Annotated in this window: 56 protein-coding genes (1 of these 56 running past the window's edge); 32 read left to right on the top strand and 24 right to left on the bottom strand. The window is 59.9% G+C overall.

The genetic code is table 11. From position 1 onward, the window contains the following. Positions 1-175: 175 nt before the first annotated feature. On the bottom strand, positions 176-1,189 hold the full coding sequence (locus V7Q10_RS08970) for a TRAP transporter substrate-binding protein (RefSeq protein ID WP_333868743.1): 1,014 nt from the start codon (positions 1,187-1,189) through the stop codon (positions 176-178). Between the two features lie 351 nt (positions 1,190-1,540). On the opposite strand from V7Q10_RS08970, the gene V7Q10_RS08975 reads away from it, so the two are divergent. From V7Q10_RS08975 to V7Q10_RS09000, 6 genes are all read left to right on the top strand, one after another. Continuing rightward, positions 1,541-2,437, top strand: a complete 897-nt coding sequence (locus tag V7Q10_RS08975) for a calcium/sodium antiporter (protein WP_333868803.1) — start codon at positions 1,541-1,543, stop codon at positions 2,435-2,437. Positions 2,438-2,744: 307 nt separating this feature from the next. After that, entirely contained in the window at positions 2,745-4,499 is a 1,755-nt protein-coding gene (locus V7Q10_RS08980; protein WP_333868744.1) for an acetolactate synthase 3 large subunit, read from the top strand. Between the two features lie 66 nt (positions 4,500-4,565). Next, on the top strand, positions 4,566-5,126 hold the full coding sequence (gene ilvN, locus V7Q10_RS08985; protein WP_333868745.1) for an acetolactate synthase small subunit: 561 nt from the start codon (positions 4,566-4,568) through the stop codon (positions 5,124-5,126). Positions 5,127-5,209: 83 nt separating this feature from the next. Continuing rightward, positions 5,210-7,183 (top strand): heme lyase CcmF/NrfE family subunit, encoded by a 1,974-nt coding sequence (locus V7Q10_RS08990; protein WP_333868746.1) that lies wholly within the window; start codon positions 5,210-5,212, stop codon positions 7,181-7,183. A 2-nt stretch (positions 7,184-7,185) separates the two neighbouring features. After that, complete coding sequence (locus V7Q10_RS08995) at positions 7,186-7,632, top strand: cytochrome c-type biogenesis protein (RefSeq protein ID WP_333868747.1); 447 nt, start codon at positions 7,186-7,188, stop codon at positions 7,630-7,632. 63 nt (positions 7,633-7,695) lie between these two features. Next, complete coding sequence (locus V7Q10_RS09000; RefSeq protein WP_333868748.1) at positions 7,696-8,472, top strand: enoyl-CoA hydratase-related protein; 777 nt, start codon at positions 7,696-7,698, stop codon at positions 8,470-8,472. Here V7Q10_RS09000 and V7Q10_RS09005 read toward each other — a convergent pair whose 3' ends face one another. Next, positions 8,473-8,904: an Lrp/AsnC family transcriptional regulator gene (locus tag V7Q10_RS09005; RefSeq protein WP_333868804.1), complete on the bottom strand. Its 432-nt coding sequence runs from the start codon at positions 8,902-8,904 to the stop codon at positions 8,473-8,475. A 107-nt stretch (positions 8,905-9,011) separates the two neighbouring features. Here V7Q10_RS09005 and rocF point away from each other — a divergent pair, with 107 nt between their 5' ends. The 7 genes from rocF (at position 9,012) to gluQRS (ending at position 16,848) form a co-directional block, all read left to right on the top strand. Next, positions 9,012-9,935 (top strand): arginase, encoded by a 924-nt coding sequence (gene rocF, locus V7Q10_RS09010; protein ID WP_333868749.1) that lies wholly within the window; start codon positions 9,012-9,014, stop codon positions 9,933-9,935. A gap of 15 nt (positions 9,936-9,950) precedes the next feature. Next, positions 9,951-10,994, top strand: coding sequence for an ornithine cyclodeaminase (locus tag V7Q10_RS09015; RefSeq protein WP_333868750.1), 1,044 nt, complete (start codon positions 9,951-9,953; stop codon positions 10,992-10,994). A 264-nt stretch (positions 10,995-11,258) separates the two neighbouring features. Further along, positions 11,259-13,973 carry a DNA gyrase subunit A gene (gyrA, locus tag V7Q10_RS09020; RefSeq protein WP_333868751.1) on the top strand — a complete coding sequence of 905 codons (2,715 nt, stop codon included), beginning with the start codon at positions 11,259-11,261 and terminating at the stop codon, positions 13,971-13,973. Beyond that, positions 13,966-14,292 (top strand): hypothetical protein, encoded by a 327-nt coding sequence (locus tag V7Q10_RS09025; protein ID WP_333868752.1) that lies wholly within the window; start codon positions 13,966-13,968, stop codon positions 14,290-14,292. The genes gyrA and V7Q10_RS09025 overlap by 8 nt, the downstream gene beginning before the upstream one ends. A 50-nt stretch (positions 14,293-14,342) precedes the next feature. Then, complete coding sequence (locus V7Q10_RS09030) at positions 14,343-14,693, top strand: DUF6614 family protein (protein WP_333868753.1); 351 nt, start codon at positions 14,343-14,345, stop codon at positions 14,691-14,693. A gap of 26 nt (positions 14,694-14,719) precedes the next feature. Next, positions 14,720-16,051: a methylenetetrahydrofolate--tRNA-(uracil(54)-C(5))-methyltransferase (FADH(2)-oxidizing) TrmFO gene (gene trmFO / locus V7Q10_RS09035; RefSeq protein WP_333868754.1), complete on the top strand. Its 1,332-nt coding sequence runs from the start codon at positions 14,720-14,722 to the stop codon at positions 16,049-16,051. Continuing rightward, positions 16,036-16,848, top strand: a complete 813-nt coding sequence (gene gluQRS, locus V7Q10_RS09040; protein WP_333868755.1) for a tRNA glutamyl-Q(34) synthetase GluQRS — start codon at positions 16,036-16,038, stop codon at positions 16,846-16,848. The genes trmFO and gluQRS overlap by 16 nt, the downstream gene beginning before the upstream one ends. Here the strand turns inward: gluQRS and hisI are convergent. Further along, positions 16,843-17,199 carry a phosphoribosyl-AMP cyclohydrolase gene (gene hisI, locus V7Q10_RS09045; RefSeq protein WP_333868756.1) on the bottom strand — a complete coding sequence of 119 codons (357 nt, stop codon included), beginning with the start codon at positions 17,197-17,199 and terminating at the stop codon, positions 16,843-16,845. The two genes, gluQRS and hisI, sit on opposite strands and share 6 nt — an antisense overlap. A 61-nt stretch (positions 17,200-17,260) precedes the next feature. On the opposite strand from hisI, the gene V7Q10_RS09050 reads away from it, so the two are divergent. Continuing rightward, entirely contained in the window at positions 17,261-17,692 is a 432-nt protein-coding gene (locus tag V7Q10_RS09050) for an iron-sulfur cluster assembly scaffold protein (RefSeq protein WP_333868757.1), read from the top strand. A 134-nt stretch (positions 17,693-17,826) separates the two neighbouring features. Here V7Q10_RS09050 and V7Q10_RS09055 read toward each other — a convergent pair whose 3' ends face one another. The 5 genes from V7Q10_RS09055 to sciP all read right to left on the bottom strand — a co-directional run bounded on the left by V7Q10_RS09055 (position 17,827) and on the right by sciP (position 23,403). Then, positions 17,827-17,949 (bottom strand): hypothetical protein, encoded by a 123-nt coding sequence (locus V7Q10_RS09055; protein ID WP_333868758.1) that lies wholly within the window; start codon positions 17,947-17,949, stop codon positions 17,827-17,829. 92 nt (positions 17,950-18,041) lie between these two features. Beyond that, positions 18,042-20,126: an ATP-dependent DNA helicase RecG gene (gene recG / locus V7Q10_RS09060; RefSeq protein ID WP_333868759.1), complete on the bottom strand. Its 2,085-nt coding sequence runs from the start codon at positions 20,124-20,126 to the stop codon at positions 18,042-18,044. Beyond that, the gene (gene ligA, locus V7Q10_RS09065) at positions 20,123-22,243 is read right to left on the bottom strand and encodes an NAD-dependent DNA ligase LigA (RefSeq protein WP_333868760.1); all 2,121 of its coding nucleotides are present in this window, start codon (positions 22,241-22,243) and stop codon (positions 20,123-20,125) included. Before ligA ends, recG begins: the two co-directional genes overlap by 4 nt. 71 nt (positions 22,244-22,314) lie before the next feature. After that, on the bottom strand, positions 22,315-23,028 hold the full coding sequence (ctrA, locus tag V7Q10_RS09070) for a response regulator transcription factor CtrA (protein ID WP_333868761.1): 714 nt from the start codon (positions 23,026-23,028) through the stop codon (positions 22,315-22,317). Between the two features lie 96 nt (positions 23,029-23,124). Then, complete coding sequence (sciP, locus tag V7Q10_RS09075; protein ID WP_333868762.1) at positions 23,125-23,403, bottom strand: CtrA inhibitor SciP; 279 nt, start codon at positions 23,401-23,403, stop codon at positions 23,125-23,127. A 132-nt stretch (positions 23,404-23,535) separates the two neighbouring features. Between sciP and mnmA the strand changes: the two genes are divergently transcribed. Next, positions 23,536-24,669: a tRNA 2-thiouridine(34) synthase MnmA gene (gene mnmA / locus V7Q10_RS09080; protein ID WP_333868763.1), complete on the top strand. Its 1,134-nt coding sequence runs from the start codon at positions 23,536-23,538 to the stop codon at positions 24,667-24,669. 13 nt (positions 24,670-24,682) lie between these two features. On the opposite strand, the gene lpxB is transcribed toward mnmA, so the two are convergent. From lpxB to pyrH, 13 genes are all read right to left on the bottom strand, one after another. Next, on the bottom strand, positions 24,683-25,813 hold the full coding sequence (gene lpxB, locus V7Q10_RS09085) for a lipid-A-disaccharide synthase (protein ID WP_333868764.1): 1,131 nt from the start codon (positions 25,811-25,813) through the stop codon (positions 24,683-24,685). Beyond that, positions 25,801-26,595, bottom strand: a complete 795-nt coding sequence (locus V7Q10_RS09090; RefSeq protein ID WP_333868765.1) for an LpxI family protein — start codon at positions 26,593-26,595, stop codon at positions 25,801-25,803. The genes lpxB and V7Q10_RS09090 overlap by 13 nt, the downstream gene beginning before the upstream one ends. Further along, positions 26,592-27,389 carry an acyl-ACP--UDP-N-acetylglucosamine O-acyltransferase gene (gene lpxA, locus V7Q10_RS09095; protein WP_333868766.1) on the bottom strand — a complete coding sequence of 266 codons (798 nt, stop codon included), beginning with the start codon at positions 27,387-27,389 and terminating at the stop codon, positions 26,592-26,594. Before lpxA ends, V7Q10_RS09090 begins: the two co-directional genes overlap by 4 nt. Positions 27,390-27,391: 2 nt before the next feature. Beyond that, positions 27,392-27,859: a 3-hydroxyacyl-ACP dehydratase FabZ gene (gene fabZ / locus V7Q10_RS09100; protein ID WP_333868767.1), complete on the bottom strand. Its 468-nt coding sequence runs from the start codon at positions 27,857-27,859 to the stop codon at positions 27,392-27,394. 79 nt (positions 27,860-27,938) lie between these two features. Then, positions 27,939-28,499 carry an OmpH family outer membrane protein gene (locus tag V7Q10_RS09105; RefSeq protein WP_333868768.1) on the bottom strand — a complete coding sequence of 187 codons (561 nt, stop codon included), beginning with the start codon at positions 28,497-28,499 and terminating at the stop codon, positions 27,939-27,941. Further along, positions 28,499-30,826 (bottom strand): outer membrane protein assembly factor BamA, encoded by a 2,328-nt coding sequence (gene bamA / locus V7Q10_RS09110; protein ID WP_333868769.1) that lies wholly within the window; start codon positions 30,824-30,826, stop codon positions 28,499-28,501. The genes V7Q10_RS09105 and bamA overlap by 1 nt, the downstream gene beginning before the upstream one ends. A gap of 116 nt (positions 30,827-30,942) precedes the next feature. After that, complete coding sequence (locus tag V7Q10_RS09115) at positions 30,943-31,080, bottom strand: hypothetical protein (protein ID WP_333868770.1); 138 nt, start codon at positions 31,078-31,080, stop codon at positions 30,943-30,945. A 76-nt stretch (positions 31,081-31,156) separates the two neighbouring features. Further along, positions 31,157-32,488 (bottom strand): RIP metalloprotease RseP, encoded by a 1,332-nt coding sequence (rseP, locus tag V7Q10_RS09120; RefSeq protein ID WP_442885851.1) that lies wholly within the window; start codon positions 32,486-32,488, stop codon positions 31,157-31,159. Positions 32,489-32,498: 10 nt separating this feature from the next. Beyond that, the gene (gene dxr / locus V7Q10_RS09125) at positions 32,499-33,677 is read right to left on the bottom strand and encodes a 1-deoxy-D-xylulose-5-phosphate reductoisomerase (protein ID WP_333868772.1); all 1,179 of its coding nucleotides are present in this window, start codon (positions 33,675-33,677) and stop codon (positions 32,499-32,501) included. A gap of 2 nt (positions 33,678-33,679) precedes the next feature. Next, positions 33,680-34,471 (bottom strand): phosphatidate cytidylyltransferase, encoded by a 792-nt coding sequence (locus V7Q10_RS09130; RefSeq protein ID WP_333868773.1) that lies wholly within the window; start codon positions 34,469-34,471, stop codon positions 33,680-33,682. Beyond that, positions 34,468-35,208, bottom strand: coding sequence for a polyprenyl diphosphate synthase (gene uppS, locus V7Q10_RS09135; RefSeq protein WP_333868774.1), 741 nt, complete (start codon positions 35,206-35,208; stop codon positions 34,468-34,470). The genes V7Q10_RS09130 and uppS overlap by 4 nt, the downstream gene beginning before the upstream one ends. A 70-nt stretch (positions 35,209-35,278) precedes the next feature. Continuing rightward, a complete protein-coding gene (gene frr, locus V7Q10_RS09140) occupies positions 35,279-35,842 on the bottom strand; it encodes a ribosome recycling factor (RefSeq protein ID WP_333868775.1) in 564 nt (187 codons plus the stop codon). Positions 35,843-35,940: 98 nt separating this feature from the next. Further along, positions 35,941-36,672 carry a UMP kinase gene (gene pyrH / locus V7Q10_RS09145; protein WP_333868776.1) on the bottom strand — a complete coding sequence of 244 codons (732 nt, stop codon included), beginning with the start codon at positions 36,670-36,672 and terminating at the stop codon, positions 35,941-35,943. Positions 36,673-36,867: 195 nt separating this feature from the next. Here pyrH and miaA point away from each other — a divergent pair, with 195 nt between their 5' ends. The 6 genes from miaA (at position 36,868) to V7Q10_RS09175 (ending at position 45,128) form a co-directional block, all read left to right on the top strand. Continuing rightward, positions 36,868-37,731: a tRNA (adenosine(37)-N6)-dimethylallyltransferase MiaA gene (miaA, locus tag V7Q10_RS09150; protein WP_333868777.1), complete on the top strand. Its 864-nt coding sequence runs from the start codon at positions 36,868-36,870 to the stop codon at positions 37,729-37,731. A gap of 99 nt (positions 37,732-37,830) precedes the next feature. After that, positions 37,831-38,625, top strand: coding sequence for a helix-turn-helix transcriptional regulator (locus V7Q10_RS09155; protein ID WP_333868778.1), 795 nt, complete (start codon positions 37,831-37,833; stop codon positions 38,623-38,625). Between the two features lie 322 nt (positions 38,626-38,947). Beyond that, positions 38,948-40,585 (top strand): ABC transporter substrate-binding protein, encoded by a 1,638-nt coding sequence (locus V7Q10_RS09160; RefSeq protein WP_333868779.1) that lies wholly within the window; start codon positions 38,948-38,950, stop codon positions 40,583-40,585. Between the two features lie 112 nt (positions 40,586-40,697). Next, positions 40,698-41,783 (top strand): ABC transporter permease, encoded by a 1,086-nt coding sequence (locus V7Q10_RS09165; RefSeq protein WP_333868780.1) that lies wholly within the window; start codon positions 40,698-40,700, stop codon positions 41,781-41,783. Positions 41,784-41,791: 8 nt separating this feature from the next. Further along, a complete protein-coding gene (locus tag V7Q10_RS09170) occupies positions 41,792-42,958 on the top strand; it encodes an ABC transporter permease (protein WP_333868781.1) in 1,167 nt (388 codons plus the stop codon). Between the two features lie 82 nt (positions 42,959-43,040). After that, on the top strand, positions 43,041-45,128 hold the full coding sequence (locus V7Q10_RS09175) for an ABC transporter ATP-binding protein (protein ID WP_333868782.1): 2,088 nt from the start codon (positions 43,041-43,043) through the stop codon (positions 45,126-45,128). Between the two features lie 42 nt (positions 45,129-45,170). Here the strand turns inward: V7Q10_RS09175 and V7Q10_RS09180 are convergent, their stop codons facing one another. Further along, positions 45,171-45,782, bottom strand: a complete 612-nt coding sequence (locus tag V7Q10_RS09180) for a lytic transglycosylase domain-containing protein (RefSeq protein WP_333868783.1) — start codon at positions 45,780-45,782, stop codon at positions 45,171-45,173. A gap of 80 nt (positions 45,783-45,862) precedes the next feature. After that, on the bottom strand, positions 45,863-46,426 hold the full coding sequence (locus V7Q10_RS09185) for a helix-turn-helix transcriptional regulator (protein WP_333868784.1): 564 nt from the start codon (positions 46,424-46,426) through the stop codon (positions 45,863-45,865). 220 nt (positions 46,427-46,646) lie between these two features. Between V7Q10_RS09185 and ssb the strand changes: the two genes are divergently transcribed. The 6 genes from ssb (at position 46,647) to V7Q10_RS09215 (ending at position 51,120) form a co-directional block, all read left to right on the top strand. After that, the gene (gene ssb, locus V7Q10_RS09190; RefSeq protein ID WP_333868785.1) at positions 46,647-47,183 is read left to right on the top strand and encodes a single-stranded DNA-binding protein; all 537 of its coding nucleotides are present in this window, start codon (positions 46,647-46,649) and stop codon (positions 47,181-47,183) included. Positions 47,184-47,315: 132 nt separating this feature from the next. Further along, a complete protein-coding gene (locus tag V7Q10_RS09195) occupies positions 47,316-47,678 on the top strand; it encodes an SUF system Fe-S cluster assembly protein (RefSeq protein ID WP_333868786.1) in 363 nt (120 codons plus the stop codon). Positions 47,679-47,737: 59 nt separating this feature from the next. Continuing rightward, positions 47,738-48,088, top strand: coding sequence for a HesB/IscA family protein (locus V7Q10_RS09200; RefSeq protein ID WP_333868787.1), 351 nt, complete (start codon positions 47,738-47,740; stop codon positions 48,086-48,088). A 79-nt stretch (positions 48,089-48,167) separates the two neighbouring features. Further along, positions 48,168-48,911 carry a triose-phosphate isomerase gene (tpiA, locus tag V7Q10_RS09205; RefSeq protein ID WP_333868788.1) on the top strand — a complete coding sequence of 248 codons (744 nt, stop codon included), beginning with the start codon at positions 48,168-48,170 and terminating at the stop codon, positions 48,909-48,911. An 84-nt stretch (positions 48,912-48,995) separates the two neighbouring features. Next, positions 48,996-49,940 (top strand): DMT family transporter, encoded by a 945-nt coding sequence (locus V7Q10_RS09210; RefSeq protein WP_333868789.1) that lies wholly within the window; start codon positions 48,996-48,998, stop codon positions 49,938-49,940. Positions 49,941-49,944: 4 nt separating this feature from the next. Next, positions 49,945-51,120 (top strand): cytochrome P450, encoded by a 1,176-nt coding sequence (locus V7Q10_RS09215; protein ID WP_333868790.1) that lies wholly within the window; start codon positions 49,945-49,947, stop codon positions 51,118-51,120. A 125-nt stretch (positions 51,121-51,245) separates the two neighbouring features. Here the strand turns inward: V7Q10_RS09215 and V7Q10_RS09220 are convergent, their stop codons facing one another. Then, entirely contained in the window at positions 51,246-51,707 is a 462-nt protein-coding gene (locus tag V7Q10_RS09220; RefSeq protein ID WP_333868791.1) for an Lrp/AsnC family transcriptional regulator, read from the bottom strand. Between the two features lie 137 nt (positions 51,708-51,844). On the opposite strand from V7Q10_RS09220, the gene cobA reads away from it, so the two are divergent. The 5 genes in view from cobA to V7Q10_RS09245 are tightly spaced (each overlapping or abutting the next) and all read left to right on the top strand, a layout consistent with a single transcriptional unit that may run on beyond the window. Beyond that, the gene (cobA, locus tag V7Q10_RS09225; RefSeq protein ID WP_333868792.1) at positions 51,845-52,609 is read left to right on the top strand and encodes a uroporphyrinogen-III C-methyltransferase; all 765 of its coding nucleotides are present in this window, start codon (positions 51,845-51,847) and stop codon (positions 52,607-52,609) included. Next, positions 52,606-52,911, top strand: coding sequence for a DUF2849 domain-containing protein (locus V7Q10_RS09230; protein WP_333868793.1), 306 nt, complete (start codon positions 52,606-52,608; stop codon positions 52,909-52,911). Before cobA ends, V7Q10_RS09230 begins: the two co-directional genes overlap by 4 nt. After that, positions 52,904-54,574, top strand: a complete 1,671-nt coding sequence (locus V7Q10_RS09235; RefSeq protein ID WP_333868794.1) for a nitrite/sulfite reductase — start codon at positions 52,904-52,906, stop codon at positions 54,572-54,574. Before V7Q10_RS09230 ends, V7Q10_RS09235 begins: the two co-directional genes overlap by 8 nt. Further along, the gene (locus V7Q10_RS09240; protein ID WP_333868795.1) at positions 54,564-55,313 is read left to right on the top strand and encodes a phosphoadenylyl-sulfate reductase; all 750 of its coding nucleotides are present in this window, start codon (positions 54,564-54,566) and stop codon (positions 55,311-55,313) included. The genes V7Q10_RS09235 and V7Q10_RS09240 overlap by 11 nt, the downstream gene beginning before the upstream one ends. Next, positions 55,310-55,403, top strand: the start of a protein-coding gene (locus V7Q10_RS09245; RefSeq protein ID WP_333868796.1) for a DUF934 domain-containing protein. 311 nt of this gene lie beyond the right edge of the window; only the first 94 of its 405 coding nucleotides appear in the window; it begins with the start codon at positions 55,310-55,312; its stop codon lies off the right edge, out of view. Before V7Q10_RS09240 ends, V7Q10_RS09245 begins: the two co-directional genes overlap by 4 nt.

Here is a 55,403-nt window from a genome sequence, read left to right on the forward strand (position 1 = left end):
GCCCAGCTTGGGCGGCGGTCTTCCACAGCTTGGCGCGCCGCAATTGGGAGCGCCGCAATTGGGAGCGCCGGTTATACAGCCTCCAGTGCTGAACCCACCGGTGATAAAGCCCTGATCGCAAACTCAAAAGGCCCCGAGTTTCCTCGGGGCCTTTTCAGTACAGTCAAGGTAAAGCTTAAAGCTTGCCAGCCTGCTGCTGCACCATCATGAAGGTGTCATAGTTGTATTCCGCAATCTGCGCCCAAAGATAGGCATCCCGCAGGAAGGCATCCTGATGATCCTTAATCTTCTTGAACTCGGCATTGGTGGCAGAGACTTCGGCATAGGTTTCTTGCGCCGCTGCGAAGGCGGCTTGCAGCACATCTTGTGGGAAGGGGCGCAACTGCGCGCCATTTGCCACCAAGGATCTCAGCGCGGCTGGGTTTTTATAGTCGTAATTCGCCATCATATTGGCGTTTGCAGCCTCGCAAGCGGTTGAGATCACGCCTTTGTAGGTGTCCGGCAGCTCGTTCCACTTATCAAGATTGACCATAGTCGCCAGCGTCGGGCCACCTTCCCACCAGCCGGGATAGTAGTAATAGGGCGCCACTTTGTAGAAGCCCAACTTCTCGTCATCATAGGGGCCAACCCATTCTGCCGCGTCGATGGTGCCTTTTTCCAGCGAAGGATAGATGTCGCCGCCCGCGATCTGCTGTGGCACCACGCCCAGCTTTTCGATGACCTTGCCGGCAAAGCCTCCGATCCGCATCTTCAGACCCTGCATATCGGCAAGGCTGTTGATTTCCTTGCGATACCAGCCGCCCATTTGCACGCCGGTATTGCCGCAAGGCAGGTAATGCAGCTTTTGCTTGTGGTAGAATTCATTCAGCAAATCAATGCCGCCGCCATGATACAGCCAAGCATTCATCTGACGCACGTTCGGGCCAAACGGCACGGTGCAGCCCAAGGCCCAAGTCGGATCTTTGCCCCAGAAATAATAGGGAGCTGTGTGGCAAGCCTCGACGGTACCTGCGGCCACGGCGTCAGCGGCTTCCAGACCCGGAACCAGTTCGCCCGCAGGAAAGACCTGCAAGGTCAGATTGCCATCGGTCGACTCCGAGATGTATTTCGACATCGTCTCGGCCGCGCCATAGATAGTGTCGAGCGATTTTGGAAACGACGAGGTGACGCGCCAAGTGATCTTGGGCATCGCTTGCGCAAGGGCTGGGGCTGCCAATACCGAAGCGCCCGCGGCTGCAACGCCTCCAACGCTTGCTTTGGTCAGAAATGAGAACGATCCATATTACCTCCTCTTAATACGACCCGCCGGATCAGCAAAGCCGCGTTCAACTGACCCAAGCCTAAACAACGCATTCCGGCTTGAGAACTATTTTTTTTGTCGCACCAAGATTTTACCGATTTCGCTCTGAGGGCCGTTTTTTTTGCGATTAAAATCAATTGCGCTTACAAAATCCTTGCCTGGCCTCTTGCAATAAAATCCGCAGACACGACATGAGAAGCTGTTCTACATCGCGCAATCGGAGCCTTTATGACCTATGTTATGTTTCTAGCTGGCCTTCTGTTATTGATCGCCGGCGGGGAAGGTTTGGTCCGAGGCGCAAGCGGTATTGCCCGACATTTCCGGATCTCGCCCATGGTGATCGGCCTGACGATTGTCGGCTTTGGCACCTCGGCACCCGAACTGCTGGTCTCGCTTGAAGCGGCGCTGACCGGCCAGCCGGGATTGGCGATTGGCAATGTGGTGGGCTCGAATATCGCCAATATCTTGTTGATTTTGGGGATCTCGGCGGTGATGGCGCCTTTGGTGATCCCAATTCGTAAGATGTACCGCGATTTCGGCTTTATGCTGGCGGCGATGGCGCTGATGTGGATCATGCTTTTGGATGGAATGATTGGCCGCCTTGATGGTGCGATTTTGTTCATGGGTCTCATCGGCTTTCTGGCAATGGCGTTTTTTAGCGGCGAGGTCGAGCCGATTGACGATATGCCGCTGCCCTCGATGCCATTGGCTTGGGCGATGACGCTGGGTGGTCTGGTGGGATTGGTGCTGGGGGCGGGGCTTTTGGTAGACTCAGCCAGCACCATTGCGCGCAGCTTTGGCGTCTCAGAGGCGGTGATCGGTCTAAGCATCGTCGCCATTGGCACCTCGCTGCCCGAACTGACCACCTCGATTATCGCGGCCCTGCGCAAAGAGACCGAAATAGCGGTCGGCAATGTGGTGGGCTCGAACGTGTTTAACGTCTTTGGCATCCTTGGGACCACGGCCCTTGTCACCCCGATCCCAGCAGAACCACGCTTTGCTCAGGTTGATATGGTCTGGATGGCGGCGGCGACCGCGCTTTTGGTGCTGGCTGCGTTAAAGCTTGGCACCCTGCCCCGCTGGCTTGGGCTTGGGTTCCTTACGCTCTATGCCGCCTATCTGGCGATGATGGCCTAAAGCGCCAAGATGCGGTAGGGTATTTGCGAAAATTACCAAAAACTGACCCGTTTCGTAATTAAACTTCAAAAAATGCGCATTGGGCGACATATTTCTATCACTTTTGCGGTTGACGGCCCCATTGGCGCGCCCTAGTTTCACCTTCGAAGCTTAGAGGGGGTTTTGACGATGGATCTGAGTGTCCTAATCAGAAAAAGGCGCATGGGCCGGTAGCGGTTTACCCTTAGGTTTCCCATGCGCCCCCGAGACACCCTCTGGGGCTTTTTATTGACCAAAGCAGGCGATAGCCGAAATTAGGATAGATGCGATGACACGTCAGATGACCGGAGCGGAAATGGTGGTTCAAGCCCTGAAGGATCAGGGTGTGGACGTCGTCTTTGGATACCCCGGCGGCGCCGTGCTGCCGATCTATGATGCGATTTTTCAGCAAAATGACATCCGCCATATTCTGGTGCGCCATGAACAGGGTGCGATCCATATGGCCGAGGGCTATGCCCGCTCGACCGGCAAGGTGGGCGTGGCGCTGGTGACTTCGGGGCCCGGTGCGACCAATGCGGTGACCGGTCTGACCGATGCGCTTTTGGACAGCATTCCGATCGTGGTGCTGTCGGGCCAGGTGCCGACCTTTATGATTGGCACCGATGCCTTCCAAGAGGCAGATACCGTTGGCATCACCCGCCCCTGCACCAAGCACAATTGGCTGGTGAAAGACACCGACAAGCTGGCCGAAACCCTGCACCAAGCCTTCCATGTCTCGCGCTCGGGTCGTCCGGGGCCTGTGCTGATCGACATCCCAAAGGATGTGCAATTTGCCACCGGCGAATATCAAGCGCCCGCACAGGCCAAGGTCAGCCATTACCAGCCGCAGATCAAAGGCGACAGCGACGCGATTGCGGCGATGGTCGAGATGATGGAAACCGCCGAGCGGCCGGTGTTCTACACCGGCGGCGGCGTGATCAACTCTGGCCCCAAGGCCAGCGATTTGCTGCGCGAATTTGTCGCCGCAACCGGCTTTCCGATCACCTCGACGCTGATGGGGCTTGGCGCTTATCCGGCAAGTGGCAGCTCTTGGCTGGGCATGCTGGGCATGCACGGGCTTTATGAGGCCAATCTGGCGATGCATGGCTGCGATCTGATGATCAATATCGGTGCGCGCTTTGATGACCGTATCACTGGACGTATCGCCGATTTCAGCCCGAATTCGCGCAAAGTGCATGTCGATATCGATCCTTCGTCGATCAATAAGGTGATCCGGGTTGATGTCGGCATCATTGGCGATATTGCCACCGTGCTTGAAGAGGCGCTTGCGCTGTGGAAGGCGCGCGGCAGCAAGGTCAATAAGGACGGTCTGGCAAAGTGGTGGGCGCAAATCGCGCAGTGGCGGGCGGTGAAATGCCTGAGCTACAAGAATTCGACCGCCGTGATCAAACCGCAATATGCGCTTGAGCGGCTGGAAGCGCTGACCAAGGGCTATGATCGCTATATCACCACCGAGGTTGGCCAGCACCAGATGTGGGCGGCGCAATACCTTGGCTTTGAAGGGCCAAACCGCTGGATGACCTCGGGCGGATTGGGGACGATGGGCTACGGCTTGCCTGCCTCGATTGGCGTGCAGGTGGCGCATCCCGATGCGCTGGTGATCAACGTTGCGGGCGAGGCGTCTTGGCTGATGAACATGCAAGAGATGGGCACCGCGATGCAGTTCCGCGCGCCGGTCAAACAGTTCATCTTGAACAACGAACGCCTTGGCATGGTGCGGCAATGGCAAGAGCTGCTGCACGGCGAGCGCTATTCGCAAAGCTGGTCGGAATCGCTGCCCGATTTTGTCAAGCTGGCGGAAGCCTTTGGCTGCAAAGGCATTTTGGTGACCGACCCCGCCGATCTGGACGAGGCGATCCTGGAGATGCTGCGCTATGACGGGCCGGTGATCTTTGATTGCCGTGTCGAGAAGCATGAGAATTGCTTCCCGATGATCCCTTCGGGCAAGCCGCATAACGAGATGCTTTTGGGCGATGCTGATACGCAAGGTGTGATCAAGGCCGCCGGCGCGGTGCTGGTGTAACGTTGCAAGCCGGGGGCCAGCCCCCGGACCCCCGGGATATTTTCAGACAGATGAAAGGGACAGAGCATGTCTCCGCTAAACATCAAGACAGGATCGACCAGCCATTCGGCCTATGATTTGCGCGACCCGAATGCGCCGGTGATCGAGACCCATACTTTGGCCGTGGTGGTGGACAACGAGAGTGGCGTTTTGGCGCGGGTGATCGGGTTGTTTTCAGGCCGGGGCTATAACATCGAAAGCCTGACGGTGGCCGAGGTGGATCACGCCAGCCATCAAAGCCGGATCACGGTTGTGACCACAGGTACGCCGCAGGTGATCGAGCAGATCAAGAAGCAATTGGCGCGGATGGTGCCGGTGCATGAGGTGCATGATCTGACGGTCGAGGGGCCGGCGGTGCAGCGCGAATTGGCGCTGTTCAAGGTGGCCGGTAAGGGCGAGGCGCGCATCGAGGCGCTGCGCTTGGCCGAGATTTTCCGCGCCAATGTGGTTGATAGCACCTTGGAAAGCTTTGTCTTCGAGATGACCGGCACGCCGGAAAAGATTGATGCTTTTGCCGATTTGATGCGGCCTTTGGGCCTGCGTGAGATTGCGCGCACCGGTGTAGCCGCCCTGTCGCGCGGCGCTTAAGGATCACGCCTGCGCGACACGGCAGCGCAGGCTATTTCCGCGCGGGCTTTTCTGGCCTATAACGGCGCAACAGGAGGCCGGACATGATTGTAGAGCTTGGACATTTCACCTTGGTGCTGGCCTTTATGGTGGCGCTGGTGCAGATGAGTTTACCACTTTGGGGGGCTTATCGGCGGGATGCACGGCTGATGGCGGTGGCGGATCCCGCGGCGGTGATCCAGTTTTTGCTGATCGCTGTGTCTTTTGCTGCGCTGACCTATGCCTTTGTAACTTCAGACTTTTCGGTCAAGCTGGTGGTGGATAATTCGCATACCGCCAAGCCGATGCTTTACAAGGTGGCCGGCGTCTGGGGCAATCACGAAGGGTCTTTGCTGCTGTGGGTTTTGATCCTGTCGGGCTTTGGCGCCTGTGCGGTTTGGTTTGGTGGCAATTTGCCAGCGACGCTGAAGGCGCGGGTTTTGGCGGTGCAGGGGTCGATCGGGGTGGCCTTTATGGCCTTTATGCTACTGACCTCGAACCCGTTTTTGCGGCTGGAACTGCCGCCGCTGAATGGCACGGATTTGAACCCCTTGCTGCAAGATCCCGGCCTCGCCTTTCACCCGCCGTTTTTGTATTTGGGCTATGTCGGTCTGTCGATGAGCTTTTCCTTTGCGGTGGCCGCCCTGTTGGAGGGGCGGGTTGATGCGGCTTGGGGGCGTTGGGTGCGGCCTTGGACGCTGGCCGCTTGGATTTTCCTGACCATTGGCATCGCTTTGGGGTCGTGGTGGGCCTATTACGAGCTGGGCTGGGGTGGGTTTTGGTTCTGGGATCCGGTTGAAAACGCAAGCTTTATGCCCTGGCTGATTGCCGCCGCCCTGCTGCATTCTGCGATTGTGGTGGAAAAGCGCGAAAGCCTGAAGGCTTGGACGATTTTGCTGGCGATCTTGGCCTTTGGCTTTTCGCTGACCGGCACCTTTATCGTGCGCTCGGGCGTGATCACCTCGGTGCATGCTTTTGCCAATGATCCGGCGCGCGGCGTGTTTATTCTGATGATCTTGGGCGTGTTCATGGGCGGGTCGCTGACCTTGTTTGCGTTTCGCGCCAATGTCTTGGAGGCCAAGGGCATGTTCTCGGTGGTCAGCCGCGAGACGGCGCTGATCGCCAATAACCTGCTGTTGGCGGTCTCGGCCTTTGTGGTCTTTGTTGGCACGATCTGGCCTTTGGTGGCCGAGCTGTTGTTTGCGCGCAAGCTTTCGGTTGGGGTGCCGTTTTTCAACGCGGCCTTCACGCCCTTTATGGTGCTGATCGCGATTGTGCTGCCGATTGGCGCGATGCTGCCGTGGAAACGCGCCGAGATTGGCCGAGTGGTGCGGTCGTTGCGCGGGGCTTTGGCTTTGGCGGTGGCGGTGATGCTGCTGATCTATGCGCTGCAAACCGGCCGCTCGACGCTGGGGCCGATTGGCGCGGGCTTGGGGGCTTGGGTGGTGCTGGGGGCGCTGACGGATCTGTGGCAGCGCGGCGGGCGTGGCGATTTTGGCGCGCGCCTGTCCCGGTTGGGCCGCTTGCCGCGCGCCGATTGGGGCAAGGTGCTGGCGCATTCGGGCTTGGGTGTGACGATCTTTGCGGTGGCTGCGATCACCGCTTGGGCCACGGAAGACATTCGTGTGGTCAAGATCGGCGAGACCTTCCCCTTGGGCGCTTATGAGATCACCTTGCAGGCGGTCAATAAGGTCGAGGGGCCGAATTACCATTCGACAATGGCCGATATGCTGGTGACCAAAGACGGCGCAGAGGTGGCTTTTCTGCACCCTGAAAAACGCTTCTATCCGGTTGCGGGCATGCCCACCACCGAGGCTGCGATCCATCAGGGCGCGTTTCGCGATCTTTATCTGGTGATCGGCGATCCGCAGGATGCGGGCGGCTATGCGGTGCGCACCTATATCAAACCCTTTGCCGATTGGATCTGGGGCGGGGCTTTGTTGATGGCGATTGGCGGCATGTTCAGCCTGTCTGACCGCCGCTTCCGGGTGGCGGCTGGCGCGCGCCCTGCCCCACAAGTCACCGTGGCGGCGGAATAGCGATGCGCAAGCTGCTGCTGGCCCTGTTGCTGATCGGCTCGCCCGCCTTTGCGGTGCAGCCCGACGAGATACTGCCCGATCCCGCCCTAGAGGCGCGGGCACGCGCGATCTCGGCCAACCTGCGCTGCCCTGTCTGTCAGGGCGAGACGATTGACGATTCCAACGCGCCGATCAGCCGCGATCTGCGGCTTGCGGTGCGCCAGCGCTTGCTGGCCGGGGATGATGACACCGAGGTGGTGGATTATATCGTTAACCGCTACGGCGAATTTGTGCTGTTCATGCCGCGCGCCCAAGGCTCTAGCCTGATCCTTTGGCTGGCGGGGCCTGCGATGTTGCTGATGGGGGCGGGTGTTGCCTATGCCACCACCCGCAAACGCGCCACCGCAGCCGAGCCTGAAACCCTGACCGAAACCGATAAGACCCGCTTGGCCGATCTGCTGAAAAAGTGACGCGAGGTTCGTCTGGCCGTGGGCGCAATCGCTGTTAATCTGGTGCCTTCTAGGGAGGCGCTTATGACGTTTGACACCATTCGCTATGATCTGGCCGAAGACATCGCCGTCATCACCCTGCACCGCCCCGAGGTGATGAACGCGCTGACGCGGGCTTTGCGGGCCGAGATGCTGCAAGCCGTGCAGATGGCCGCCAAAGAAGCGCGGGTCTTGGTGATCACCGGCGCCGGGCGTGCGTTTTGTTCCGGCCAAGATCTGCAAGACGCCGCAGCGCAGGGCCAGCTTGATCTGGAAAAGACCCTGAACGAGGAATATGTGCCGCTGCTGAAGGCCATTACCGATTGCCCGATCCCGACGATTGCGGCGGTCAATGGTGCTGCGGCGGGTGCGGGTGCCAATCTGGCGCTTGCCGCCGATGTGGTGATCGCGGCTGAAAGTGCCAGCTTTATTCAGGCCTTTACCCGCATCGGCTTGGTGCCCGATGCCGGCGGCAGCTATTGGTTGCCGCGCCAGATCGGGCTTGCGCGCGCAATGGGCGCGGTGCTTTTTGCCGATAAGATCACCGCGCGTCAGGCCGCTGATTGGGGCATGATCTATGAGGCGGTGCCGGATCTGGATTTCGCCGCCCATTGGCAAGCGCGGGCGGCGCATTTGGCCAAGGGCCCAACGGCAGCATACCGCGGCGTGAAACAGGCGCTGCGGCAGTCGTTTGACAATGACCTTGACGGCCAATTGGCGCTTGAAGCCCGGCTGCAAGGCCAATGCGGGCAGACCGAGGATTTTCACGAAGGCGTCAGCGCCTTTTTGCAAAAGCGCAGTGCGATGTTCACCGGCCGCTAGCTATTTCCGCCCCGCCTTACGGGTCGACAGCAGCAAATTGGTTTCCGAGGTAACCACGCCTTCCAGATTGCGGATGCGGTGGATCACCTCATCCAGCTCTAGCAGGGTTTGGGTGGCAAGCTCGGCAATCAGATCCCATTTGCCATTGGTCGAATGCACCGCCAAAACCGCTGGAATCCCCGCCAGCCGCGCCATCACCTTCTCGCCGCCCCGCCCTTCGATGCCGATCATCATCAACCCGCGCACCGGGGCGTCGGCGACATCGCTGCGGGTCAGCACGGTAAAGCCCGCAATCTCGCCCTTGGCCGCAAGCCGCTCCATCCGTGCGCGCACCGTGGCGCGCGACAGCGCCAGCCTTTCAGCCAAATCCGAAAACGAGGCGCGCCCATCGCGGCGCAGCTCGGCGATCAGGCGTTGATCCATTTCATCCAACATGCGCAAATTTCCTGCCGTTATGGTAAATACCTTGCGCATAATGCTATAAATTGGGCTAGTCTTTACCGCAAGCTGGAAAGACACTGTGTCAAAAGGAGATCGCCATGCACAACACCATCCTGATCGGAGCCCCGATAGACGAAGGCCAGCGCCGCGCCGGCTGCGTGATGGGGCCCACGGCCTACCGCGTTGCAGGGCTTGCAGCCGCGATCAGCGACTGTGGCCACGGCGTGAATGATTGGGGCGACGTCGCCCTGCCCGCCCTGCCCGAGGCGAGCTGCGCCAACCCTGCCGTGCATGATCTGCGCGCGGTTCTGGGCTGGCAGCAGGTGCTGGCCGCCAAGGTGGAAGAGGCGCTGGATCTGGGCGGAATGCCGATCATTCTGGGCGGGGATCACAGCCTTGCGCTGGGGTCGGTGGCGGGGGCTGCGGCGCATGCGGCCAAGCAAAACCGACCGCTGTTTTTGTTGTGGCTGGATGCGCATTCCGATTTTCACACCCCGATGACCACCACCAGCGGCAATCTGCACGGCACGCCCGTGGCCTATATCGCAGGGCGCGACGGCTTTGACGCCTTTCCGGCCTTCCCCAAGCCGATCCCCGCGCCGCAGATCTGTCTTTACGGCATCCGCTCGGTTGATCCGGCGGAACATGCAGCGCTTTTGCACCACGACATTGCCATCAACGACATGCGGGTGCTGGATGAACGCGGCGTCGTCGCCCCCCTGCGCGAGTTTCTGGCCGAGGTGCGCGCCGCCAATGGGCTTTTGCATGTCAGCCTTGATGTCGATTTCCTTGATCCCTCGATCGCCCCCGCAGTTGGCACCACGGTTCCGGGCGGTGCGACCTTTCGCGAGGCGCATCTGGTGATGGAATTGCTGCACGAATCCACGCTTGTAAGCTCGCTTGATCTGGTCGAGTTGAACCCGTTTCTGGACGAGCGCGGCCGCACCGCCAAGCTGATGGTCGATCTGGTAGGCTCGCTGATGGGCCGCAAGGTTTTTGACCGCCCCACCCGCAGCTTTTAACCCTAAGGATCTGATATGATTGCCCCTTCGCATCACGCCTATGTGCCCTTTGTCTCGGTGGAAAACATGCTGCGGCTGGTGGTGCGGCTGGGGGTTGAACGCGTGCTGGCCGATCTTGCCACCGAGATCGAGGCCGATTTTCTGCGCTGGCCGCTGTTTGACAAAACCCCGCGCGTGGCCAGCCATTCCGAGATCGGCGTGATCGAGTTGATGCCAACCTCGGACGGCGAAAGCTATGGCTTCAAATATGTAAATGGACATCCGTCCAACACCAAAGCCGGGCTGCAAACCGTCACCGCCTTTGGACTTTTGGCCGATGTGGCGACGGGCTATCCGGTGCTGCTGTCCGAGATGACGATTCTGACCGCCCTGCGCACCGCAGCCACCAGTGCGATGGCGGCCAAATGGCTGGCCCCCAAGGGTGCCACAGTGATGGCCTTGATCGGCAACGGCGCGCAGGCTGAATTCCAAGCGCTTGGATTTAAAGCGATTTGCGGCATCACCGAGGTGCGGCTTTACGACATCGACGCCCAAGCCACCGCCAAATGTGCGCGCAATCTGGAAGGCCAAGGCCTAAACGTGGTGGCCTGCAAAACCCCGGAAGAGGCGATCTTGGGCGCGCAGATCATCACCACCTGCACCGCCGATAAGCAATATGCCACCATTCTGACCGACAATATGGTTGGCGCGGGCGTGCATTTGAACGCGGTTGGCGGCGATTGTCCGGGCAAGACCGAATTGCACAAAGACATCCTGTTGCGCGCCAAGGTTTTTGTCGAATATCCCGAACAAACAAGGATCGAGGGCGAAATTCAGCAGATGCCCGCCGATTTCGCGGTAACCGAGCTTTGGCAGGTGATTGCGGGTCAGACCGCGGGGCGCGTTGATCCGCGCGAGATCACGCTGTTTGACAGCGTTGGCTTTGCCATCGAAGATTTCGCGGCATTGCGCTATATCCGCTCGAAACTGGCCGAAACCGGGCTGTTTGCGCAGCTGGATATGATCGCCGACCCCGATGATCCGCGCGATCTGTTTGGGATGATTTTGCGCGCAGGCTGAGCCAGCCGCAGGCCTTTGCCCACGCACGGCAAAGGCCAAGCGGAGGCATTTTCACCCCGCTTTGGACGACTTTTGCCAAAGCGGCTGAAAACGAGGGAAAACCCCGCTACTGACTGCATATTAATTGCTATACTTGCCAATAGCTTAGCACAGAATCCTGTGGGAATTTCCGCCTGCCCGCCCTGCCGCCTTGCACCCCAAATGCGCGATGGTGTAAGATAAAGGCAACAACATATAGTCCTAAAACAGGAAGGCGCGGCCCAAGTGACCGACACTCCGGAAACCCCAGACGCAACCGACGATAAACCCGTTCGCATGGCCCATGATGGCCCGCAGATCGACATCTCTTCCGAGATGAAGACCGCCTATCTGGATTACGCGATGAGCGTGATCGTCAGCCGCGCCATTCCCGATCTGCGCGATGGGCTTAAGCCCGTGCACCGCCGGATTTTGTTCGCGATGCACGAATCTGGCAACGGCCACGACAAACCCTACCGCAAATCTGCGCGCCCGGTTGGCGACACCATGGGCAAATATCACCCGCATGGCGACAGTGCGATTTATGACGCGCTTGTGCGGATGGCGCAGCCGTTTTCGATGAGCCTGAAGCTGTTGGATGGGCAAGGCAACTTTGGCTCGATGGATGGCGATACCGCCGCTGCGATGCGCTATACCGAAGTGCGGATGGACAAGCCCGCCGCCTTTCTGCTGGCCGACATCGACAAAGAAACCGTTGATTTCCAAGACAATTACGACGGCAAAGACCGCGAACCCACGGTTCTGCCAGCGCGCTTTCCCAATATGTTGGTCAATGGCGCCGGCGGTATTGCTGTTGGCATGGCCACCAATATTCCGCCGCATAACCTCGGTGAGGTCATCGACGGCACGCTTGCGATGATTGAAAACCCCGACATCAGCATCGAACAGCTGATGGAGATCATCCCCGCCCCCGATTTCCCGACCGGTGCGACGATTTTGGGCCGCTCTGGCGCGCGCAAAGCCTATCTTGAGGGCCGCGGCTCGGTGGTGATCCGCGCCAAAACCCGGGTCGAGGAAATTCGCAAGGACCGCTTTGCGATCATCATCGACGAAGTGCCCTATCAGGTGAACAAATCGCGGATGATCGAGATCATCGCCGAGGCCGTGCGCGACAAGCGCATCGAAGGCATCGCGCATGTGCAAGACGAATCCGACCGCATCGGTGTGCGCGTGGTGATCGAGCTGAAGCGCGATGCCACGGCGGATGTGGTGCTGAACCAGCTTTACCGCTTTACGCCGATGCAGACCTCGTTTGGCTGCAACATGCTGGCGCTGAATGGTGGGCGGCCCGAACAGCTGACACTTGCCGATTTCCTGCGCCATTTCATCACCTTCCGCGAAGAAGTTGTTGCACGCCGCACCGCGTTCGAGCTGCGCAAAGCCCGCGAACGCAGCCATATCCTGTGTGGTTTGGCGGTTGCGGTGTCGAACGTCGATGAGGTTGTGGCCACCATTCGGTCTTCGGCAGACCCTGCCGAAGCGCGCGAACGGCTGATGACACGGCGCTGGCCTGCGGGCGAAATTATCCCTTATATCAAGCTCATAGACGACCCTTCTCATCCAGTGAATGAAGATGGCACCTATAATCTGTCGGAAATTCAGGCCCGCGCGATCCTTGATCTGCGCCTGCAACGTCTGACGGCTTTGGGGGTCAAGGAAGTCACCGACGAGCTGCAAGAGCTTGCGGCCAAGATCAAAGATTACCTTGCGATTTTGGGCTCGCGCGACCGCATCATGGCGATCATCTCGGACGAATTGCGCGAGGTGAAAGCCGCTTTTGCCGTGCCTCGTCGCACCGAAATCGTCGATTGGGCCGGCGATATGGACGACGAAGACCTGATCGAGCGCGAAGATATGGTGGTCACCATCACCTCGGGCGGCTATATCAAGCGCACCAATCTGGCCGAATTCCGCAGCCAAAATCGCGGCGGCAAGGGCCTGTCCTCGATGGCTACGAAAGAAGACGACGTGGTCACCACGCTGTTTGTTGCCAACACCCATACCAACCTGCTGTTCTTCACCACCGATGGCATGGTTTACAAGATGAAAACCTGGCGCCTGCCGCTGGCGGGCCGCACCGCCAAGGGTAAGGCGATGGTCAATATTCTGCCGATCGCACAAGGGGTTAGCATTGCAGCCCTGATGCCGGTGGATGCACCAGAAGCCGAATGGGACAACCTGCAAATCGTCTTTGCCACCTCTGACGGCGATGTGCGGCAAAACGATCTGTCTGATTTCGTTAACGTCAAACGCAACGGTAAAATCGCGATGAACCTGCCCGAAGGCGTGTTCTTGGTGAACGCGGCGATTGCCGATGAAAACGACGACGTGATGCTGGTGACGGCAGGCGGGCGGGCGATCCGCTTTTCGACGCAAGACATTCGCGTGTTCAAATCGCGTGGCTCGACGGGCGTGCGCGGTATTCGCTTGGGCGCCGAAGATAAGGTCGTCTCGATGTCGATCATTCGGCATTTCGAGGCCGATCCCGACGAGCGCGCGCTTTATCTTAAGCAGCGCCGTCTAATGGCGGGCGTGGTCGAGGAAGAGTCTGATGACGAAGACGAAGGCACCGCAACCGGCCAGCTGTCGCCAGACCGCTATGCCGAGATGTCTGCGGCCGAAGATCTGATCTTGACCATCACCACCTCGGGGTCTGGGAAACTGTCCTCCAGCCACGATTATCCGGTGCGCGGGCGCGGCGGCATGGGGGTGAAGGCGATGGATGGCGCGATGCGCGGCGGGCCGCTGGTCGCATCCTTCCCAGTGGATCTGACCGATCAGATCATGCTTGCCACCTCGACCGGCCAATCCATTCGCGTGCCGGTCGAGCAAATCTCGTTCCGCTCGCGTTCGGCGGGTGGGGTCAAGGTGTTCAACACCGGTAAGGGCGAAGAGGTTGTCTCGGTCGCGCGGGTCGCGGAACAAGGCGAAGATGAATAGGCTGATTGCGCGGCTGGCAGAGCTGGCCGCGCAACGCCAAACCATCAGCTACGGCGCTTTGGCGGCCGAGCTGTCGATTGCACCGCCGGGATCGATTGCGAAACTGACGGCAATGTTGGAAGCGCTGATGGAAGAAGACGCCGCCCTTGGCCTGCCTTTTCGGGCAGCCCTCTGTGAAGCTAGGCTGGCCCAAGGCCAGCCAGCTGCGGGTTTTTTCTTGAAAGCTCAAGCCCTTGGCCGCTTTGATGGTGCCGATTCCGCTAAGTTTTGCGCCGATGAACGTCGCGCCCTTTTTTCAAAAATAGCCCAGACCACTTAACCCAATCGCAAGATATTTGTAGTCAACTGTGCCAAATCGCAGGAGCCCGCATGAATATCTACCATTGTATGATCGAGCTGAAAGACGACGCCCGCGCGCTTGGCTTTGCGGCGGCGGTTGATGGCTGGATGAGCTATCTGCAAGCGCAGGGACTGATCCGCGACTGGCGGCTGATGCGGCGCAAATTGGGGCTGGCCTCTTCAGCCTATAGCGATTTCTTGCTGGAAATTTCGGTTGTCAGCCTGTCAGATCTGGATGCAACCTTTTCGGCCTTGGCGCATGAAGACCCCGAGGCCGAGAAACGCTACGACCGCATGCATACGATGATCGCCCGCGTCGAAACCGGCCTGTTCCGGCCCTACCCCGATCCGACACAACGTGAACGCATCGCCTTGATCTAAGCCGCGCGCAGGGCTACATCCCTTGCATGAAAAACCAATTGCACATCATCGGCGGCGGAATGGCCGGATCAGAGGCCGCATGGCAAGCCGCAGAAATGGGCGTGCCAGTGGTCATCCACGAAATGCGACCCAGCGTCGGCACCTTTGCCCATCGCACCGGCAATTTTGCCGAGATGGTCTGTTCAAATTCCTTCCGCTCGGATGATGATGAACAAAACGCCGTCGGCCTGCTGCATTGGGAAATGCGCGCAGCCAAGGGGCTGATCATGGAGATGGCTCAGGCGCACCGCTTGCCCGCGGGCGGGGCTTTGGCGGTTGACCGCGATCCCTTTGCCGAGGCGGTGACGGCTCGGCTGAACGCGCATCCGCTGATTTCCTCCAGCTTTGAAGAGGTGACAGAGCTGCCAAACGAAGGCCATTGGATCATCGCCACTGGCCCGCTGACCTCGGGCGCGCTGGCCGAAAGCATTCGCGCCACCACCGGCGCCGAGGCTTTGGCGTTTTTTGATGCCATAGCGCCGATTGTCTACGCCGAAAGTGTTGATATGTCAGTGGCTTGGATGCAGTCGCGCTATGATAAGGGCGAGACTGAGGAAGAGCAGACCGCCTATATGAACTGCCCGATGACGAAAGACGAATACGAGGCCTTTATCGACGCGATGTTGGCGGCCGAGAAGACCGAGTTTCACGAGGGCGAGACCGCTGGCTATTTCGACGGCTGCTTGCCGATCGAAGTGATGGCAGAGCGCGGCCGCGAGACGCTGCGCTTTGGCCCGATGAAGCCGGTGGGGCTGACCAATCCGCACAACCCTATGAAACCCTATGCCGTGGTGCAGCTGCGCCGCGACAACAAGCTGGGCACGCTTTACAATATCGTCGGCTTTCAAACCAAGATGAAGTACGGCGCGCAAACCGCTGTTTTCAAAATGATTCCTGGCCTTCAGGATGCGAATTTCGCCCGCCTTGGCGGCATTCACCGCAACACCTTTATCAACTCGCCCACCCTGCTTGATGATCAGATGCGGTTGAAATCGCGGCCCAATCTGCGCTTTGCGGGCCAGATCACCGGGGTCGAGGGCTATGTTGAATCCTCGGCCATGGGGCTTTTGGCGGGGCGGATGGCTGCGGCGGAAATCTTGGGCAAGACCCTGCCACCGCCGCCGCCCGAAACCGCGATGGGCGCACTGATCACCCATATCACTGGTGGGGCCGAGGCAAAAACCTTCCAGCCGATGAATGTGAACTTTGGCCTGTTCCCGCCGATTGATGCGCGCGGTGGTCGCAAGGGGCGCAAGGACCGCTACAAGGCCTATACCGACCGCGCCAAAGAAATGTTCACCGCATGGCTGGACGCGTAACCCGCTTTGCGCCCTCGCCCACCGGGCCGCTGCACCTTGGCCACGCCTTTGCCGCTTTGACTGCGGCAGAGCGCGGCGACAGGTTTTTGCTGCGGATCGAAGATATCGACACCGCGCGCTGCAAACCCATCTGGGAGACCGCGATCAATGAGGATCTGCTTTGGCTGGGGCTTGCTTGGCCTGAGCCGGTGATGCGACAATCGCAGCGGCGTGAGGCCTATGCCAAGGCGCTGACTTTGTTGGAAAATCTTGGCCTGACCTATGCCTGCAACTGCACGCGCGGCGATATTCTTGCGGCACTCTCTGCACCGCAAGAGGGCGCCATCGGCCCCGACGGGCCGATCTATCCGGGCACCTGCCGCGGGCGTCAGGGCGCGGGGGCTGTCCGGTTGGATATGGCAAAAGCAATGGCGCGGCTGGGCGAGATTGGCTTTACCGAAACCGGGATCATGGCCGGTGCGCATCGCTTTGATGCGGCAAATCTTTGCGAAACCGTCGGCGATATCGTGCTGGCGCGGCGCGATATTGGCAGCTCTTATCACCTTGCCGTGGTCGTCGATGATGCCGCCCAAGGCATAACCGAGGTCACGCGCGGCGCAGATCTGTTCGAGGCCACCAAAATTCATGTGGTATTACAAGGCCTTCTTGGGCTACCGACGCCCAAGTATCACCACCACCGCCTGATCCGCGATGATCAGGGCAAGCGGCTGGCAAAACGCGATGACGCCCGCGCAGTCTCGAAATATCGCGCCGAGGGGGCCAGCCCTGCCGATATTCGCCGCTTGATCGGGCTATAGCGGCTGCGAAATCACCACCTCTTGGCCATCTTGCACGGATGTATAAAAACAGCTGCGCCGGTTGGTATGGCAGGCCGGCCCCTCTTGGGTGACCAAAGCCAAAAGACAATCGCGATCACAGTCCAAGCGCAGCTCGACCAAGCGCTGCACATGCCCCGAGGTCTCGCCCTTGGCCCAAAACGCCGCCCGCGAGCGCGACCAATAGGTCATGGCCCCGCTTTGCAGCGTGCGCTCTAGGCTTGCGGCATTCATCCAAGCCATCATCAGCACCTCGCCCGTCGCGTGATCCTGCGCAATGCAGGGGATCAGGCCGGCGGCATCATACTTTAGTGTGCTTGCGTCGAATTTCATCCGGTTCTCCTTGGACTTGCCTCGCCTCCGGCTTATCTTGACCACAAGAGAAGGAAAAGCCATGAGCGATAGCGATCTTGTCAAACTCTACTCCGGCCGTATCCTTGCACTGGCCGCCGATATTCCGCATCTGGGCCGCTTGCCCGAGCCGATGGGCAGCGCGCGCAAACGCTCGCCGCTGTGCGGATCGACGGTGACGGTCGATCTGCGGGTTGAGAATGGCCGGATCAGCGCATTTGCCCAAGATGTGAAGGCCTGTGCCTTAGGTCAGGCCGCGGCAGCCGTGGTGGGGGGCGCCATTCTGGGCCGCAGCCTTGCCGAGGTGGAAGCAGGCCGCGATGCGCTTCGCGCCATGCTGAAAGACAACGGTCCGGTGCCAGCCGCACCTTTTGACGGTTTTGAAGTGCTGATCCCTGCACGCGACTATAAGAACCGTCACGCCTCGATCTTGCTGACACTTGAGGCAACGGCCGAGGCGCTGACCGGGCTTTAGAAAAAAAACGCCGCACATCTTGGCAGATGGCGGCGCAAAGGGGCGTTCTTACCCGAAGAGGCGGCGGCAAAGCCGCGCCGCACCCCGTTGGGGACAGGTGCGACAGTTCGGGTCAACAAGACCGCAGGCAGTTCTCAAAGCGTGCCAGACATTCCCAATCCGGCGAAAAGCAGAACAAATAGGGACACCACCCCGACAGAATCAACCAATATGGCCTTGCGCGAGCGGTGCAGGATTTCGGTAATCTCGGTAATCATGGCGACCTCCATTTGCTGTGTTGCCCTATTGTTCTCATATGATTCGAAGTCTGTAAAGAACTTTATGAGAACATATGAGAACAAAATGGGATTCAGCCCACCGCAATCAGCTTGATCGCGCGGTCTTGATCCAACAACCACAGCAAAACCCGCGCCGCCTTTCCACGCGGGCTGCTGAGATCAGGGTCGTCATGCAACAGCCGACGCGCATCGCTTTGCGCCACCGCCATCAGTCCCGCCTGACGCTCCATGTCGGCCACGCGAAACCGTGGCAGGCCCGATTGCGCGGTGCCGATCAGATCGCCGACGCCGCGCATCAGCATATCTTCTTCCGAGATTTTGAAGCCGTCTTCGCTGTCGCGGATCACCTTGAGCCGCCGCTCGCCACTTTCCGACAGCGGCGCTTGATAGAGCAGCAGACAGGTCGAGTCCGCCTCGCCGCGCCCGACCCTGCCGCGCAGCTGATGCAATTGCGCCAGACCAAAAATCTCGGCACGCTCAATCACCATAATGCTGGCATTGGGCACATTGACCCCCACTTCGATCACCGTGGTGGCGACCAAAACCTTGGTCACACCAGCAACAAATCGCGCCATCGCGGCGTCTTTTTCGGCATTGGGCATCTGGCCATGCACAAGCCCCACGACATCGCCCAAAGCCGCGCGCAACCCGGCAAAGCGCGCCTCGGCGCTGGCGTAATCCAGCACCTCAGACTCCTCGACCAAGGGGCAGACCCAATAGGCCTGCCGCCCCTCGGCCACGGCGCGCGCCAGATGCGCCACCACCTCATCCAGCCGCGCGGTCGAGATCATCGCCGTCTTGATCGGTTTGCGGCCTTTGGGTTTTTCGTCCAGCACCGAGATATCCATATCGCCATAGCTGACCAAAGCCAGACTGCGCGGGATCGGCGTTGCCGTCATCACCAGCACATCGGCATTGGCGCCCTTGGCCCCCAGCTCCATCCGTTGCGAGACGCCAAAGCGGTGCTGCTCGTCAATCACCGCAAGCCTAAGATCATGAAAGAATACATCTTTTTGAAACACAGCATGGGTGCCCACCAAAATGCCAATGCGCCCATCGGCCAAGGCGGCAAGCTTGGCCGCGCGTTCCGACCCCTTGTCGCGGCCGGTCAGAATCTCAAGCCGGACCCCGGCGGCGGCGGCCAAGGGAGCCAGGCCTTCGTGATGCTGGCGCGCCAGAATTTCTGTAGGCGCCATCAAAACGCCCTGCCCGCCCGCCTCGACCGCGATCAGCAGCGCCATAAAGGCGACCAAGGTTTTGCCTGCCCCAACATCGCCTTGCAACAGACGATTCATCCGCAAAGGCAGTGCCATATCGGCGGCTATCTCGGCAATCGCACGGGTCTGCGCGCCGGTCGGCTGATAGGGCAAGGCGGCCAAAACCGCAGTTTGCAGCGTGCCAGTGCCAGCACTGACCTGCCCCGCCGTTCGGCGTAAAGATGCCCGCGCCAGCGAGAGCGTCAGCTGATGCGCAAACAGCTCGTCATAGGACAATCTCTGCCGCGCGGGGGCTGTGAAGGCAAGATCGGCGGAGTCAGTCGGCTGATGCACGGCCCTGATCGCGGCCAGCCAATCGGGCCAAGCCTCGCGCGTCTTAAGGCTTGGGTCGATCCATTCCGGCAGATCGGGGGTGCGAGCCAAAGCACTTGCCACGCCCTTGGCGACGATTTTTTGCGTCACCCCCGCAACCAGAGGATAGACCGGCTCGAAAAGCGGCAATTCGCCCGCCTCTTCGCAGCGCAAAACATGGTCAGGATGCACCATTTGCGCAATGCCATCAAACAGCTCGACCCGCCCTGAAACAAGCCGCCGCTGTCCCGTTGGCAGCAGTTTTTGCAGATACTCGCCACGCGCATGGAAGAACACCAGCTGAAATTCCAGCGCCTCGTCGCGCACCATCACCCGATAGGGCCGCCCCTTTTGGCGCGGCGCAAAATGGCCGCCAACCTCGACCTCGACGGTAACGGTACAGGGCGGCACCACATCGCGGACAGAGGCTTTGCGGGCGCGATCCACCGCAGAATGCGGCAGCACAAACAGCAGGTCTTTTGGTTTTTCAACACCTAACCCACTGAGAGAAATCGCAGTTTTAGGCCCGACCCCTTCCAGAGTATCCAGCCCCGCAAACAGCGGAAACAGGATCTCTGGACGGGTCATGCCTGACCTATCAGCGCAAGCCAGCCATCCTCATCGATCACCTCGACGCCAAATTTCCCGGCATCTTTGGCCTTTGATCCCGCCCCCGGCCCTGCGATCACCAGATCGGTTTTGGCGGAAACCGAGCCTGACACTTTGGCCCCCAAAGCCTCGGCACGGGCCTTGGCCTCGGCGCGGCTCATCTTTTCCAAAGTGCCGGTGAACACCAGCGTCTTGCCGGCCACCGGACTGTCAACTGGCGTGATCGCAATGACTGGCACCACATCAAGCTCGGCCACCAGCGCATCAATCGCGGCGCGTTCGGTGTCATTTTGCAGCGCGGCCACCAAAGATTCGGCCATAACCTTGCCGACGCCGTCGATGGCCAGCAGCTCATTCCACGCCGAATTGCCCTCTTGCGCCTGCGTCAGGGCCGCCTCCAGCGCGCCCCAGGTGGCATAATGGCGCGCCAAGAGCCCCGAGGCCGCATCGCCGACATGGCGAATACCAAGGCCAAAAATCAGCCGGTCCAGTGGTATCTGACGCTTGGCGTTGATCGCGGCGAAAAGCTTTTTCACCGAAGTCTCGCCAAATCCCTCTCGGTTTTTCAACTTTTTCAGCGGGTTGGCTGCGTCGCGCCGCTCAAGTGTGAAGATGTCAGCGGGGGCTTTGACCGCTAATTCACTATCGGTAAAAAACATCTCAATCTGTTTTGCCCCCAGCCCCTCGATGTCAAAAGCCCCGCGCGAGACGAAATGTTTCAACCGCTCCACCGCTTGTGCCGGGCAAATCAGCCCGCCGGTGCAGCGGCGCACCGCATCGCCTTCTTCGCGATGCGCAACCGAGCCGCACTCGGGGCAAACCTTTGGAAACACAAAAGCCACCGCAGAGGACGGACGCTTTTCAAGGTCAATATCGTTAATTTTCGGGATCACATCGCCCGCGCGGTAGACCTGCACCCAGTCACCGATGCGAATATCACGACCTTCGCGAATCGCAGCTCCCTTCGCGCCGCGCCCCGCGATATAATCCTCATTGTGCAACGTCGCGTTCGAGACCACCACGCCGCCGACGGTCACCGGCGTCAGCCGCGCCACCGGCGACAGCGCCCCCGTCCGGCCGACCTGAATATCAATCGCATCAAGCCGCGTCCAAGCCAGTTCGGCCGGAAACTTATGCGCAATCGCCCATCGTGGCGTGGTCGAGCGCAGACCCAAGCGTGCCTGCAAGGCGAGATCGTTAACCTTGTAGACCACGCCATCAATATCATAGCCCAGCGTCGCGCGCTGCGCCTCGATCAGGTGATAATGGCTTAACATCGCCTCGGGACCAGCGCAAAGCGAGGTGAGCGGATTGGTTTTAAACCCAAGGCTCGCCAGCCGCTCGATCGCCTCGAATTGCGTGCGCGCCAGAGGCTCCGAAAGCTGGCCCCAGGCATAGGCAAAGAACTTCAGCGGCCGCGATTGGGTAATTTTTGCATCCAACTGTCGCAAAGACCCAGCAGCGGCGTTGCGCGGATTTGCGAAGGGCTTATCGCCCGCCTCGATCTGGCGCGCGTTCAGGGCCGCAAAATCGGCGTGGCTCATATAAACTTCGCCGCGCACTTCCAGAACCGGCGGCGCATTCTTTAGCTTTTTCGGAATGTCGCTGATGGTCAGCGCATTTTCCGTGACATTTTCACCCACCGCACCATCGCCGCGGGTGGCTGCATGCACCAATTTGCCGCCCATATAGCGCAAAGACAGCGAGAGCCCGTCGATCTTGGGCTCTGCGGTATAGAAAAGCGAGCTTTCGTGGCCCAGAAACTTGCGAACACGCTCATCAAAATCGGCCACATCGCTGTCTTCAAAAGCATTTTCCAGCGACAGCATCGGCAAGCTATGGCTGACTTTGGTAAAACCTTCAGAGGCAGGCGCCCCCACCAACAAGGCAGGACTGTCAGCGCGACGCAGCTTTGGAAACGCAGCTTCAAGCGCTGCATTGCGCTTTTTAAGCGCATCAAAGGCCGCATCGGTGATCTGCGGTGCATCTTCACTATGATAGGCGCGATTGGCTGCTGCGATCAATTTCGACAGGCGCGCCAATTCATCGCGCGCCTCATCGCTGCTTAGATCCGCAATCGGCTTGTCTTGCTGCATCGCTGCCGCCTCCTCTGACTTGCGCCAAAGTTATGCTGCGCGCGCAAAATGGGCAAGGTCCGCCCGCGCGGTTAAGCGCTTGCGGCTAAAAGAGTTGCCCCTGCGACCGGCTGCGGATCGCGCAACACATAGCCGCGCCCCCAAACGGTTTCGATATAGTTTTGCCCGCCGGTTGCTTCGGCAAGCTTTTTGCGCAACTTGCAGATGAAGACGTCGATGATCTTCAGTTCTGGCTCATCCATGCCGCCGTAAAGGTGGTTCAGGAACATTTCCTTGGTCAGCGTCGTGCCCTTGCGCAGGCTCAAAAGCTCGAGCATTTGATATTCTTTGCCCGTCAAATGCACCGAGGCCCCCATCACATCGACGGTCTTGGCATCAAGATTGACATTGACCTGACCCGTGCGAATGACCGATTGGCTATGGCCTTTCGAGCGGCGAATAATTGCATGGATGCGCGCAACCAGTTCTTCGCGGTGGAAGGGTTTGGTCATATAGTCATCTGCGCCAAAGCCAAAGCCCTTGATCTTGTTTTCGGTGTCATCAGCGCCGGAAAGAATCAAAATCGGTGTCTCGATTCGCGCCATACGCAATTGCCGCAACACCTCATGTCCCGACATATCCGGCAGGTTCAGGTCAAGCAGGATCAAATCATAGTCGTAAAGCTTGGCCAAATCGACGCCGTCTTCGCCCAGATCAGTACAATACACATTTAAATTTGCATGGGTCAGCATCAATTCAATGCTGCGCGAGGTGGTTGGATCATCTTCAACTAATAAAATTCGCATCAGTCCGCGCTCCGGCTTCAGTTTTTGTTCATTAACGACTTTGACGATCAATGGTTAACCAACCGTTATCTGAACGAAAAAAAACGCAAAAACAACTCAAAGTTGCCGATATTTTTGTAAAGAGGTGACGCGCAAGCCCTTTTCGCCATGTTTTTCAACCGCTTCGCGCCAGAGTTGAAACTCTTCTTCCGAGAGGGCGTAACGTTCAAGCGCTTCAGCCTCGCTCAGAATGCCGTGAAGCACCGCTTTGACCACCACAGCCTTACGGCTTGCCACCCAGCGCCGCGTGGTTGCAGGGGGCAAATCGGCGCGGCTTAAGATGCTGCCATCGGGCAGCGTGACCTGACGCAGACCTTCGACTTTCTTCAAAAACATGGGCGGTTCCTTTTTCATATCTGCGGAAGATGTCGGAACACGCTTAATCAAGGGTAAAGCGGGGGGTTGAGAGTATCGCAAATTTTCCTATATTACGTCGCAATGCGCTTCCGCAGTTCCCCGGATAAAAATATGCTTGACCAGCCCTTGAATTCGCTTGGCTTTGCCAAGGCTCCTGCTGACACCCGTGTGGTGGTGGCGATGTCCGGCGGGGTTGATTCCTCGGTTGTGGCGGCGCAATTGGCGGAAGAGGGCTATGATGTCGTGGGCGTTACCCTGCAACTTTATGACCACGGTGCGGCGCTGGCGAAAAAGGGTGCCTGCTGTGCTGGGCGCGATATTCACGATGCCGCCCGGGTGGCCGAGACCATGGGCTTTCCGCACTATGTTCTTGATTATGAAAACACTTTCCGCGAAGCCGTGATCGAGGAATTTGCCGACGCCTATTTGTCGGGCGCAACCCCCGTGCCCTGCATTCGCTGCAACGAGCGGGTGAAGTTCAAGGATCTTTTGGCCACGGCCAAGGATCTGAACGCCGATTGCATGGCCACCGGGCATTATATTCAGCGCAAAATCGGCACTGGGCCCGAATTGCACATGGCAAGCGACGCCAATCGTGACCAAAGCTACTTTCTGTTTTCCACCACCGCAGAGCAGCTGTCCTATTTGCGCTTTCCCTTGGGCCATCTGGCCTCTAAGGCCGAGACGCGGGCGCTGGCCTCGAAATACGGGCTGTCGGTGGCCGATAAGCCCGACAGTCAGGACATCTGTTTTGTGCCCAATGGCAATTATGCAGCCGTGATCGAAAAGCTGCGGCCGGGGTCGGCAGAGCCGGGTGATATCATTGATATGGCAGGAAATATTCTTGGCCAGCACCGCGGCGTCATCCATTACACCATTGGCCAGCGCAAGGGTTTGGGCATTGGCGGCTTGGGCGATCCTTTGTATGTGGTGCGCCTTGACCCCGAGCAGCGCCATGTCATCGTCGGCCCCCGCGAGGCACTTTCGACCCGCACAATTCCGCTGCGCGAGATCAATTGGCTGGGCGACGAGCCCTTTACCTCGCGCTCCGAATGGCATCTGAGCGTCAAGGTCCGCTCGACCCGCCCGCCGCGCCCTGCGGTGATCCGGCCGATTTCGGCAACTGAAGCCACGGTCGAGCTGCTGGACCCCGAAGATGGCGTCTCGGCGGGTCAAGCTTGCGTGTTTTACGCCGCCGAAGGCAGCCGCGTTTTTGGCGGCGGCTGGATCTGGAAGGGGCGCTGAGGCGCTTTTTCGCTCAGATTTTCAGAAAATCCAGCACAGATTGTGCCGCCCGCAGGCCGGGCGCTAAGCCGCCCTGCCCCAGCCGCTGCATCGTCAGCGCCATCGCCGCCTGCTGATCCCCCGCCCCCTGCAACAGCGCCAAGACCGCAGGGGCAATCAGATCAGCGCGGCAATTGGCGCCGATAAATTCGGGCACCACGCGGGTTTCCGAAACCAGATTGACCAGCGTGACGGTATCAATCAAAGCCGCGCGCCGCATCAGCCAGAGCGTGAGCGGGTGCATGTCATAGGCGATCACCATCGGGCAGCCATTGGCCGCAAGTTCCAGCGAAACAGTGCCAGAGGCCGCAATCGCCACATCTGCCGCCGCAAAGGCTGCACGTTTCAGCGCGGGGTCTTGGATGATCTGCGGCACAATCGGCCAGTCGCGCGACAGATCGGTCACCAGATCGGCCACGCCGCGCACTGTCGGCAAGGCCACCCGCGCCGCAGGGTAAACCACCTTTATCTGCGCCAGAACCTCCGCGATGACAGGCGCCAGCCGCGTAACCTCGCCGCGCCGCGATCCGGGCAGCGCCAAGATCAAAGGCGCCTCGCCCGCCATAAGCGCCCGCTCTTCCGGCGTTGCCAAGGCTTCGGCCACCACCGGATGGCCGACAAAATCGCAACTCATCCCCGCCGCGCGCATCAAGGGCGGCTCGAAGGGCAAAAGCGCCAGCACATGGTCGATCACTCGCGCCATCTTGCCCGCGCGTTTGGGCCGCCACGCCCAGACCGAGGGGGCGACATAATGCACCGTCGGCAGATCAGGGCGCTGCGCCTTGACGCGCTTGGCCACACGCAGGCAGAAATCGGGGCTGTCGATGCTGATCATCACGCTTGGGCCTGCGGCCAGCGCCGCCTCGGCGGTCTGGGCAATGCGGCGTTTCAGCTGGCGATATTTCGGTAGCACCTCGGCAATGCCCATCACCGACAGCTCTTCCATCGGAAATAGGCTCTGCAGCCCCTGCGCCTGCATCAAGGCGCCGCCGACCCCGCTGAACACCACATCGGCATGCAAAGCCCGCAGGCCCGCCATCAGGGCCGCGCCCAAACGGTCGCCCGAAGGCTCGCCCGCTATTAGAAAGACCCTTAGCGCGCCCATAACAGCAGGCCGTGCTGAACTGCGCGCGCCTGCATTTCGGGCAGATCAAGGCAGATCACCGAGCCCGCCTGAAAGCATAGCCCCGAAAGACCAGCGGCGGCCACCGCGTCAACCGTCGCAGGGCCAAGCGTCGGCAGATCAATCCGGCGGTCTTGCGCGGTCTTGGCGGTCTTGTAAAACAGCCCGCCCTTTGGCCGCAACGCCTGCGGCAGGCCCGCCACGACGGCCAGCATCGCATCGGTGCCGCCCAGCGTCTCGACGCCCAAACAGAGGCCCTGCGCCACCACAGCGCCTTGGCCGACATCCACCGCCCCCAAGGCCGCGACAATGCTTGCCGCGCGCGCAGCATCGGCCTCGTCTTGCGCGGTAATCTGCCCCGCCAGCACCGCAGCACTTGGCAAAAGATCGCGGGCTATGGTTTCAACACCCACCACGGCAAAGCCGAAATCCTCAAAGATCGCAATCACTTCGCGTAAGGTGGCGTCATCGCCTGACGCCATCGCCGCCATCAGCCGTGGCACCATCTGTGCGGTTTGCGGGTCAAACAACGCAGGGTCCAGACGCGGGCGCTGCACGGCACCGGCAAAGATCACCTCTGTCACGCCAAGATCTTCCAGCTTGCGCAAAAACAGCGCCAGCCTTTCAACCCGAAACACCAGATCCACCGCCAGACCTTCTGGTGCAAAGCCATCAAGCGCGCAAATCACCGGAGCCTGCGGCAGCGCCGCGACCAAGGCTGCCGGCAAAGCGCCACGCCCCGCGATGATGGCAAGCCGGCTCATTTCGGCGTCAGGAACGAACGGTCCGAGGCAGAGAGCACGAAATCGGTCATCTCGCGCACATAGTCGCTCTCAGTTTCTTCGGAAAGCTTGCGGGCGCGGTCCAGAAAAGACCCCTCGCCCTGCGCCAGCATCTGAAAGGCCGCGCGCATCGCGGTGATATCGCTCCGATCAACGCCGCGACGTTTCAGCCCGACAAGGTTCAGCCCGTCCAACACCCCGCGCGGGCCCTGCACCAGCCCAAAGGGCAGCACATCATTGGTCACCATCGTCACCGCGCCAATGATGGCGCCGCGCCCAATGCGGACAAATTGGTGAATTCCCGACAGCCCGCCAATAATGACATCATCGCCAATCTGACAATGCCCCGCAATCGCAACCTGATTGGCCAAGATCACCCGATCGCCCAAGACCGCATCATGGCCGACATGCGCGCCAGTCATCAGCAGACAATCATCGCCCACCCGCGTGACACCACCACCGCCAGCCGTGCCAGTGTTCAGCGTCGCCCCTTCGCGGATGCGGCAGCGCGCGCCCACGATCAGCCGCGTGCGCTCGCCAGCATATTTCAGATCTTGCGGCACCTCGCCCACGCAGGCGAAGGGGAAAATCACCGTGCCCGCACCGATCTCGGTCCAGCCGGTGACAACCGCATGCGATTTCACCTCGACCCCCTCGGCCAAGCGAACCTCGGGGCCGATCAGCACAAAAGGGCCAATCTGGCAGCCAGCGCCAATCACAGCGCCTGGCTCGACCACGGCCGAAGGATGAATCCGTGCCTGCACCGAAATGCTCATGCTCAGGCCTTCGGAACGTCGAACATGGCCATGAACTCGGCCTCGCAGGCCAATTCGCCATCAACCAGCGCGCGACCAGCAAATTTCCAAACCCGACCGCCACCGCGCAGCGCGGTGACATGCAGCTCCATCACATCGCCCGGCACGACTTTGCGGCGAAACTTCACCGCATCAACGCCCATAAAGAAAACATTGGCTTGCTTGTCGACCAAGTCCATCGACAGCCCGACCAAAATCCCCGAGGTCTGCGCCATCGCCTCGATAATCATCACCCCCGGAAACACTGGCATGCCGGGAAAATGGCCCTGAAACTGCGGCTCGTTAAAGGTGACATTCTTGATACCAACGCAGGACTTATTGATATGAATGTCGCGCACCTTGTCCACCAACAAGAACGGATAGCGATGCGGGATGATCCGTTGGATCAGCGAGATATCTGCCTCGAGCGGCGGTGCAAGCGTGTCAGTCATGAAGTCTCCGGTCGATAAGGCTTTATAGTCAGTAAGCCTAGCTAACGAAAAGTCGCGACCAAAACAAGCCGCTGACCGCTTAGGGTTTAACCGCCTCGGGGCCTTGGCCAAGCTGGCTGTCAATGCGCGCGATCACCGCTTGTGTGATGTCAATCGAGCCCAGCGATACGATGATACTGGCCTTATCCAGCACCGCCACAGCGCCACGTTCGACCATGTAATCGCCAATGATCGGCCCGATTGAGCGGAAAAACACCTGCCGCCGCGCGTCGCGGGCCTGCGAGACCGCTTGCGATTTGGCCTCTTGCGCTTTGCGTAGCCCATTGGCCTTTTCGTCAAAGGCCTCTGCCAGCGGGCGGAAGGTCTCGGGGCTCATGGTGGCGCGCTGATCGGTCAAAGCCCGCTCTTCTGCCTCTAGGGCGGCATCAATCTTGCGATTCTCGGCCAGCAAAGCCGCAGCTTCGGCGTCAAACTGCGCTTGCACGGCTTGGCCGTAGAGCGTGCCGGCAAACAGCTGCTCTTGATCCAGCGTCACAATCGCCACCGGCGGCACCGAAGCCGCCTCGGGCGTCTGGGCCGCCAAAATCAGCGGCCAAGCCGAAAGCCCCAAGGCCAGCGCAATGCCCGCCAGCCTGCGCATCAGAACGAGGTCTGGATGGTAAGGTCGAACTTTTGCTCTTTGTCGTAGGTTTCTTTCTTGATCGCCTTGGTAAAGTTAAACCGCAACGGCCCAACCGGCGTATCCCAAAGCAACGATGCCCCAACGACCGAGCGCAGATGCGCCGAATCTGTCGCCCCTGCCGCGCCATTGCCTGAACCCCAGACCGAGCCCATGTCAAAGAAAGCGCCGCCCTTCATGCCGTATTCTTCGGGCAGACCCAGCGGGAAATCGGCCTCAAGCCGCACCACCGCAAATTTGTTCCCCCCCAAAGCATCCAGATTGCTCGAGCCAAGATCCCTTGGCCCAAAGCCATTGCCCTCAAAACCGCGGATCTTACCCGCGCCAAAGAACCGGTCGGTCACCCGCGTTGTCGAATTGCCATAGCTGTTGATCATGCCGCCTTCAAAAATCGCGCGCACCGCAAGCTCTTCTTTGAAGATCTTGGTCTCGGCCACAGCCAAAGCATTGGTTTCAACGTATTTCACATCGCCACCAAACCCAAGGAAATCTTGGCCGAAACGCAGCAACGTATAGCTGGTTGGGCTGATGCCGCTTAGACGGCTGTCAAAGCTAAAGGTATAGCCCAAACCGCTGCCCAATTTGCCGCCCTGCTCGGCGCTTAATGCCGTCGAGCCCGGATTTATATTGCTGATCGTGTCTTGAAACAGCTTGTAGCGCAGCTCAAGCCGCGAGCGCTCGGCCACCGGAAACTCGAGAGCAGGGATGAACGAGATCTTCTGAGTGTCGTAATAAGCGTTGTCGTTGTTGGTGGTGTTATAGCCTGCGTTCAGCTTGAACTTCAGATCGCGGCCCAAAAGCGCGGGCTCGACAAAGGAGATGCTGGAATCCACCGTGCTGGTGCCGCTTGAGATATTCAGCGCAAGACCTTGGCCACGGCCCAGGAAATTGCTTTCAGAAAAGCCAAAGTTCAGACCCACGCCCGAGCTGGTGCCATAGCTTACGCCAAAGCTGATCGAGCCTGTCGGCTTTTCGATCACATCGACATTCACGATCACCTGATCGGCATTCGAGCCAGGCTTGGTGTCAACCGCTGCATCCTCAAAGAAGCCCAGATTGCGGATCCGCTCGGCCGCCTGTTTGATTTCGCGCGGGTTAAAGGCATCGCCTTCCGAGGTGCGGAACTGGCGCCGCACAACCTGATCCAAAGTTGTGGTATTGCCTTCGATATCAATACGTTCAACAAAAACCTTATCGGCACGCAGGATCACATATTCCACATCCAGCGTCTGATCGCGGTCATTGCGCACCAGACGCGGCTCGATGCGGACAAAATTCAGACCCTTGCGCACCGCAAGGTTTTCCATCCGCGTGATGTTATTATCGATAATCACTGGCGAATAGATCGCCCCAGTACGGCCCCGCTGCACGGCGGCAAAATCGGCAGCATCCACGCCTTCAATTGCCGAAACCGTGCTAATCTTGCCAATGCTAAAGACTTTCCCTTCGCGCAGCGTATAGGTGACGAAGGTCGCATCGCGCTCGCGCGAAAGTTGGCCCTGCGCATCCAGAACCTGCACATCAATATAGCCGCGCGACAGGTAGAAATCGCGCAGCGTTTGCTTATCTGCCTCCAGCCGCTCGGGAATGAATGTGTCAGATTTGATCAACTGGCGCAAAAAGCCCGCCTGTTTGGTCTGCAACACTTGCCGCAAGCGCCGATCACTAAAGGCGCGATTGCCAACGATCGAGATCTTCTCGTTTTCAACCACCTTGCCTTCGGTGATATTGAACACCAGATCGACGCGGTTGTTCGAGCGGCGGATGATTTTCGGATCCACCGAGGCCGCCAAACGGCCCTGCACGCGGTAGGCTTCGGCGATCGAGGCCGCATCGGTTTCGGCTTGGGCGGGCGAATAGACCAGCCGCTCTTTCGATTTGATGATCTCGGTCAGCTTATCGTCTTTGATCCGCTTGTTGCCCTGAAAATCGACGATATTGATCGTCGGATATTCGACAACTTTAATCACTAAAGTGCCACCACTGGGCTGCAATTCGACGCTCTCAAACAGACCCGATGCCACAATGCGCTGATAAGCGTCATTCAAATCGCCCGCAGAGATGCTCGCGCCGCGCGTGATTCCCGCATAAGACAGGATGGTTGCGGCATCAACAAAGCTATTGCCTTCGATTTTCACCGCAGCAAAACTGTAGCTTTGCGCCACCGCCTGCGTCAAGAACGGCGCCGAAACCATTGCAGATGAAAGAAGAACAGCCACCAAGGCCGGTCTGACGCGCCGAAAGGATGTGGCAAGACCAGTTGTCTTTGCGCCTGACGTTGCCAGCATGATGAGCCCCCGATTGCACTATATTATGTGCATCTGGTTAACCGCAGACGCAAGCAATGTCAAAAGGCTGGCAAAATCTTTGCGGCCTTTCCTACACGCTTTGGCCATGTCACCCGTTAGGGCGCAAGCAGCCCCTGCCCCAGAAAGGCGCCCGCCAAAAGCCCCAAGGCCACGGTGCCAATCGCCATAAGCCGATCAGAATTCAACCAGACCAACAATGACAGCCCCCGATAGCCGTTCGCGCCCCGCTGCATAGCCCTGCTCCTTAAGCAATCTCGCACCAACCAAGCGGAAATTAGCCAAGGATTACGGCAGCACTATGGCCAAATCTCAGCCGCACAGAATGTCATTGGACAGCGCAAACACCATAAAGCTTAGAACAATCGCCAGCCCCGCCGTCATCAGCACCCGCAAAAACCGCTCCGAGGGCGGCTTTCCCGTTACCGCTTCAAAAGCATAGAACATCAAATGCCCACCATCCAAAACCGGAATGGGGAACAAGTTCAACAGACCAATGCCCAGCGACAGGCCCGCGACCATCATCATAAAGGTCTCGATCCCAGATTTTGCCGCATCGCCCGCAATTTTCGCCATGCCAATCGCACCCGACAAGCCGCAAGAGCTGATCTTGCCCACCGCCATGCTGTAAAGCGAAACGCCGGTCATCTTGACGCCGTACCACGCCTGATTGACAGCCGTCGTCAGCGGCTCAAACCCGTGCAGCGACCGCATTTGCGGCTCGAACAGCAGCCCGTTTGACAGGCCAATCACATAGCGGGTCTCAAAGCTCAGGTCATTTTTGGGCAGGTCTTGCAGCTTGGGCGTCAGCTGAAACTCCATCACGCGACCCTCGCGCCACAGCTGGATGTTCACCGGCGCACCGCCCTTGCCCGAGATCAACGGGATCATATCGTTAAAGCGGTAGACCTGCGTACCATCAACCGAAAGCACCACATCTCCTGGCCGAATATCGGCATCAAAGGCAGGCGAGCGCAGCGAGACGCCACCCACAAGCGCTGGCAGCGGATGCGGGCCCTGAACATCCATCTCGGCCCCTTCGCGGCGAATGTGATAGGTCACGGCAGGCGCAGCTGCAATCGCATCGGCCACAGCCCCATAGGCGGCAAAATCGGGCGTTGCCGCCCCATTGATCGCCAGAATCTCGTCGCCAACCTGAAGGCTTGGCCCGTCAAAGGGAAAGGGGCGCAGCGCGCCGACCACGGGCTTGTCTTCCGGCACGCCCGAAGCCATCGCCATAACCGCATAAACCGCAATCGCCAGAATAAAGTTGAAAATCGGCCCCGCCGCGACCGTAGCCGTGCGCGCCCAAAGCGGCGCGCCATACATGGTGCGCCTGCGTTGGTCTTGGCTTAGACTGCCCAAAGCCGCGCTGTCAGGCGCCGAGGCCGCGTCCTTGTCGCCCAGAAACTTGACATAGCCGCCCAAGGGGATCGCCGCGATTTGCCAGCGGGTGCCGCGCTTATCAACCCGCGCATAGATCACCGGCCCAAAGCCAAGGCTGAACACTTCGGCATGGATACCCGACCAGCGGCCGACGATGTAATGGCCGTATTCATGGATCGCCACGATCACACTTAGGGCAATCAGAAAAAACACGGTCGCCCAAACAGCGTTGCCGGTGCTGGCGATCAAGGCATTCATATCCACGCGGCTATTTCCTTAGGGTTGCGGCGGCTTCTGCCGCCCTTATCCGTGCCAAATGGTCAGCCGCCAGCACATCGTCAAGCGTTGATGCCGCAGATGTCAGCGCAATTTCGCCCGCCAGCCGCGATAATGTCGCCTCGACCACTGCTGCCATCTGCATAAAGCCCAAAGATCCTGCGATAAAATGATCCAGCGCCACCTCTTTGGCGGCGTTGAACACCGCCCCCGACAGACCGCGCAGCGCCATCACCTCGCGCGCCAGCCGCAAGGCCGGAAAGCGGTTCAGATCGGGCGCACGAAAGGTCAAAGCGCCCAAAGCCGCCAGATCCAGCCGCGCCACCGGCAGGGATTGGCGCTGCGGCCAGTTCAACGCATAACCGATCGGGTGGCGCATATCCGGCGCGCCCAAATGCGCCATCACCGCGCCATCGCGAAAGCCCACCATCGAATGGATGATCGATTCGGGGTGAATAATCACCTCGATCTTGTCAGGCTCAATCTCGAAAAACTCGCGTGTTTCAATGACTTCCAGCGCTTTGTTGAACATCGAGGCCGAATCAATCGTGATCCTTGCCCCCATCGACCAATTCGGATGCGCCAAAGCCTCGGCCATGGTGGCACTGGCCAAACGGTCCAGCGGCCAATCGCGCAGCGCCCCGCCCGAGGCCGTCAGGATAATGCGCTCGACCGCCGCCATATCCTCGCCCACCAGCGCTTGAAAGATCGCCGAATGTTCGCTGTCGACCGGCAGGATCGTCGCCTCGCAGCGCGCGGCCTCGGCCATCAGCAATTGGCCTGCGGTGACAAGGGTTTCCTTATTGGCAAGCGCCAGCTTGCCGCCATGGCGCAGAGCGCGAAACCCCGGCGTCAGGCCAGCCGCGCCCACAATCGCGCTCATCACCCAATCGGCGGGTCGGTCGGCAGCCTCGGCAATCGCGGTGGTGCCTGCGGCGCATTCGATGCCGGTGCCCGCAAGCGCTTCGCGCAGCGCGGGCAAGCGCGCCTCATCGGCCGTCACCGCCACCTCGGCGCGCAGCGCCTGCGCCATCTCGGCCAGACGCACCACATTTTGCCCGCCAGTCAGCGCCACACAGCGATAGGCCTCTGGCCCACCATCGCGCATCAACAGATCAAAAGTGCTTTCGCCAATCGACCCTGTTGCCCCAAACACCGAAACCGAGCGCATGGTCAGACCCCAACCGGCAAAGCGGAAAGATATTGCAAAATCAGAACGATAACCATCGCAGCCGTCAGCGCATCAAACCGGTCCATCAAGCCGCCATGACCGGGAATAAGCTGCGAGCTGTCCTTGACCCCAGTGCGCCGCTTGATCCAGCTTTCGCCCACATCGCCCATCTGCCCCGCAAAGGCAATCAGCGGCGAAAGCAGCACCAAAGGCCAAGTGCCATGCCCCATCAGCACAAAGCCCAAGCCCACCAAAGCCGCACCGATCCAGCCCGCAACAGTGCCAGACCAAGTCTTTTTCGGGCTGATCGCAGGCCAAAACTTTGGCCCCCCCAGAATGCGCCCGGCAAAATAGCCCATCACATCAGATGCAATCACCACGCCCAACAACCACAATATCGCCGGCGTGCCCGCCTCGTCGCGCAGCACAAACAGCCCATGCCCCGAGATCATGATCGCGGCTGCAATCGCGGCAGATGGCAGCGCATAAAGTCTTGGGGTGACAGCAACCGCCAAAATCACCCAAGGAAACAGCAAAAACGCCGACATCGACGGCCAGCCCTCATCCGCAATCAAGCTCAGCGCCGCCAGAACCGCGATTGCAAGCGAGATTTTCGGGCTTTTGGGGGCTGTTATCGTGGTCAACTCCCAAATCATCAGCGCAGTGGCCAAAGTCACCAACAGCAGAAATGAGAGACCACCAAGCCAGATTTCCACCGCGCCAAGCGCCACCATCGCAATAGCTGAAAGCACCCTTGGGCGCAGATCGGCCCAGCGGTCTGATGGTGTTGTCATGCCGTTATTACCCCGCCAAATCGCCGTTCTCGGTTGCCAAATCGTGACAGGATTTCATCCAGCTCGGCTGGGGTAAAATCGGGCCAAAGTGTTTGGGTGAATTCATATTCTGCATAGGCCGCCTGCCACGGCAAAAAGTTCGAGGTCCGCGTCTCGCCACTGGTGCGTATCACCAGATCGGGGTCGGGCAGATCATGCGTGTCAAGCCTTGCCGAAAGCATTGCCTCGTCGATCGCGTCCGCGGCAATCTTGCCTAAGGTGACATCTTGCGCAATCTGCTTCAGCGCGCGCAAAATCTCATCGCGGCCGCCATAGTTGATCGCAACAGTCAGATTAAGGCGGGTAAAGCCAGCGGTGCGCGCCTCTATTCCGGCCATCAACCGTTGCAGCTTTGGGTCCAAGCGGCTGCGGTCACCAATAAAGCGCATGCGCACGCCCTCGGCCGCCAACCGATCGGCCTCGCGTTCGATATAGCGCGCAAAGATCCGCATCAGCCCCAGCACTTCCTCGGTAGATCGTTTCCAGTTTTCGGTGGAAAAGGCATAGATCGTCAGCCATTTGATGCCAAGATCGGGTGCCGAGCGAACGATTTCCTTGACCCGCTCGGCCCCCTTGCGATGCCCAACCAGCCGCGGCCAGCCGCGATTGGTGGCCCAGCGGCCATTGCCATCCATGATGATGGCAACATGGTCAGCCTGTCGCAGCGGCTTTGCTGCCGACGCCTTCTCTGAGCCCACGCTCTACCCCATCACCACGCCCAAAATGGGCAAACCCCTATGACCAACACATAAAATCCTTTCGAAAGGATTAAACCTGCATAATTTCGGCTTGCTTGACTTCAAGCGCCTTATCAACGGCGGCAATCGCCTTATCGGTCAGCTCTTGCACCTCGTCAGACCACATTTTCTGGTCGTCCTCGCCCATGCCGGCGGATTTGGCTTTTTTGATCTGATCCATGCCATCGCGGCGCACGTTGCGGATCGCGACTTTGGTGTTTTCGGCGTAACCTGCGGCAACCTTGGTCAGTTGCTTGCGGCGCTCTTCGTTCAGCTCGGGGATCGGCAGGCGGATCAAGGGGCCATCGGTGACAGGATTGATGCCGATACCGCTTTCGCGGATCGCCTTTTCAACCTTTCCGATCATCGCCTTATCCCAGACGTTGATCACCACCATGCGCGGCTCGGGCACGTTGACGGTGCCAAGCTGGTTGATCGGGGTCATGGTGCCATAAGCATCAACCTGAATAGGTTCCAAGATTGAGGCCGAAGCCCGCCCGGTGCGCAGGCTGCCAAATTCGGTTTTCAGCGCATTCATCGCACCATCCATCCGGCGTTGGATGGCATCAAGATCAATTTCAAGATCGTCGGACATGCAGTCTTCCTTACGTCTGGGCCGCAGATGAGGCGCGGCTTCTTTTAAATCTATATCAGCAAGCAGGCGGGCAGGTATAGCCCTTGTGGCACCAAGCCCTAGCCCTGAACGCGGGTGTAAGTGCCCTCTCCGGCCAAAATCCCGCGGAAACCACCCGGTTCATCCAGGCTGAACACGATGATCGGCAGATCATTGTCGCGCGCCAAAGCGATAGCGCTGGCATCCATAACACCCAGATGTTTTTGCAAGACCTCGTCAAAGGTGACGGTGTCATAGCGTTTGGCATCGGCGTGTTTTTTGGGGTCTTTGTCGTAGACACCGTCGACCTTGGTGCCTTTGAAGATCGCCTCGCAGGCCATTTCATTGGCGCGTAGGGTCGCTGCGGTGTCGGTGGTGAAATAGGGATTGCCGGTGCCGGCTGCAAAAATCACCACGCGCTTTTTTTCCAGATGCCGCACGGCGCGGCGGCGGATGTAGGGTTCGCAGACCTGATCCATCGGGATGGCGCTGATCACGCGGGTAAAGACGCCAAGGGATTCGAGGGCGGCTTGCATCCCCAGCGCGTTCATCACCGTGGCAAGCATGCCCATATAATCTGCGGTGGTGCGCTCCATGCCCTGGGCGGCACCTGCAAGGCCGCGAAAGATATTGCCGCCGCCGATCACCATGCAGATCTCGACCCCCAAATCATGCACCGATTTCACTTCCTCGGCGATGCGCTGCACGGTTGGCGGATGCAGGCCATAGCCTTGGTCGCCCATCAGCGCCTCGCCCGAGATTTTCAGCATAACCCGCTTGTAGGTCACTTTTGCTTCGCCCGCATTGCGCATGGGTCTACCTTTGTGTTCGATGATGAATTGACTGCCGCGCAAAATGTCGCAAAACGGGGGCAGATTCAACGGCTAAGCGACCAAGGGCGCGGTTTTCCTGAAAGCGGGCTTGGGGGTTTCACACCCCCAACGCGCTTTGCCTAAGGCAAAGCGCTGCCCCCGTGGGATATTTGGGCCAAGATGAAAGAGGATCACATGTCAGCGATCACAGCAATTTCGCGCGAGGCGCCGGTGTTGATTGCCGGTCCCACCGCCAGTGGCAAATCAGCTTTGGCGATGGAGCTGGCTGCGCGCGATGGCAGGGTGGTGATCAATGCCGATGCTTTGCAGATCTATGGCTGTTGGCGGGTGTTGAGCGCGCGGCCTTCGCGGGCTGATGAGGCGGCGGTGCCGCATGCGCTTTATGGCCATGTCGGGCAAGATGAGCCCTATTCGGTGGGGCATTGGCTGCGCGAGGTGGCGGGATTTCTGGCACGGCCGGTGGTAATTGTGGGGGGGACGGGGCTGTATTTTTCAGCGCTGACCGAAGGTTTGGCCGAGATCCCCGTCACAGCCCCCGCTCTGCGGGCGCGGGCAGACGCGCGGCGAGCAGCAGAGGGGTTTGCCGCCCTTTTGGCGGAGCTTGATCCCGCGACGGCTGCGCGGATTGATCGCAACAATCCGGCACGGGTGCAGCGGGCTTGGGAGGTGCAGGCGGCAACCGGGCGGGGTTTGGCGTCTTGGCAGGATCAAACCGGCCCCGCGCTTTTGCCGCGCGCGCAGGTTGAGGCGATTGTTCTGCGGCCGGATGTGGCATGGCTGGATGCGCGCATCAAGCGCCGCTTTGCGCAGATGCTGGAGCAGGGTGCATTGGACGAGGTGCGCGCGGCCCTGCCCGACTGGGACGCCAGCCGTGCTTGGGCCAAGGCGATTGGTGCGCCGGAATTGGTGGCGCATCTGCGCGGCGAAATCGACTTGGAGACGGCCGTGGATGCGGCCACTTTGGCCAGCCGGCAATACGCCAAACGCCAGCGGACCTGGCTGCGCTCGCGGATGCGGGAGTGGCGGGAAATCGCCTGAGACCTTGCTCGAAAGAGAGTGCGGGTCATGCTTTTTGGGTCTTGGGGTTTTGGGCAACCGTGGAATATGGTTAATCAAACGGTCATAAAAAGGTCTACAATGTCTGTCATCCCGCCCAGCAAGATCCGCCTTGTCGCCATGTCGCGGCTGGCTGCGGCTGGGCGCTGGCGGGTGGAGGCGATGCGGACGCTGTCAGAGCCCTGTTTGTTGTGGTTCACCAAGGGTCAGGGTCGCATTACCGTGGCGGGGGTCACACGCGGCTATACCGCCCACAATGCGATCTTTATTCCCGCAGGGGTGATGCACGGCTTTGAGGTCGGGCAGCAAGTCTTTGGCACAGCAGTCTTTTTCGGAAAAGACACTGATATAACCTTGCCGCAAGAGCCGCTGCATCTGCGCATCAGAGATGCCCATGCCCAGCAAGAGATCAACCTGACTTTGGATATGATCCAGCGCGAGATGGACAGCCTGAGCCCTGCGCATGAGCGGGCGGCGGGGCATCATCTGGGTCTGCTTGGGGTTTGGCTGGAGCGACAAAGTGCCAAGGTTTCGCTTGAGACCCCGCGACCGGATGCGGCGCGTCGTTTGGTGGCGCGCTATACCGCGCTGATGGAGCTGAACTTTCGCCGCGGCATTTCGGTGGGAGAATTGGCCTTTGAATTGGGCATCACCGCCACGCATCTGACGCGCTGTTGCCAAGAAAGTTGTGGGCGCTCGGCGATCGAGTTGCTGCAAGACCGCCGCATCTTTGAGGCGCGGCAATTGCTGTCGGAAACCAACATGCCAGTGGGAAAAATTGGCGAGAGCTTGGGGTTTACCTCGGCGGCCTATTTCACCCGCGCCTTTCAGCATCGCACCGGCATTTCGCCCTCGGCCTTTCGCCGCGGCCAATAACGGCCGATCTTGTTGCGATTCGCGGCAATCTATCCGCTGTAACGGAAAAAACGGGCGCAAAATGCTGCGTCTGAAAATTCTTCTGCTTGGCCGTTAAAGCCTTATCAGGCAGGCGCTGTCGCCGCCCAATGTCGCAAATGTTATGCTTTATGACGAATACAAGCGTTGACCTTCGGGTTTAAAAAGTGCCGAATGCGCTTCGTGAGGGTCGAATGTGTCGCACCCAAAGCCAAGAGGTTTTGCTTGCAAATCCAGCTTGGTTGCTGCGGCGCGGCGGGCTTGCACCCAAAAATCAAAGGCACAGCCTGACAGGGAGATACGAATGACTGATACCCGCATTACGGCGCATGACATTCATCCAGCGGCACGGATGCATGCTCAGGAAGTTCAGGATGGCAAACTCAGCCGTCGCGAATTCATGGCGCGCACCACCTCGCTTGGCGTTTCGGCAGCGGCGGCATATGGCCTGCTGGGTCTGAAAGCCCCTGCGATGGCGCAAGAGGCCAAAGTTGGCGGCGTGATGCGCTGCGCAATGGAAGTCAAAGCGATGAAAGATCCGCGCACGGCGGATTGGCCACAGATTGCCAACGTCTATCGTGGCTGGCTGGAATATCTGGTTCAGTATAACCCAGACGGCAGCTTTGAAGGCCGGCTTTTGGAAAGCTGGGACGTCAATGCTGACGCCACCGAATACACGCTGCATGTGCGCCCAGGCGTGACTTGGAACAACGGCGACGCCTTTACCGCAGATGACGTTGTGCGCATGTTCACCCGTTGGGGCGACGCTTCGGTTGAAGGCAATGCCATGGCATCGCGCTTCCCCGGCCTAACCGACGAGGCCACCAAGGCAATGCGCGAAGGCGCCGTTGTCAAAACCGACGATATGACCGTTGTGCTGAAGATGGCGATTTCGGATATCTCGGTGATCGCGTCGATCTCGGATTACCCGGCGGCTGTGGTCCATAGCTCTTATGTTGAAGGTTCTGATCCTGCCAGCAACCCAATCGGCACCGGCCCCTATGTGCCGCAAGAGATCATGGTTGGCCAAAAGGCCGTCTTGGTGCGCGCACCAAACCACAACTGGTGGGGCGGCACCTCGCCGCTGGACGAAATCCACTATATTGATTTCGGCACCGATCCATCGGCAATGATCAACCTTGCAGCTTCCGACGAGATCGACGTCAACTACGAGACCACCGGCGACTTTATCGGTCAGCTGGACGGTCTGGGTTGGAAGAAAATCGAAGCGGTGACGGCTGCGACCATCGTGATCCGGATGAACTCGACCAATGGCGATCTTTACAAGGATAAGGCGGTTCGTCAGGCGATCCAAAAGGCCGTCGATCCAAAGGTGATCTTGGAGCTTGGCTATAACGGTCTGGGCACTACGGCAGAAAACCACCATGTCTGCCCGATCCATCCAGAATACGCGCAGATCCCTGCGCAAGCTGTTGACGCCGCTGGGCTTATGCCTGCGCTGACCGCCGCTGGTCTGGCTGATACCGAGTTTGAAATCATCTCGCTGGATGACGGCTTTGAAGCCGCCTCGACCGATGCCGTGGCAGCCCAGCTGCGCGACGCCGGTGCCAAGATCAAGCGCACGGTGATGCCGGGATCGACCTTCTGGAACGATTGGCAGAAATATCCCTTCTCCTCCACCACATGGAACCACCGCCCTCTGGCTGTGCAGAACATGAACTATGCCTATACTTCGACAGGCTCGTGGAACGAGACCGGCATGTCCAACCCAGAGTTCGACGCAGGCATGCTCAAAGCGCTGTCCTTGGCGGATGCCGATGCGCGCCGCGAAGTCATGGTCTCGCTGGAAACCATCCTGCAAGACGAAGGCTATCTGATCCAGCCTTACTGGCGCTCGCTGTTCCGCCACGCCAAAGAAGGTGTGACGGTCGATATGCACCCATCGTTTGAGCATCACCACTACAAGTGGTCGATGGCGTAAACCAAAGCTGCCACGGGCGGGCCTTGCCGCCTGCCCGTGGCAACCATCCGACTGCATATAAAAATAAGCCTGCAGCGGCAGCCAATCGCATTGGCACAGAGGGGAACCATCGATGTTAAAGTTTTTGATCAGGCGCATCAGCGTCATGATTTTCACGGCACTTGTTTTGACATTCGTGGTCTTTTTCCTGACCAACCTGCCGCCAAACCTTGAAAAACTGGCCCGCTCCGAAGGCTCGGTCCGCATGACAGATGATGCGGTCGCAAGCTGGATCGTCGAGAATGGCCACGGCGGCCCGCTGCTGGGGCGCTATGCCGAATGGCTGGGCCTTGCGCCTGGCTGGACGCTGACCGACGAAAAAGGCGTGACCCGTGGCCGCTGCATTGATGTCTATGCCGAGGCAGGCTCTGCGCCGACCTTCTGCGGCATTTTGCAGGGCAATTGGGGGATTTCGACCTTTGCCAAGGAACCTGTCGGCGATGTGCTGGGCCGCTCTTTGGGCGCCACGGGCTGGCTGATGTTTTGGGTGATGATGGTGATGGTGCCCGCATCTTTGGTGATCGGCATCCTGTCGGGGATGCGCGAAGGCGCGCGCACCGACCGCGTGCTTTCAGTCTTTTCCATCGCCAGCACCGCCACCCCTGAATATGTCTCGGGCGTGATCTTGCTGGCGGTCTTTGCCTCGGTCAACGCAGGGCTTTCACCGCTGCTGCGCGATTGGGGCCTGCTTTCGGATCGCACCCTGTTTTATGGCACCGCCACTTCGGCGATGGATAAGATCACCTTTTGGAATTTCGCCCTGCCGGTGATGACCATCGCACTTTACGGCATTGGCTATATCTCGCGGATGACCCGTGCCTCGATGACCGAGGTGATGACCCAGCAATATATCCGCACCGCGCGGCTGAAAGGCGTGCGCTTTCGCGATGTGGTGCTGCGCCATGCCCTGCGCAACGCGCTGATCGCCCCCTTTACCGTGATCATGCTGCAATTCCCATGGCTGCTGAACGGCGTGGTGATCACCGAACTTCTGTTCAACTACAAAGGCTTCGGCTGGACCCTTGTGCAGGCCGCAGGCAATAATGACATTGATTTGCTGCTGGGCTGCTCGGTTGTTGCCGTCCTTGTCGTTCTGATCACCCAGCTGATTTCGGATATCGGCTATGTGTTCCTGAACCCCCGTATCCGGCTGGCATGAGGTAGATGATGCAAGACGCACTTTCCTGGGGCGGGATTATCCTGCGCATTCTGCAACAGTTCCTGCCGGTCTGGATCGCTCTGATCGCCACCTTCGCGCTCTCGCTGCGCTTCAAGCGCCACCTCGGCCTGTTTGGCAAATTGTTCGACAGCCCTGTCGGCATGATCGGGCTTGCGCTGGTGCTGTTTTGGGTCTTCACGGCGCTTTTCGCCAATATGATCATCACCATGGACCCGATCGGGCAATTTGGCCGCACCAAAAACCCGCTGCCCGGCCTGCCGCTGACAGGGGTTGATAACCCGCCCTACCCCTATTTCCTGCTTGGCGGCGATCATCTGGCCCGCGATGTGTTCTCGCGCATGGTAATGGGCGCGCGCGAGGTGCTGAAAATCGCCCCCTTCGCCACCGCCTTCGCCTTTATGGTCGGCGTCACTCTGGGCCTGCCTGCCGGTTATTTCGGTGGCAAGCTGGACACAGCACTCTCCTTTCTGGCCAACCTGGTGCTGGCCTTCCCGGTGATCTTGCTGTTCTACCTGCTGGTCACCCCCGAAATCCGCGACACCGGCATTCCGGTCTATCTCGCAGCCGTGCTGTTCATCTTTCCGGTGATCTTCACCTGCACCGTGCTGAACTCGCGCTTTCACACCGACCCGCCCAAACGCAACCTGATGATCGGCGTCACTTTGGTGATCGGGCTTTGGGCCTATTCCGGCCTTGCCTTCAACCTCGACCCGCTGGGGGTCTGGTCGATGGGGCCAAACCTGCTCAACGTCTTTGTCTCGGTGGTCTTTGTCAACGCGCCCACGGTGTTTCGCATCGTGCGCGGCCTGGTGCTCGATATCAAAGCCCGCGACTATGTCGCCGCCGGCCAAACCCGCGGCGAAAGCGCTTGGTATATCATGCTCTGGGAAATCCTGCCCAATGCCCGCGGCCCGCTGATCGTCGATTTCTGCCTGCGCATCGGCTATACCACCATCCTGCTTGGCACCCTTGGCTTCTTCGGCCTTGGCGTCACGCCAGAATCCCCCGACTGGGGCTCGACCATCAACGCCGGCCGCAAACTGCTGCTGCTCTACCCCCATGCCGCCATCGTGCCCGCCCTTGCCCTGATGAGCCTCGTGCTTGGCCTCAATCTTCTGGCAGATGGCCTGCGCGAAGAAAGCCTCAAAGACTGATGGCTTTCATCTTGGCCAAAATATCCTGGGGGTCCGGGGGCAAAGCCCTCGGTCCCGCCCCCTCAACCCGCGCGAGGCTACTATGACCGATACCCCTTGGGACCCGTCGATGCCGATCCTCGAGATCGACCAGCTCTCGATCTCCTTCTTCACCCGCATGCGCGAAATTCCGGCGGTGATGGATTTCTCTTGCAAGGTGATGCCGGGCGAGGCGATGGGGCTGGTCGGCGAATCCGGCTGCGGCAAATCCACCGTCGCGCTTGGGGTGATGCGCGATCTGGGCAAAAACGGCCGCATCACCGGCGGCAGCATCCGCTTTAAGGGCCGCGAGCTGACCACGATGACCGAAGAACAGCTGCGCCAGCTGCGCGGCTCTGAAATCGCGATGATCTACCAAGAGCCGATGGCCTCGCTGAACCCGGCGATGAAAATCGGCGCGCAGTTGATCGAAGTGCCGATGATCCACCAAGGCATGGGCCGCGCCGAGGCGATGGCGCTGGCGCGTCAGATCGTCGAAGATGTGCGCCTGCCCGACCCCGACCGCATCTTGCAGGCCTTCCCGCATCAGCTTTCAGGTGGCCAGCAACAGCGTATCGTCATCGCAATGGCGCTGATGTCAAAGCCTGCCCTGCTGATCTTGGATGAACCCACCACCGCGCTGGATGTCACCGTCGAGGCCGGCATCGTCGATCTGGTTAAGGATCTGGGCCGCAAATACGGCACCTCGATGCTGTTTATCAGCCATAACCTTGGCCTGATCTTGGATGTCTGCGATCGGCTTTGCGTGATGTATTCCGGCGAAGCGGTCGAGACCGGCAATGTCGCCCAAGTCTTTGACAAGATGCGCCACCCCTATACCCAAGCGCTGTTCCGCTCGATCCCACTGCCCACCGCGCATAAAACCTCGCGGCCTTTGGTGGCGATCCCCGGCAACTTCCCGCTGCCGCATGAACGGCCCAATGGCTGCAACTTTGGCCCGCGCTGCGATTACTTTGCCGAAGGCCGCTGCGATCAGGCCGATGTGCGCATGTCCGCCCTGCCCGAGGATGACCGCCACGCCAGCCGCTGCCTGCGCTGGTCCGAAATAGATTGGGACGCCCCCTTGGCCAAGGTGGTGACTAAGGAAAAAGCCGCCATCGGCGAGGTGGTGCTGAAGATGGAGGATCTGAAGAAATATTATTCCGTCTCCTCTGGCAGCTTTGGCGGTGGCGACGAAAAAGTCGTCAAAGCCAATGAAGCCCTGACATTTGAAGCCCGCGCCGGTGAAACGCTGGCGATTGTTGGCGAATCTGGTTGCGGCAAATCCACCTTCGCCAAGGTGCTGATGGGGCTTGAAACCGCGACCTCGGGTTCGATCCGGCTGTTTGACGAAAACGTGCAATCCACCCCCATTCAGCAGCGCAACACCGATACGGTTTCCAGCGTGCAGATGGTGTTTCAAAACCCCTTTGACACCCTGAACCCTTCGATGACAGTGGGGCGCCAGATCATCCGCGCGCTTGAGATTTTCAAGCAGGGCAGCTCTGACGCCGCACGGCATGCCCGCATGCTCGAGCTGATGGATCTGGTCAAACTGCCGCGCGCCTTTGCGGATCGAATGCCGCGCCAGCTTTCGGGCGGGCAAAAGCAGCGCGTTGGCATTGCCCGCGCCTTTGCTGGCGGCGCCAAGGTTGTGGTGGCTGACGAGCCGGTCTCGGCGCTGGACGTCTCGGTTCAGGCGGCGGTCACCGATCTTTTGATGGACATTCAGCGCGAGAATGGCACCACCTTGCTGTTCATCAGCCATGATCTGTCGATCGTGCGCTATCTCTCGGATCGGGTGATGGTGATGTATCTGGGCCATGTGGTTGAAATGGGCACCACCGATCAGGTGTTCCAGCCGCCCTATCACCCCTATACCGAGGCGCTTTTGTCGGCGGTGCCGATTGCCGATACCCGAGTGATCCGCAAACGCATCGTGTTGGAAGGCGACATCCCCTCGGCAATGAACCCGCCCCCCGGCTGCCCGTTCCAGACCCGCTGCCGCTGGAAAGATCAGGTGCCAAACGGGCTTTGCGACCGCGAAATGCCGCCCGTGCGCCAGCTGCAAGGCGCGCATCAGATCAAATGCCACCTCTCGGATGAGATTTTGGCCGGAATGGAGCCTGTGATCAAACTGGCGGGGGAATAATCCTGCCGCCAGCCCTTGTGGCTGGCGCAACTGGCGCAGGCCTTAGCCCAAAATGGCTTTGACGTATTTAACGGTTTCGTCATAGGGCGGAATACCGCCATGTTTTTCAACGGCTTGCGGGCCAGCATTGTAGGCCGCAAGCGCCAGCCGCCAGCTGCCAAAGCGGTCATACATCATCCGCAAATAGCGCGCGCCGCCGTCCAGATTGTCTTCGGGATCATTGATATCGACGCCCAAATGCTGCGCGGTTTCGGGCATCAGCTGTGCGAGACCCTTGGCCCCCTTGGGCGAGAGGGCGGCTTGATTCCATCCGCTTTCCTGCTGGATCAGCCGCAAGAACGTATCCTCGGGCACGCCATTTTTGCGCGCGGCGCTGCGCGCTTTTTGCAGATAAGCACCGCGATAGGCGCCTGAAAACCGCAGCGGCACCGCCTCAAATGTCGAGGCGCGGTTCGAGGTCGGTTTCAGTCGCGCCGAATTGTCGTATTGCGTCGCAAGCTTGCCATCAAGCAAAGCCATCTGCGTCCGCATCAGCGCAGTTTTCGAGGTTTTACCGCCCGAAAGCCGCAAACCCTCTGCCGCCGCCAGATCCGGCCCCGCACAAACCAATGCGATCAAAAGCGCCGCTGTCGTTTTACCGGCCAAATGTTGCATCCGTTCCCTGACACCCAAACCCCTTGCGCGGCAAAGCTAGCGGATTGCGCCGTGCAAAGCCAGCACCCTGCACCCCGCGCCTAGCCCGCCTCGGCCAAGCTCTGCCGATCCGGCAGGCTCTGGCCCGGCAAAGGCGCTGCAAACAGCTCTTCCACCAAAAGGCTGACCAATTGCGCCCGCCCCGAGACCCCCGCCTTGCGGTAGATCGCATTCAGATGGGTTTTCACCGTGCCTTCTGCCGATCCGCGCAGCTGCGCGACCTCGGTGATCGAAAAGCCTTTGATGGTAAAGGCCGCCACATCGCTTTCCGCCGGCGTCAGCTCCCAGTCACGGAAATAGCGCCGCATCAGGCTATCAATCGCGCCGGCGGCCACACTGAGCCCGCGCGCCATATCGGCTTGCTTGCGCCGCATCTGCAACACAAACCGCCCCTCGACCACCATGCCAAGGCAAAGGCCCAAGGTGGCAAGAAATTCGGGCAGCATTGCAAGGCTAAACAGCTGTCTGCCGCCGTCGCGGGTGGCCTCGTGAAGCACATCGATCACCAAAACCAAGGTACACAGAATCTGAAACCCGATCAAAGCCATCAACCGCCAGCCTGCATTACGCCCCAACTTGCGCAGCACCACTCCGAATCTCTGCATACTTTGCCCGTCGCTTGCACCCGTTACGGCCCAAGGCTAACCGCTTTCGTCCCGAGGAAAAAGCCACTGCCTGCCCCTGCGACCGCAAACCGCGCAAGCTGGCAGGCAGGTTGCGGGCGCAAAGCGGTCAGGCTATACGCTTCGGTAAGGGTTTTGTTAACCACACTCGGCAATGCTGCCGAACAGTCACGACATCAGACAAGCAATTACGGAGTGCGATATGGCAGGCGTCAACAAGGTGATCATCGTCGGCAATCTGGGCCGCGACCCAGAAGTGCGGTCCTTTCCAAATGGCGGCAAGGTGGTCAACCTGCGCATTGCCACCTCGGAAACCTGGCGCGACAAGGCCAGCGGCGAGCGTAAGGAACGCACCGAATGGCATTCGGTGGCGATTTTCAACGAGGCTTTGGGCAAGATTGCCGAACAATATCTGCGCAAAGGCTCGACGGTTTACATCGAAGGCCAGTTGGAAACCCGCAAATGGCAAGACCAATCGGGGGCTGATCGCTACACCACCGAAGTCGTGCTGCGCCAGTATCGCGGCGAGTTGACCCTGCTTGGCGGCCGTGACGGCGGCAATTCGGGCGGCGGCGGTGGCGGCGGCTATGAAGAGCGTGGCGGCTATGAGGATATGGGCGGCGGCGGTGCGTCGTCGGGCGGTGCCTCAGGTGGCTACGGCGCGCGCAGCGGCGGGTCCTCGGGCAGCGGCGGCGGCGGTGGTGGCCGTTCGGATATGGACGACGAAATCCCGTTCTAAGCCAAAAACCCCAAGATTTACGCCGCCCGCCCGCAAGGCTGGCGGCGTTTTTCATGCAAGCACTAGACCTTGGCGGATAATTCCCTATATATTTGGTCAACAACTCAATTTCACCGACCAAATGAGCCGAATATGACCCAGTCGCAAAATCCGGTCGAGGGCGCGCCCCTGATCCGCCCATCGACCACCGAGCATCCGCTGTACGAGGCGGTGGTCGAGGCCTGTCGCACGGTCTATGATCCTGAAATTCCGGTGAATGTCTTTGATCTGGGGCTGGTCTATACCATCGACATCAGCGCCGAGAACGAGGTCGAAATCCTGATGACCCTGACCGCCCCCGGCTGCCCTGTTGCAGGCGAGATGCCGGGCTGGCTGCAAGATGCCGTTGAACCCGTGGCGGGGATCAAGCAGGTCAACGTCGGCATGACCTTTGACCCACCTTGGGGCATGGAGATGATGTCAGACGAGGCCCGGCTTGAAATGGGCTTTATGTAGGGCTTGAGCCTGCGCCCGCGCAGACCTATCTTAAGCGTAACGCGATAAGGATAAACACCATGTTCGGCATTCCCGGAAAAGCGGCCGTCACCCTCACCCCGATTGCAGCAAAGCAGATTGCGCAGCTGATGTCGAAACAGGGCGTGCAGGGCCTGCGCATCGGTGTGAAAAAGGGCGGCTGCGCGGGCATGGAATACACCATGGATTACGTGGCCGAAGTTAATCCGCTGGACGAGGTCGTAGAACAAGACGGCGCGCGGGTGATGATTGCACCAATGGCGCAGATGTTCCTCTTTGGCACCCAGATCGACTACGAGGTCGATCTGCTGCAAGCGGGTTTCAAGTTCAACAACCCCAATGTCGCCGAGGCCTGTGGCTGTGGCGAATCGATCAAGTTCAAAGACGCCTGATCGCGCTTTTGCGCAGAGGCCCCTTTTCATGCTGGCCCTGCTTCGCTAGCTTGCGGCCAAATCACATAGAGGCGCAAAGATGAAAAAGCTGGCAGCAGGCAATTGGAAGATGAACGGCAGCTTGGCCGCTTTGGCCGAGGTTGATGCGCTGATCGCAGCCCACCCCGCCCCTGCCTGCGAGATGCTTCTGTGCCCGCCCGCGCCCCTGATCGCGGCGATGGCCGCGCGCGCAGAAGGCTCTGCCTTGCAGGTCGGCGGCCAAGATTGCCACCAAAACAGCAGTGGCGCCCATACCGGCGATGTCTCTGCCGCGATGCTGGCCGAGGCGGGCGCAAGCCATGTCATCCTTGGCCATTCCGAACGCCGCGCCGATCACGGCGAAAGCTCGGATCTGGTGCGGCAAAAGGCAGAAGCCGCGCTTGCCGCAGGTCTGATCGCCGTGGTCTGCTTGGGCGAGACCGAGGCCGAGCGCGACGCCGGTGCCACGCTTGCGGTGATTGGCGCGCAGCTTGATGCCTCGATCCCCGCAGGCAGCACGGCGGCGACTGTGGTGATTGCCTATGAGCCGGTCTGGGCCATCGGCACCGGCCGCACCCCGACCCTTGCACAAATCGCCGAGGTGCATGGCTTTTTGCGCGCGCGCCTCGCTGGGCTGATCGGGGCCGAGGCCGCAGGGCTGCGCCTGCTTTACGGCGGCTCGGTCAAACCCTCGAATGCAGCCGAGATTTTTGCCCTGCCCGAGGTCGACGGCGCGCTTGTCGGCGGTGCCAGCCTCAAGGCCGCCGATTTCGGCGCGATTGTCGCGGCCCTAAGCGCGGCTTAAGCGACTGACGCGACGCGGTGATGTCGGCTTTGGCACAGCCAACTGCGCCCGCCCTGCCCTAGGCTTGGCGCAAAAGGAAATCCCATGTCGATCACCTCTGCGCCGCAAGGCGGGCTTTCGGGCACTTTGGCGGCAAATCTGATTTGCTCGGCCTCGATGCTGCTTTGGGCAGCGGGCCTGCCTGCCGCGCAAACCTTGATGCCGCATGTGCCGCCCCTGTTGCTGGCGGCCGCGCGCATCGGGCTGTCGGGGCTGTTTTTGCTGCCGATCTGGTGGTTGATGGATGGCCGCCAAGCGGTTTTCAGCGCGCATTGGGGCAAAGGCTGCCTGATCGGTGGCGCGGGTTTTGCCTTTGGGGCCTATCTGATGACGCTGGGGCAAAGCATGACCGGCCCCGTCACCGTGGCGGTGATCGCGGCGAGCATGCCAGTGGTCGGCATCGCCATCGAGGTGCTGCTGGACGGGCGCCGCCTGACGGCGGGGCTCATGCTGGGCGGGCTGTTGTCGCTGGCGGGCGGCTTTATCGTGGTCACAGGCGCGCCGGGCGAGGCAGGCATCGGATTGGGCCTTGGCGCGCTGTTCTGCTTTGGCTCGGTGCTGGCCTTCACACTTGGTTCGCGCTGGGCGGTGACGTCTTTCCCTGATCTAACCTCGATTGGCCGCACCACGGTCACGCTGGCAGGGTCTGCAATCTGTATCTTGGTCGTGGCGCTGGGATCTTTGGTCACAGGCGGCGCGCAGCCCGATTGGGCAGCGCTTGGCTGGATCGATTTCGGCGCGCTGATCTTTTATTCGGTCAGTGGCATGGCGATTTCGCAACTGCTGTGGATCTATGCCGTGGGCCGGCTTGGCATTGGGCTGTCGTCCTTGCATATCAACACCACGCCGTTTTATGTGATGCTGATCGTTTTTGCCTTTGGCGGCGCATGGAGCTGGGGCCAAGCCGGCTCCGCAGCCCTTGTAGGGCTTGGCGTGCTGATCGCCCAAGGCCTGATCCCGCTGCCGGGACCGCGCAAGAAACAGGCATAACCGCATGAAATCTTTGTCTCAATCGCCACTAGACCCCGCCTTCGTGCAAGACCCCTATCCGTTCTACGAGACCGCGCGCAGCCATGGCCCGTTCTTTCATTGGGTTGATTACGATGCCATCGCCACCCCCAATGCCGCCGCCTGCGCCGCGATCTTTCGCGACCGCCGCTTTGGCCGCGAAGCCCCCGCCGAACGCGCCCCCAAGATCCCGCCGCATCTTGCGCCGTTTTACGCGGTCGAGGCGCATTCGATGCTGGAACTTGAACCGCCGCGCCACACCCGCCTGCGCGGCCTTGTGCTGCGCGCCTTCACCTCGCGCCGGATCCAGGCGCTTGCGCCCGAAATCGCGGCGCTGTCGCACCAGTTGATTGACGCCTTCCCGCAAGGCGAATTTGATCTGCTGCAACATTTCGCGCAAAAACTCCCCGTGATCATCATCGCACGGCTGCTGGGAGTACCCGAAACCATGTCTGATGATCTGCTACACTGGTCCAACGCCATGGTCGGCATGTATATGGCAGGCCGCGACCGCGCCCGCGAAGACCGCGCGGTCACGGCAACCGAGGCCTTTGTGGCCTTTATGCGCAGCTATATCGAAGCCCGCCGTGCCGAGCCGCGCGACGATCTGATCACCGCCCTGATCGCGGCCGAAGAAACCGGCGAGAAACTCAGCACAGACGAGCTGATCACCACCTGCATTTTGCTGCTGAACGCAGGCCATGAGGCCACGGTGCATACCATCGGCAATGGCGTCAAAACCCTGCTGGAAACCGGAAACACCATCACGCCAGAAACCGCCGAGGCCTGCAGCGAAGAAATCCTGCGCTTTGACCCCGCGCTGCATATCTTCACCCGCTGGGCCTATGAGGATGTCGAAGTGATGGGCCACCGCTTTGCGCGCGGCGATCAAGTCTCCTTGCTGCTGGCCGCCGCCAACCGCGACCCCGGTGTTTGGGAAGACCCGGCAAGCTTTCACCCCAGCCGCAGCGCCAAAGCCCATGTCAGCTTTGGCGGCGGCCTGCACTTTTGTGTCGGCGCCCCTTTGGCGCGGCTCGAGCTGCAAATCGCTTTGCCGATCCTATTCCAACGCCTGCCAAAGCTGCGCCTGACCACAAAGCCGCGCTATGCAGATGTCTATCACTTTCATGGCCTGAAATCCTTGATGCTGCGCGCAGATTAGGGGCTCTGCCCCTCGGCTTCGCCTCACCCCGGGATATTTTGACCAAGATGAAAGCCCTTTCGCCTTGGCAAAAATATCCTCGGGGGGAGGCCGAAGGCCGTGGGGGGCAGACAGCCCCCCTGTTTTCACAGCGGCAGCGCGGTGGTGGATTTGATTTCTTCCATGCTGAGCAAGGCAGTGACATTGAAAATCTTCACCTCGGAAATCAGCGCCTGATAAAACAGATCATAGGCGCGGGCGTTTTTGACACGGACTTTCAGCAGATAGTCGATGTCGCCTGCAAGCCGGTGCGCTTCCAGCACTTCGGGGCGCGCACGCAGCACTTGCAGGAATTTTCCTTGCCATTCGGCCTCGTGTTCGCTGGTACGAATAAGGACAAAAAAACAGGCCTCGAGCCCAAGGCTTTCGGCGTCAAGCAGGGCGGTTTGTTTCACGATCACCTTTTGCTCGCGCATGCGGCGGATGCGATTCCAAACTGGGGTTTTTGAGGAGCCAACTTTACGGGCAATCTCATCAAGCGATTGCGCGGCGTCCTCTTGCAGCTCGGTCAGAATTTTCCGGTCTAGATCATCGAGTTGGGTTACCATTCGCCAAACCTCTGCTGTTTTGGGATCACATCCCGATTTGCGCCAATATCAGAACATAAATCCTTATTGGCAAGGGTCTATGGCGCATTTGTAGGAAAATATTCTATATTAGCCGCGTAGATAACAGGGGTAGCCAGATGACCGCTTTGCCAATTTTTGCGACTGATCCGGTCAATGTGACCTTTGTGGGCGCGGGTCCTGGGGCTGCGGCGCATCTGACGCTTGGGGCTTATCAGGCGCTGCAAGCGGCAGAGGTGGTGATCCATGATCGGCTGGTGGGGGCGGAAGTTTTGGCGCTGATCCCAGCCGCGGCCCGCCTTATTGACATGGGCAAAGCGGGCTTTGGCGCATCGGCCGCGCAAGCGGACATCAACGCCTGCCTTGTGGCGCAGGCGCTGACCGGGGCGCGGGTGGTGCGGCTGAAGGGGGGCGATTGCGGCATCTTTGGCCGCATGGATGAGGAGATCGAGGCGCTGGAGGCGGCGGGTTTGTCCTTTGCTATTCTGCCGGGCTTAACCTCGGCCACGGTTGCCGCCGCCGCAATCGGGCAAAGCCTGACGCGGCGCGGGCGCAACGCCGCCCTGCGGATCTTGACTGGCCACGATATGGCAGGCTTTGCCGAGCAAGATTGGGCTGGTCTGGCGCGTAAAGGCGAGGTGGCCGCGATCTATATGGGCAAGAAATCTGCGCGCTTTATCCAAGGCCGCTTGATGATGCATGGCGCGCCCGCGGACACCCCGGTCTGCCTGATCGAGAACGTCTCGCGCCCGGATCAGCGGGTGATTGCCGCTAGTCTTGCAAGCCTGCCGCAGGCCGCAAGCGGGCTTATGGGGCCTGCGGTGATCCTTTATGGTCTTGCTCCGCGCGAGGCCCTTGCAACCTTGAAAGAAGCCACAGCATGAGCCGTTTTAGCCCAAAAGTCGTGACCGCCAACGATCTGCGTCTTGGCGATGTGATTTATCTGACCGCCGACGATCTTTGGACGCGCCAGCATCATCTGGCCGAGTTGATCGAAGATGAGGCCCATGCGCAGCTGCGCTTGTTGCATGCCGCAGGCCAGCAAACAGAGGTGGTGGGCGCCTATCTTGCCGATGCAAAGGCGGGCCCGATGGGCCCCGAGCCCATTCATTTTCGCGAGGTGTTTCGCACCCGTGGCCCGTCAAACTATGCCCATGGCAAGCAAGTGGATTTGCAAAATGTATAGCTATTCCGATTTTGACGAAGCCTTTGTGCGCAACCGTGTGGCGCAATTTACCGATCAGATCAGCCGCCGTCTGGAGGGCAGCCTGACCGAGGACGAGTTTCGCCCGCTGCGGCTGATGAACGGGCTTTATCTGCAATTGCACGCCTATATGCTGCGGGTGGCGATCCCTTACGGCACGCTTTCGCCGCGCCAGATGCATGCTTTGGCCGATATCGCCCAGACCTATGACAAGGGCTATGGCCATTTCACCACGCGGCAGAACATTCAGTTCAATTGGCCGAAGCTGCCCGAGGTGCCCGCGATCCTGTCGGCGCTGGCCGATGTCGAGATGCATGCGATCCAAACCTCGGGCAATACCGTGCGCAATGTCACAGCTGATCATTTTGCAGGTGCTGCGGCCGATGAGATCGAGGACCCCCGCCCCTACGCCGAACTGCTGCGGCAATGGTCAAGCGATCACCCCGAGTTTCAATTCCTGCCGCGCAAGTTCAAGATCGCCGTCACCGGCAGCCCGAACGACCGGGCGGTGACGCGCGCGCATGACATCGGCTTGCGGATGCAGCGCAATGCCGCTGGCGAGGTGGGCTTTGAGGTGATTGCAGGCGGCGGGCTTGGCCGCACGCCGATGCTGGGTTTTGTGATCCGCCCGTTCTTGCCGGTGGAGGATCTGCTGGCCTATGTCGAAGCCGTGCTTTCGGTTTATAACACCTTGGGGCGGCGCGATAATAAATATAAGGCCCGCATCAAGATCACCGTGCATGAAACCGGTCGCGAGGAAATCACCCGCATGGTCGAGGCGCGCTTTGCCGAGATCAAGCCGCAGTTTGGCGGCGCGGATCAGGCATTGCTGGCCGATATTCGCGCAGCCTTTGCGCCGCCAAAGTTCCGCACGGCCCCGACCATAGGCTACGAGGCGGCACGAAGCAAAGATCCGATCTTCCGCGCTTGGGCCGATACCAACCTTGCCCCACACCGCCACCCCGATTACGCCATCGTCACCGTCAGCATTAAAGCGCATGGGCAAACTCCGGGCGATGCGACGGCGGCACAGATGCACCGGCTGGCCGATCTGGCCGCCGCCTATGGCCACAGCGATCTGCGCATCAGCCACGAGCAGAACGTGATCCTGCCGCATGTGCATAAATCTGATCTGGCAGCCCTGCACGCAGGCCTGTCCGAGGCGGGGCTTGCCACCGCCAACGTCGGCTTGATTTCCGATATCATCGCCTGCCCCGGCATGGATTATTGCGCGCTGGCCACTGCGCGCTCGATCCCTGTGGCGCAAGACATCGCGCTGCGGTTTGACGCGCTGAAGCTTGAGCATGACATCGGCCCGCTGAAGATCAAAATCTCGGGCTGCATCAATGCCTGCGGGCACCACCATATCGGCCATATCGGCATTCTGGGGCTGGATCGCGCCGGGGTGGAAAGCTATCAGATCACGCTGGGCGGCGACGGCAGCCAAGACGCGGTGATTGGCGAAAAGACCGGACCCGGCTTTGCCTATGACCAGATCGTGCCTGCGATCGAGCGGATTGTTTTGGCCTATCTGGGCTTGCGCCTTGCGCAAGACGAGACGTTTTTGCAGACCTATCAGCGCCTTGGCATCGCCCCCTTCAAAGCGGCGCTTTACCCGCCCGAGGCGGTCGACGATGCCGCGTGATCTGTCGCAGGTCAGCGTGGCGGTGCGGGTTGGCGCGCTGAACGCGCGCTATAAACACCACGCCGCGACCTCGGTTTTGGAACATGCGCTGCGCGACAAGGATCTGGGCAAGGTGGCGCTGGTTTCTTCCTTTGGGGCGGAATCAGTGGTTTTGCTGCATCTGGTCTCGATCCTTGCGCCGCAAACGCCGGTGCTGTTTGTCGACACGCGGATGCTGTTTGCCGAAACGCTGGCCTATCAGCGCCAATTGGCCGAAAGCCTTGATCTGTGCGATCTGCGCATCATCCGCGCGCCGAAACCCGATGTCAGCTTCAACGATCCCGACAACACCCTGCATCAGTTTAACACCGATGCTTGCTGCGCTTTGCGCAAAGTAGCGCCGCTGGAACGCGCCTTGGCCGAGTTTGACGGCTGGATCACCGGGCGCAAACGCTTTCAGGCCAGCAGCCGCCAAGCGGTCGAGTTTTTCGAGGCCGAGGCCGAGACCCGCATCAAGGTCAATCCGCTGGCGCATTGGACCCGCGAAGATCTGGCCGACTATATGATCAACAACCGCCTGCCGCGCCACCCGCTTGTGGCGCAAGGCTACCCGTCGATCGGCTGCGCGCCCTGCACCTCGAAGGTGGCGGCAGGCGAAGACCCGCGTTCGGGGCGTTGGCGTGGGCAAGAAAAAACCGAATGCGGCATCCATTTCATCAATGGCCGCGCCACCCGCAGCCCTGCAAAGGACCCAGCATGAGCCTTCTTGTCACCGATCAGGGCTTTGGCCCCGTGCCCGCCCTGCCCTTCGTGGGCCTGGACCAGATCGCCAGCCATCGCGGCGCGCTGG

It is taken from the genome of Cypionkella sp., from assembly GCF_036782355.1.
Lineage (GTDB): Bacteria > Pseudomonadota > Alphaproteobacteria > Rhodobacterales > Rhodobacteraceae > Cypionkella.

What these genes read in the sequence shown, in the direction of transcription:
- V7Q10_RS08970 (WP_333868743.1), bottom strand. Translation starts at nt 1,189, where the DNA reads ATGCCCAAGATCACTTGGCGCGTCACCTCGTCGTTTCCAAAATCGCTC.
- V7Q10_RS08975 (WP_333868803.1), top strand. Translation starts at nt 1,541, where the DNA reads ATGTTTCTAGCTGGCCTTCTGTTATTGATCGCCGGCGGGGAAGGTTTG.
- V7Q10_RS08980 (WP_333868744.1), top strand. Translation starts at nt 2,745, where the DNA reads ATGACACGTCAGATGACCGGAGCGGAAATGGTGGTTCAAGCCCTGAAG.
- ilvN (WP_333868745.1), top strand. Translation starts at nt 4,566, where the DNA reads ATGTCTCCGCTAAACATCAAGACAGGATCGACCAGCCATTCGGCCTAT.
- V7Q10_RS08990 (WP_333868746.1), top strand. Translation starts at nt 5,210, where the DNA reads ATGATTGTAGAGCTTGGACATTTCACCTTGGTGCTGGCCTTTATGGTG.
- V7Q10_RS08995 (WP_333868747.1), top strand. Translation starts at nt 7,186, where the DNA reads ATGCGCAAGCTGCTGCTGGCCCTGTTGCTGATCGGCTCGCCCGCCTTT.
- V7Q10_RS09000 (WP_333868748.1), top strand. Translation starts at nt 7,696, where the DNA reads ATGACGTTTGACACCATTCGCTATGATCTGGCCGAAGACATCGCCGTC.
- rocF (WP_333868749.1), top strand. Translation starts at nt 9,012, where the DNA reads ATGCACAACACCATCCTGATCGGAGCCCCGATAGACGAAGGCCAGCGC.
- V7Q10_RS09015 (WP_333868750.1), top strand. Translation starts at nt 9,951, where the DNA reads ATGATTGCCCCTTCGCATCACGCCTATGTGCCCTTTGTCTCGGTGGAA.
- V7Q10_RS09025 (WP_333868752.1), top strand. Translation starts at nt 13,966, where the DNA reads ATGAATAGGCTGATTGCGCGGCTGGCAGAGCTGGCCGCGCAACGCCAA.
- V7Q10_RS09030 (WP_333868753.1), top strand. Translation starts at nt 14,343, where the DNA reads ATGAATATCTACCATTGTATGATCGAGCTGAAAGACGACGCCCGCGCG.
- trmFO (WP_333868754.1), top strand. Translation starts at nt 14,720, where the DNA reads ATGAAAAACCAATTGCACATCATCGGCGGCGGAATGGCCGGATCAGAG.
- gluQRS (WP_333868755.1), top strand. Translation starts at nt 16,036, where the DNA reads ATGGCTGGACGCGTAACCCGCTTTGCGCCCTCGCCCACCGGGCCGCTG.
- hisI (WP_333868756.1), bottom strand. Translation starts at nt 17,199, where the DNA reads ATGAAATTCGACGCAAGCACACTAAAGTATGATGCCGCCGGCCTGATC.
- V7Q10_RS09050 (WP_333868757.1), top strand. Translation starts at nt 17,261, where the DNA reads ATGAGCGATAGCGATCTTGTCAAACTCTACTCCGGCCGTATCCTTGCA.
- V7Q10_RS09055 (WP_333868758.1), bottom strand. Translation starts at nt 17,949, where the DNA reads ATGATTACCGAGATTACCGAAATCCTGCACCGCTCGCGCAAGGCCATA.
- recG (WP_333868759.1), bottom strand. Translation starts at nt 20,126, where the DNA reads ATGACCCGTCCAGAGATCCTGTTTCCGCTGTTTGCGGGGCTGGATACT.
- ligA (WP_333868760.1), bottom strand. Translation starts at nt 22,243, where the DNA reads ATGCAGCAAGACAAGCCGATTGCGGATCTAAGCAGCGATGAGGCGCGC.
- ctrA (WP_333868761.1), bottom strand. Translation starts at nt 23,028, where the DNA reads ATGCGAATTTTATTAGTTGAAGATGATCCAACCACCTCGCGCAGCATT.
- sciP (WP_333868762.1), bottom strand. Translation starts at nt 23,403, where the DNA reads ATGTTTTTGAAGAAAGTCGAAGGTCTGCGTCAGGTCACGCTGCCCGAT.
- mnmA (WP_333868763.1), top strand. Translation starts at nt 23,536, where the DNA reads ATGCTTGACCAGCCCTTGAATTCGCTTGGCTTTGCCAAGGCTCCTGCT.
- lpxB (WP_333868764.1), bottom strand. Translation starts at nt 25,813, where the DNA reads ATGGGCGCGCTAAGGGTCTTTCTAATAGCGGGCGAGCCTTCGGGCGAC.
- V7Q10_RS09090 (WP_333868765.1), bottom strand. Translation starts at nt 26,595, where the DNA reads ATGAGCCGGCTTGCCATCATCGCGGGGCGTGGCGCTTTGCCGGCAGCC.
- lpxA (WP_333868766.1), bottom strand. Translation starts at nt 27,389, where the DNA reads ATGAGCATTTCGGTGCAGGCACGGATTCATCCTTCGGCCGTGGTCGAG.
- fabZ (WP_333868767.1), bottom strand. Translation starts at nt 27,859, where the DNA reads ATGACTGACACGCTTGCACCGCCGCTCGAGGCAGATATCTCGCTGATC.
- V7Q10_RS09105 (WP_333868768.1), bottom strand. Translation starts at nt 28,499, where the DNA reads ATGCGCAGGCTGGCGGGCATTGCGCTGGCCTTGGGGCTTTCGGCTTGG.
- bamA (WP_333868769.1), bottom strand. Translation starts at nt 30,826, where the DNA reads ATGCTGGCAACGTCAGGCGCAAAGACAACTGGTCTTGCCACATCCTTT.
- V7Q10_RS09115 (WP_333868770.1), bottom strand. Translation starts at nt 31,080, where the DNA reads ATGCAGCGGGGCGCGAACGGCTATCGGGGGCTGTCATTGTTGGTCTGG.
- rseP (WP_442885851.1), bottom strand. Translation starts at nt 32,488, where the DNA reads ATGAATGCCTTGATCGCCAGCACCGGCAACGCTGTTTGGGCGACCGTG.
- dxr (WP_333868772.1), bottom strand. Translation starts at nt 33,677, where the DNA reads ATGCGCTCGGTTTCGGTGTTTGGGGCAACAGGGTCGATTGGCGAAAGC.
- V7Q10_RS09130 (WP_333868773.1), bottom strand. Translation starts at nt 34,471, where the DNA reads ATGACAACACCATCAGACCGCTGGGCCGATCTGCGCCCAAGGGTGCTT.
- frr (WP_333868775.1), bottom strand. Translation starts at nt 35,842, where the DNA reads ATGTCCGACGATCTTGAAATTGATCTTGATGCCATCCAACGCCGGATG.
- pyrH (WP_333868776.1), bottom strand. Translation starts at nt 36,672, where the DNA reads ATGCGCAATGCGGGCGAAGCAAAAGTGACCTACAAGCGGGTTATGCTG.
- miaA (WP_333868777.1), top strand. Translation starts at nt 36,868, where the DNA reads ATGTCAGCGATCACAGCAATTTCGCGCGAGGCGCCGGTGTTGATTGCC.
- V7Q10_RS09155 (WP_333868778.1), top strand. Translation starts at nt 37,831, where the DNA reads ATGTCTGTCATCCCGCCCAGCAAGATCCGCCTTGTCGCCATGTCGCGG.
- V7Q10_RS09160 (WP_333868779.1), top strand. Translation starts at nt 38,948, where the DNA reads ATGACTGATACCCGCATTACGGCGCATGACATTCATCCAGCGGCACGG.
- V7Q10_RS09165 (WP_333868780.1), top strand. Translation starts at nt 40,698, where the DNA reads ATGTTAAAGTTTTTGATCAGGCGCATCAGCGTCATGATTTTCACGGCA.
- V7Q10_RS09170 (WP_333868781.1), top strand. Translation starts at nt 41,792, where the DNA reads ATGCAAGACGCACTTTCCTGGGGCGGGATTATCCTGCGCATTCTGCAA.
- V7Q10_RS09175 (WP_333868782.1), top strand. Translation starts at nt 43,041, where the DNA reads ATGACCGATACCCCTTGGGACCCGTCGATGCCGATCCTCGAGATCGAC.
- V7Q10_RS09180 (WP_333868783.1), bottom strand. Translation starts at nt 45,782, where the DNA reads ATGCAACATTTGGCCGGTAAAACGACAGCGGCGCTTTTGATCGCATTG.
- V7Q10_RS09185 (WP_333868784.1), bottom strand. Translation starts at nt 46,426, where the DNA reads ATGCAGAGATTCGGAGTGGTGCTGCGCAAGTTGGGGCGTAATGCAGGC.
- ssb (WP_333868785.1), top strand. Translation starts at nt 46,647, where the DNA reads ATGGCAGGCGTCAACAAGGTGATCATCGTCGGCAATCTGGGCCGCGAC.
- V7Q10_RS09195 (WP_333868786.1), top strand. Translation starts at nt 47,316, where the DNA reads ATGACCCAGTCGCAAAATCCGGTCGAGGGCGCGCCCCTGATCCGCCCA.
- V7Q10_RS09200 (WP_333868787.1), top strand. Translation starts at nt 47,738, where the DNA reads ATGTTCGGCATTCCCGGAAAAGCGGCCGTCACCCTCACCCCGATTGCA.
- tpiA (WP_333868788.1), top strand. Translation starts at nt 48,168, where the DNA reads ATGAAAAAGCTGGCAGCAGGCAATTGGAAGATGAACGGCAGCTTGGCC.
- V7Q10_RS09210 (WP_333868789.1), top strand. Translation starts at nt 48,996, where the DNA reads ATGTCGATCACCTCTGCGCCGCAAGGCGGGCTTTCGGGCACTTTGGCG.
- V7Q10_RS09215 (WP_333868790.1), top strand. Translation starts at nt 49,945, where the DNA reads ATGAAATCTTTGTCTCAATCGCCACTAGACCCCGCCTTCGTGCAAGAC.
- V7Q10_RS09220 (WP_333868791.1), bottom strand. Translation starts at nt 51,707, where the DNA reads ATGGTAACCCAACTCGATGATCTAGACCGGAAAATTCTGACCGAGCTG.
- cobA (WP_333868792.1), top strand. Translation starts at nt 51,845, where the DNA reads ATGACCGCTTTGCCAATTTTTGCGACTGATCCGGTCAATGTGACCTTT.
- V7Q10_RS09230 (WP_333868793.1), top strand. Translation starts at nt 52,606, where the DNA reads ATGAGCCGTTTTAGCCCAAAAGTCGTGACCGCCAACGATCTGCGTCTT.
- V7Q10_RS09235 (WP_333868794.1), top strand. Translation starts at nt 52,904, where the DNA reads ATGTATAGCTATTCCGATTTTGACGAAGCCTTTGTGCGCAACCGTGTG.
- V7Q10_RS09240 (WP_333868795.1), top strand. Translation starts at nt 54,564, where the DNA reads ATGCCGCGTGATCTGTCGCAGGTCAGCGTGGCGGTGCGGGTTGGCGCG.